Consider the following 57,671-nt stretch of genomic DNA (forward strand, 5'->3'; position numbering starts at 1 on the left):
GACCCACTATCCGTAGGAGCGTCGCTGGCGGCGCGATAACGCACGCCGGAATCGCGCCGCCAGCGACGCCCCTACGGCAGGACAAAGGCATCACCATGGCAAAGATAAAAAAACTCCTGATCGCCAACCGCGGGGAAATTGCTCGCCGCATCATGCGTACCTGCCGCCAACAAGGCATCGCCACGGTGGCGGTCTATTCCGAACCTGACGCTACCCTGCCCCACGTAATGGAAGCGGATCAGGCTGTTTGCCTGGGGCCTGCTGCTGCCCGTGACAGCTATCTGGTCATCGACAAGGTGATCGCTGCGGCCCAGGCCACCGGGGCCGATGCCATCCACCCCGGCTACGGTTTTCTGTCCGAGAACACCGCCTTTGCCGCCGCCTGTGACCAGGCCGGCATCATCTTTGTGGGCCCCAATGCCCGAGCCATCGAAGTCATGGGCGACAAGGCCGCCGCCCGCCAGTTGATGGCGGAAAGCGGCGTACCGGTTCTGCCCGGCTTCGATGAAGAAGGCGCCAGCGACAGCAAACTGACCGCTGCCGCGGCAAAGGTCGGTTTTCCATTACTGATCAAGGCCGTGGCCGGCGGTGGTGGCAAGGGCATGCGCGTGGTGAATACGGCCGCAGACTTCGATGAAGCCCTGGCCGCCGCCCGCCGTGAAGCCAGTAACGCCTTTGGCGATGACCGGGTGTTACTGGAACGTTACCTGGCCACCGCCCGCCACGTGGAAGTTCAGGTGTTTGCTGACAATCATGGCAACGCAGTTCACCTGTTCGAACGCGATTGTTCGGTACAGCGCCGTCACCAGAAAATCATCGAAGAAGCGCCGGCACCGGGGCTCGATGACGCCACCCGCAATGCGTTCGGCAGTGCCGCTGTACAAGCCGCCAAAGCCATCGATTACCGGGGTGCAGGCACCGTCGAATTCCTTTACGGCGAGGATGGCCAGTTCTACTTCATGGAAATGAACACCCGCCTGCAAGTGGAACATCCGGTCACCGAAATGATCACCGGCGAAGATCTGGTCGCCTGGCAACTGGCCGTGGCCGCCGGCGAACCGCTACCGAAGCAACAGGATCAGATTCAACGCCACGGCGCCGCCATGGAAGTGCGCCTGTATGCGGAAAACCCGGAACAAGGCTTTCTGCCCTCCTCCGGTTTGCTGCGCCATTTGCGTTGGCCCCATTCCCTCAGCCGGGTGGATGCGGGCTACGAACAAGGCGACCGGGTAGACGAGCACTACGATCCCATGATCGCCAAGCTGATCTGCCATGGCGAGGACCGCAACGCCGCTCGGCAACAACTGATTCAGGCACTGGACGGGCTGGAACTGGAAGGCATCCACCACAACGCCGCCTTCCTTCGCCGGGTGCTCAACGACGACGCCTTCGCCACAGCCGAGCTGGATACCCGCTTGCTGGAGCACCGCCCACAGTTGATGCAAAGCACCGTTGTCGACCCCGCCTTGCTGGCACTGGCTGCGGCGCGCCTGCAGGCGCACAAGGCCACCGGTGACAGCCCCTGGCAAGCCCTCAATGGCTGGCGGCCGCTCAATCAGCGCCTGTGTCAAACCCGGGTTGAAGCAAACGGAGAACAACTCACCGTGCGCGATGACGGTCAGCAAACCACCATCGGCGAGCGCCGGGGCGCTGTCAGTTTTGCCGTGGACATCGCCGAGAGTAGCCTGCGGTTGCACTGGGGAACCGACAGCCTGGCGGCTCGCTTTGCCTGGCAAAACGCACGGACCGTGGTGTTGTTTGTGGGTGGCCAGGCGTACCCGGTGACCCTGAACCCCAGCCGAGATAGCGCCCAACATGCGGATGCTGGCGGCTTCAGTGCCCCCATGAGCGGCACCATTGTCGCCCTGCATGCTGCCCCCGGCGATAGCGTTGAAGCCGGCGATGCGGTGATTACACTGGAAGCCATGAAAATGGAGCACACCCTGCGCGCCACCGTGCCCGGCACGGTGAACGGCTTTGCCGTCGCCGCTGGCGACAGTGTCAGCGAAGGCACGGTGCTGGTGGAATTCTCCGCCGCTGACAGCCACGCGGATACCGACAGCAAGGGAGAGACAGAATGAGCGAGCCTCTCTGGCAACCCGATGACAGCAGCCAGCACACCCACCTGGCCGCTTTCTGGCAACAGGCACGCACCAACAGTGGCCTGCCCTTAACGGATTATCAGGCCCTGCATCGCTGGTCTGTGGAGCAACCCGACGCCTTCTGGCGACAGGTCTGGGAGCATTGCGATGTAGTCGGCCACCCCGGCGATACCGTGCTGACGCCAGGGGAGCACTTTCAGGACACCCGTTGGTTTGCCCACGGCGAACTCAATTACGCGGAAAATTTGCTGAAACGCAACGACACCCACCCCGCCGTGGTCAGCGTACTGGAAGATGGCAGCCGCAATGTCATCAGCTACGCACAACTGCGCGTTGCCGCCGGCAAAGTGGCCGCCCAGTTGCTCGCCGCTGGCGTCCAGCCCGGAGACCGGGTAGCGGGGTTCATGCCCAACCGCACCGAAACCCTGATCGCTGCCCTCGGCGCCGCCTGGATCGGTGCCGTCTGGTCCTCCTGCTCCCCGGATTTCGGCGTTTCCGGAGTGCTGGACCGTTTCGGCCAGATCGAACCCAAGGTGCTACTGGCCTGCGATGGCTACCACTACAACGGCAAGTGGATTGACCTGGGCGAGCGCATCGATGCGCTCCATGACGCCCTGAAACCAGAGTTGCTGATCGTGGTTCCCGGACGTGGCGATAGCAGCACCGTCACCAGAGCCCTGATCTGGGGCGCCTGGTTGGACGCCGCTGGACCCGCTCCCGCCTTTATTCGCCTGCCCTTCAATCATCCACTGTTTATTCTCTATTCCTCCGGCACCACCGGGCAGCCCAAGTGCATCGTCCATGGGGCCGGCGGCACCCTGCTCCAGCAGACCAAAGAGCTGCACCTGCACGGCGATGTGCACGACACAGACACCCTGTTCTACTTCACCACCTGCGGCTGGATGATGTGGAACTGGCTGATCTGCGGGCTGCACACCGGCGCTACTCTGGTGCTCTACGACGGCAACCCGGCCTACCCGGATACCGGCAGGCTGTTTGACCTGATCGACGCAGAAAAGATTACTCACTTCGGCACCAGCGCCAAGTTTGTTCAGGCGGTGGAAAAATCCGGCCTGCGCCCCAAAGACAGCCACGATCTCGGCACTCTTCGCGTCCTGTTCTCCACCGGCTCCCCCCTGCTGCACGAAAGCTATGACTACCTCTACCAGCAGGTAAAACCGTCGTTACTGGTAAGCTCCATTTCCGGCGGCACCGACATTATTTCCTGTTTCGCACTCGGCAATCCGATGTTGCCGGTGTACCGCGGTGAACTTCAGTGTCTTGGTCTGGGAATGGATGTGGCCGTGTTCGATGATAACGCTCAACCACTCGCCGACAGCAAAGGCGAGCTGGTCTGTCGAACCCCCTTCCCCTCCTGTCCAGTCAGTTTCTGGAATGACCCGGACGGCACGCGTTTTCACGACGCCTACTTTGCTCGCTTCGAGGGCATCTGGGCCCATGGCGACTACGCACAGCTGTCCCCCCATGACGGTCATCAGGGGCTGATTATTCATGGCCGTTCCGATGCGGTGCTCAACCCCGGGGGGGTGCGTATCGGCACAGCGGAAATTTACCGTCAGGTGGAAACCCTGGCGGAAATCCGCGAAGCCATTGTGGTCGGCCAGCAATTCGACGGTGATGTGCGCGTGGTATTGTTTGTGGTTCCCGCAGACGGCGTCGAACTGGATGACGCCCTGCAGGCCCGCATCCGCAAAGCCATTCGCCAGGGCGCCACACCACGGCACGTGCCCGCAGTCATTCTGTCGGTTCCCGAAATTCCCCGTACGGTCAGCGGAAAAATCGTGGAACTGGCGGTGCGTGAGGTGATCCACGGGCGCCCGGTTACCAACCGAAACGCCTTAGCCAATCCCGACGCCCTGGCCCACTTCGCCCAGCGCATTGAGCTTGAAGACTGACCGTCTGGTCGCCGGGTCATTGACGGCCCGGCGCAAAGGCGCATCATGGTCGCTGTACTGACAGCCATGACAGACCATAATGATAAAAAATACCGTCACCCGAGCGCTGGCTACCGTTTTGCTGCTTTGCGCATCCCCGGCCCTTTGGGCACAGATCATTACCCTCACCGGTGCCGACTTCAAACCGCTAATCGGCAAACAAACCGGCCTGTACTCCTTTTTTTCCATGCAGGATGGCCGCCTCACACCGGTGCCTCACCAGTGGGTCCAATGGTCAAAAGAGGGCTACCCCTACTTTGAAGAAGATGACAGCACCCACCTGATTGGCGACCCGCGTCGCATTGATAGCGAAGACCGTTTACTGCTGCGCTTCGAAGACGGTGGCCCGGCACTCAGCGGTAACGTCTCAGAACAGGTCGCCGCCGAACTGCTCGTTTCTCACAACGGGAAAGAACATCACTTCTACCTGGTGAAGAACGCCTATCTGCAAAGCACAGAACGTTATGTGCAGTTCGACCCCAAGAGCATGACGATCAAGAGCACTGATTTTGCCTTGAGCATGGCGGACCAGAATTTATTCAAGTGGAACGACTTTTACTTCCGTGGCTTCGAAGGGGAAAACGGCCAGCGTCAGAGCATTCTTGATACGCTCAAATTACGTCTCAGCGCGGGCGTATTCGGCGAAAACAATCGTGTCACCCTGAACAACAACAATCTGGACCCGAAAGTAAAACAGATCATCAGCGGGCCATTGGCAGCTATGGTCTACGCCACCACTTCCGTTAAGGTGGCTCGGGTACCGGTACTACGCATCCACAACTATTTCCTGGTGATGCCGCAGCAGGTCGATATCCATAGCCGCTTCACCCTGCCCGGTATTGCCGACACCGTGCTGGAACGCCCTGCGCTGGATATTTCTCTGGATGGCAACGATCTGTACGACAGCAAACTGGTCACCAGTTGGACCGGCAACCACGTTGCCATTACCGATGGCGTGCTATCCGAATCGGAAAAAGCCATGCTCACCATGCCATTGAAAGGGAACAACTGGATCTGGTTTGGCACCGGCCGCGGCTTCGACATGCTCGCCCAACTGGCATTCGTGAAGGGTTTCGATACCCCTGCCCGGCTGCTCTATCAGGACGATGCCAGCCAGGTGAACGAGCCTGAACGGTTTGCCGGGCAACTCCCCAATGTGGGCTTTTCGTTGACCGACATTCCGTTTGGTAAGGAATTTTATTTCATCACCCGAATGTATTATAGCCACGATAGCAGTGGCCTCGCGCCGGGTGTTTATGCAAAAAATCTGCTCACCGAGCCCAAAGCTAGACTGTTAATGAAGTAAACTAAAAAAGCCTCTGATCCCAGAGGCTTTTTTCATTCAGTGATGGCTTAGCCGGTGGTAGACCTCGTCCTTCAGCCGTATGCGGTCCTGTTTTAGCCGTTCCATCTCAGGATCCGAAATCGGGCTCTCGCGCATCTCCAACCCCCGTATCTGTTTGTCCAGTTTGTCGTGCTCCAGAATCAGTGCCTTGAACGTGGGATCTGCGTTGGCAAGCTCGTCTATCTTCTGGTGAAAATCGGGAAATTCGTGATGAATGCTGTGATTTTCGCCCAACATGAAGGTCGCTCCTTTAATGGAAATGGCAGGCCAATCAGTAGGACCGGCCCTGTTTATGCGACAAGCAGAAACGGGTCACCGTTCCCCTCATGACTCCAAATCACCACATTTTCTGATTAGATTCAATCGCCCGTGGCCGTAAGATAAAAGTGAGCATGGCAGCACTGCCATGCCGGAGTCTGCACTACGTTGTCCCCCTGCAGCCTTGTCCTGCAGTGTTTGGTGGTAGTCGGTAAACCGTATCCATTTGCAGAGCGGAGGCATGCACATGGCATTACCGAAATTAATCACCCGAGATCATCTGGAACACGGCCTGCTACGCACCAGCGACCGCTGCCACCACCCGGATGCTGGCCTGTTCGGTCCCGGCTCTGTTTGCTGGCAACTGATGCGCGAAAACCTCATGTGCCTGGCACAAGGCCGCGTATTGCTACTGGCGCTGGCAGACAGCCGCACCGCACAACTGGTCACATCCGGGAACGACATGATTCAGCGCTTGCAGCACACACAGGTATTCATGTTGAAACTGGTTTTCGGCAATCTGGACCAGGCATTGCTGACCCTGCAAAGCCCACGCACCCGCCGCAAAACCCTGTTTGATGTGGAAGACAGCGACACCCTGTTATACATCCTTAGTGCGTGGATGGATTCATGCCTGCGGGTCTACCAAAGCGTGATTGAACCGCTTGCCACCGCCCACCAGGAACGGCTGTTCGAAGAAACCATGGTGATGGCCGAGGCACTGGGCATACCACCTCAGCGATTGCCCGCACACTGGCATGCCCATCAGCGTTGGTGGAATAAGCGGCTGGCCCGCAATGGCGCTATTCCCCGCCACCGTCGCCAGCTGGGGCATACCCTGATTCGCGAACAGGGCTACCCCGGTCGGCTCCCTTACGGGAGTTATCTTGGCCTGGCATCTTTCCAGATTCCCGAACACCTGCGCGAACAGTTTCGGCTGCCACAAACCGGGCTCGATGCCCACCGCAACTACCAGAAACATCTTCGCCGATTGATGGACCTGACCTGTCGGCTACCCGAGCGCCTACGCTACCAACCGGCCTACCATGAAGCCCAGCAACGGCTCAGTGGACGCGCCCGCGCCGATCTGCCAACCCGTTTGCTGAACCGTTGGTGGTCCGGGGAATCCGATCTGGTGAGCAGCGGCTGGTCGATTCCGAAAATCGACCGGCTCCCCAGCGCCAGTTATTGAAGCAAGAGACGCAACAGGCCTCACGCTGCACGCAACATGCAAACCACCGACGTCCAGCGTGAGGCGTTTGCTTATTTAAAGCCGCGGTGTTCCTTGATCATTTCGTAGGCCTTGCTGATTTCTGCGGTTTTTTCCGTGGCCACGCGGATCATTTCTTCCGGCACGCCTTTGGCGGCCAGCTTGTCCGGGTGATGTTGGCTCATCAGCTTGCGGTAGGTTTTCTTGATCTCCTGGTTACTGGCGCTATCGGTGATACCCAGCACCTGATATGCCTGTGACAGGGACGGGCGCGACGGCCCGGCGGCCTGCTGCCCGCCCTGATAGGAGTGCCCGCCACGGGCACCGGAAAACTGCGCCTGGGCCAGCAACATACTGAGAATCTGTTGGAACTGAGCGCGCGGCACGCCCAGCCCTTCTGCCACCCGAATCAGAATCGCCTCTTCAGCCGGGTCCAGTTCGCCGTCAGCCAACGCGGTTTGCAGCAGAATTTCCAGCAACACCAAGATCAGTTGCTTGCGATGCTTCACCGTAGTCGCAAACGCGGCCACGGTCTGATCCAGCGGAAAATCGTCCTGCTTGCCCTGATTGAACAAGGCAATCGCCTGCTTGCGCTGCTCTTCGGACAGCTGCATGCGATCCATCACCGCTCTGGCCTGGGCAATTTCGTCCTCGCTGACGCGGCCATCGGCCTTGGCCAGGTGCCCCATGATCGAAAACGCCGTATCGAACAGCGCTGTCTGAATCTGTGACTGCTCACCCGGGCCATAGGGCCGAAACGGGTTAAAGGTCTGTACCCGCTCGGCGCCCTTGTCGAGCATATGCCCAATCAGCACGCCAATACCCAGACCTATGGGCCCGCCCACCAGCATGCCGAGCAGGCCAAGGATGATCTTTCCACCCCAATTGAATTGCATCACTGTTCCTGTTTGGTTGCGTTAAACCAGCCCAGGCTGGTTATCGTGTCGGCCCGGGGCCGGTACTCCGCACTCACCCAGCCCGCATAATCCAGCGAGTCGATGTGAGCAAACACGGTATCAAAATGAATTTCGCCGCTGCCCGGCTCATGGCGCCCGGGATTATCGGCAAACTGAATATGTCCTATATGGGGACAAAGTTGCGAAAGAGAACGGCACAAATCCCCTTCCATGATCTGCATATGATAAAGATCGTATTGCAGGCGGATATTGTCGCGGCCCGCCGCCTCGATAACGGCCATGGCCATGGCCGAGGTATCCACCAGAAAACCCGGCATATCCACCCGGGAGTTGATCGCTTCCAGTGTCAGGGTCAGCCTCTTCGCGGCGAACAGGTCCGCAGCAAAACGCAGGTTCTCCACCAGGGTTTCAAAGGCTACCTCTGCTGGTAGCGTTGCTGGTTTCAGGCCGGCCAGACAGTTTATCTGCCTGCAGCCCAGCGCCTCGGCGTACTCCATGGCGGTAAATACACCTTCGCGGAACGCCTCCACCCGGTCCGGTAAACAGGCTATACCCCGCTCCCCGGCTTCCCAGTCCCCGGGCGGCAAGTTGAATAACACCTGGGTCAAACCATTGCCCGCCAGCTGTGACGCCAATGTCTGTGCGGGCCAGTCATACGGGAACAAGTATTCCACTCCCTTAAAACCGGCCTGCGCCGCAGCGGCAAAACGGTCCAGAAAGGGCAATTCAGTGAATAACATGGACAGGTTGGCGGCAAAGCGTGGCATTAGCCGTTCTCCTGTTCGCCATCCGTAGCGTCCGCAGCAACCGGGCCACAGGACAGTCGAACGCCATTGAGCCTTTCCAGCTCCAGTAATAAGCCACTGTGGTCCACATCACCGTGACCGCTGGCCAGCAAGGCGCGATACTCCTCGAACACCCGCTGGCTGAGGGGCAAAGTCAGCCCTTCGGCGCGGGCCTCGTCCAGAATCATGCGCAGATCCTTGTGCTGGATTCGCGCCGGGGCGCCCGGTTCAAAATCCCGCGCCAGCATACGTTCGCCATGCTGCTCAAGAATCTTGCTGCCCGCAAAACCACCCAGCAGAGCTTCACGGACTTTGTCCGGGCGCGCACCGCCCTTCGCCGCCAACAACAGGGCTTCTGAAACGGCGCCGATGGTAATACCGACAATCGCCTGGTTAGCCAGCTTCGCCAGCTGGCCGCTGCCCACCGGGCCGATATGCGTTGCCTTGCCAAAGGCCGGAAAAATCGGGGCCGCCCGGTCGAAATCCGCATCACTGCCACCCGCCATGATCGACAGCGTCCCGGCCTCAGCTCCCCGGGTGCCACCGGATACCGGCGCATCCAGATACCCTCCGCCCAGCTGCGCCACTCGCGCGCCGTGACGGCGCGCGGTAGCAGGCTCAATGGAACTCATGTCGATCACCAACGCCCCCGGGCGCAGCCCGGTAATGGCACCACTCTGGTACAACACCTGATCCACCACTGCCCCATTTTCCAGCATGGTGATCAGCACATCTGCTTCAGCCGCGGCTTGCGCCGGGGTTGCCGCAATGCGCACCCGACCGGCAAACGGCTGGGTTTTGTCGGGGGTGCGATTCCAGAGAGTGAGGGAAAAACCGGCATCCAGCAGCCGCGCCACCATGGGCGCACCCATCAGGCCGATGCCGAGAAAGCTGATGTGGGGCATGACACTTCCTGAACTAACGGAACGAAAAGTCTACGCGATTCACCCCGGTGACTGTAGAGAAGGTCAGGCCCTGGAATCAAAAAAGCCGCCCGAAGGCGGCTCTTTAAATCCAGTACACGATACCCGGAGCAACTCAGTGCTCAGGCCGGCTGGGCGCGACGCCCACGCAGCCAGAAAACCACGGCCAGGATGATCGCCACTGATTGTGCGACCACACCTTGCACGGTCGGGTAGAGGCCCAGCCACTCAATGGTGGGCACGCCCAGGTAAAACGCACTGATCAGCCCGGCTTCCTGCAGGGCGGCAATGCCGTTGCCAAGCAGAATCACCGACAGGATCAACAGCACAATGCTGGTCACGCGGAAGAACAGACTCAGGGGCAAGCGCATGCCAATGCGGAAGAACAGGAAACACACCACCGCCAGCGCCAGGATGGCCGCTCCCATACCGTAAAACAGATAAGGCTGTGTCGTCGCCGTCACCTGGCTCAACAATGCCTCATAGAACAGGATGGTCTCGAAAATTTCGCGGTACACGGAAATGAAAGACACGAAGGCCAAAACCCAGATGGTGCCGCCACCCAGGGCATTGTCCACCTTGCTCTTGATGTACCCCATCCACTTCTGGCTATTGCTTTTGCTGTGCATCCAGAAGCCCACATAAAACAGAATCAACGCGGCCACGACACCGGCAAAGCCTTCGGTCATTTCCCGCGATGCCCCACTGAAAGTAATCATCGTATTGGCCACATACCAGGTCAGGCCGCCGGCCACTAACGCCGTGATCCAGCCGAAGTGAATATGACGGGTCGCCTTCACCGCGTTGGCCTTGCGGGTAAACGTCAACAGGGCAGCTACCACCAGCAGGGCTTCCAGACCTTCACGGAACAGGATGAAGAAGCTGGCAGACAGAGTTGCTGCCGGGCTCAGGCCATCACCAGACAAGGCATCACTGGCCAAGGCCAAACCCTGTTGGGCCGCAGCCACCTTGTCGCTCACCTCACTGGCCTCACGATCCCGGTCGATGGCTTCGCGTACCGCCATAAAGCGGGATTCAGCACTGCGCATCAGTTCGTTATCCACCGCAGCCAGCTGTTGCTCGATCATTTCGAATCCGTCCAGGTAAGCAGACAGCGCCGCCGCCTTGGCGGCACCTTTGTCCCCCGCCTGATAGGCACTGTCGGCCTCGCTGAGCTTGTCATGACTCAACGCGATGAAACGGTTCTTGTTGAAGAGCGCACCCGGGGTGCGGCGCAAATAGCCCAAGGCGGCATAGGCTTTCGGCCCCTGCTCCTTGAGCACGTCTTCCGGTGCCTGGGCCACCAGGGTGTCCAGCGTCAGTGTGCTTTTCATCCCCGGCACGGTGGTGAAAACCTGTTCGCCTTCTTCTGCCACATCGTCGGTAACCGCTTTGGCCCCCACATAGAAGGCCAGCGCCCAGCGATCCTCTTCGCTCAGGGTGTCACCGTAGGCCGCCATGCCGGTGCCTTCCACCCCTTGCGTGATGGTGGTGTGCAGCCCCAGCAGTGAGCGGCCGTTATAACGCTCTACTTCGGTAAAGTCGGTGGGGGCCGGCTCCAACGCCACTCCGGCAGGGCCATCGCCCTTGCCCTGTTCACCGTGACAAGCCGCACAGTGGCTCTGATACAGCGCAGCCGCATGGGCCTGCTCCGGGGCTTTCTTGGGTGACACCGGGATGCCATAGACACTGACCAGGGTCGCTCGGATCGACTGGGCCAGATCCTTGATCTCGCTTTCAGCAGCCTTGTCGGCCACCGCTTGCTTGAGCCTGTCGGCCTGGTCTTGCAGGGTCTGCTTGCCCTCAGCCTCCGGCAGTTCGGCTACCCCTTCGGCCAGAAGCGCTGAGAATTCAGACATTTCGGCATATTCCGCCGGGCTAACGATCTCGCCATCGACCACGGCATTGATATAGTCCGCCCCTACATACTCAACCAGCTGAACAAGGGCTGTCTGATTGGCGGCATAGGCAGGCAAGGAAAAACAGAAAAACGCGAGCAGGACCCCGAAAAATGGACGGGTCAGGAAAGTGCGCGGCATAAGAGTGAACTCAATTCAGTGCATTAAAGGCGAGTCATTATCATTTATGTTCTTGCCTGCATCAAGAAAATAGCCACTCTTAATAGAGCACGGGGGTTCCAGTGCATATCAGCCCACGGTAAACGCCAATACCTTGCTGATATGAGACTGTGGCCAACGGCTTTCCGCCTGCCAGGCGTTAAAGGCCGCCTGGGCGGCTTTCTGGTCCCGCTGGCTCGCCGGGGGTTTGTCGATAATGTTCTGCGCTTTCAACGCGGCCACCACATCGCCAGTGGGATACCAGGTATCGCGCCCCACCATGCGCAAAAACGCGGCACCGGAATTGCCGCCCAGCTGCTTGCCCCGCTTCTTCAACAACAGCCACATGCCCACAGTATCCTCTGCTGGCCAGTCCGCCAGCCAGTTCCCCACACTGCCGTACTCTTCGGCCAGGTCGAGCACCAGCTGAGCGTTGTGGCGGATCGCTTTCATCTTGCCCCAGTGGCGGATCAAGCGAGTGTCCTGCATGCGATCGTCAAGCATGGAATCCGGCATCAGCACCAGCTTCTCCGGGTCGAAACCGAAAAAGGCTTCCTCGAATGCCGGCCACTTGTTGTCCACCAGAGAATGTTTCAAGCCGGCACGAAAAATACGGCGGGTCAGCGCCGACATATAAAACGCATCATCACGGCCACGCAGAGTTTGTGCATCGGCGACGTCAGGCAGCTGTGACTGCACCGCTTTCAATGAGCCTTTACGGTTCACCGCCAGGGCCAGTAAATCCTTGAATGGGGTCACGCTCTACTCCGGTTTGTGTCTTTTGTATGCGGGCGTCAGATATACAGTGAAAAGGACGCATTGTAGAATCACTTCCCTGCCCTCTACGAGTCGACCTGCGGGAACTTCATGACAAGCGATCAATACCACGTCAGCAAATCCGACAAACTCAAAGGCGTATGTTACGACATTCGCGGCCCTGTGCTGCGTGAAGCGCACCGGCTGGAAGACGAAGGCCACCGGGTCATCAAGCTCAACATCGGCAACCCGGCCCCATTCGGTTTCGAAGCGCCCGAAGAACTGCTCCAGGACGTGATCGCCAATCTGCCGGAATCCACTGGGTATTGCCATTCCAAGGGCCTGTTCCCGGCCCGCAAGGCGGTGATGCAATACACCCAGACCAAGGGCATCGAAGGCGTTACCGTGGACGATGTAATCATCGGCAACGGGGTGTCCGAACTGATTGTCATGGCCATGCAAGCGCTGCTCAACAGCGGCGATGAAGTGCTGCTGCCCGCCCCGGATTATCCCCTGTGGACCGCGTCCGTGCGGTTATCCGGCGGCACACCAACCCATTACCTGTGCGACGAACAACAGGACTGGCAGCCCTCCCTGGAAGATATCCGCGCCAAGGTAAACAAGAACACCAAAGCGTTGGTGATCATCAACCCGAACAACCCCACCGGCGCCAATTACGAGCCGGCCATGTTGCGCGAGCTGTTGCAGATCGCCCGCGAGAACAACCTGATCGTGTTCGCCGATGAAATTTACGACAAGATTCTCTACGACGGTGAAGAACACACCTCCATCGCGTCCATGGCCGATGACCTGCTGTTCATCACGTTTAACGGTCTGTCCAAGAACTATCGCGCCGCCGGTTTCCGTGCCGGCTGGATGGTAATTTCCGGCGCCAAGCACCGGGCGGAAAGCTATATCGAAGGGCTGGATATGCTGGCCAGCATGCGCCTGTGTGCCAATGTGCCCAGCCAACATGCTATCCAGACCGCGCTGGGCGGCTACCAGAGCATTGGTGATCTGGTACTGCCCACCGGCCGGCTGGGACGCCAGCGTGATCTGGCTTGGGAAATGCTCGACTCGATTCCCGGCGTGAGCTGCGTGAAACCCAAATCCGCGTTGTACCTGTTCCCGAAACTGGACCCGAAGGTCTTCCCGTTCGAAGACGACGAAGCCTTTGCATTGGACCTGCTCCGCGAAGAAAAAGTGCTGATCGTTCAGGGCACCGCCTTCAACTGGCCCGACCCGGACCACTTCCGTGTCGTATTCCTGCCCCGCCCGGATGATCTGGAAGATTCCATCGGCCGGATTGCCCGTTATCTGGATCGGGCACGCAAGAAGTAACGTGTGACTGCGTCAGACGCTGAGCGTCTGGCGCCCAAAAAGAACAATACAATGACATCTGTTAGGTAAGCCCATGTCCCACCTGCATATCGATGACTTCACCCACGATGTGGCGCGCATTCTGATGCAGTGCTACATGAGTTTCCCACGTCCGGGGGCCCTGTATGTGGAAGATATCATCGGCCCCACCGAGGTGGATGATGTGGGCTTGCACAGCACCCGACACATGAGCTGCCTGGGCGCCATGCTGTGGCTGGCCGAAGAAGGCTACCTGCGCTACCAGGCCAGTATTTTTCAGGAAGGTCTTGAGCAAGCGGTCTTGAGTAACCGCGCTTTTGTCTTGCTTACTGCTCTTAGCGATCTGCGTTTTGAAGAAACCGATCCGCAACTGCCCGCCACCGTGCAACTGGAAAAAGCCACGGTGGCCGAACAACTGATTCAGGCCATACGTGCCCAGGACTCCGCACGCACTACGGCACTGGTGCGCTACCTGCTGTCACGCGATCCGCAGCCGGTGGACAAGGATGAGTTCGCCCCCATCGGTGCCAAATAAACCGCGTCACCTTTTAATTACCACGCACCAACGCAAAAGGCCCACACCATGTGGGCCTTTTGCTGTCGGGACATTTAACCGGGTTCAGTGACGCGGCGCATTAGCGCTCCTGCCTCAACTCCAGGGTTTCCACCGTATTATCGGCCACCTCGGACTCGGTGAAACGCACAGGGCGCCACTGCAACTGGCTGTACTGCTGCGTCTGATCACTGAAAAAAGCACTCTCAGGATCATGTGACTGGCTGTAGCTCAGGAGCATTTCCGCCTGGGGGCCTTCATCAGTGAAAGACAGCGCCATGATAAAACTGGAACCGTAATTGGGCCGATATGCCAGCTCATCCGTGCCATCACCATCTTCATCCAGGGCAAACAGCAAGCTGTCCGGCTGCGGGCTGCCAATAACATTGTTGGCAAAGTCAGAGGTGCTGCGCGACGCGGTTTTGCTCTCCGCCATATTGAACACGCCCTCATAGGAATAGCCGCCGCTAACGGGAATTCCGGCTTCCCCCTCCGCTTTGATCAAATACTGAATGTCACCCAAGGGAGCATCCAGGCTGATGCCACTATCGGTCAGCGTTTTCGCGGCGCGAGCCAACGCAACCAGCACCGGGTCCTGCTCGGGGTTGGCCGTGTCGATGGGCGCCAGGCCTGACGGCGTTGTCGCCCCATTATCCGCATCGAAAGGGTGCGCAAACAGGTTGTCAGCCAGGCTACGGTGCCCACTCACCCGGAACTGACGCAGGGTTTCACGCATCAGGTGAGCCCCGCGACTGGTGATGTTATAGGTGCCATCCCAGTTCACCAGCGCCTGGCAGGCTGCGGTCAAATCGTAAGCGGCCCCATCCAGCTCAGCGGTGCTGTAGTTGGTGCAACGCTGGGTCAGCTGGTTGGTCCAGTCACCCGCAAACAGCGAGCCATTGTGTGTCAGGACGGTTTTCAACTCACTGACACTGAAGTTGCCATCAGCACCGGACAAGCCACTGCCGGACACGTCACTAATCATCGCCGCGTTGTATCGGGTACGAGGGCTACGTACGGAGTCTTCAGGGCCGTACAGAACACTGTATCCTTCCAGTGGCGCCTCAAGATTGCTCAGCCAGTGGCTGCTGTTGGCGTTGTACAAGTAATCGTCGCGGGTCATTTGTGGCGCCTTGCTGAACGGCACCAGCCCGGGCGTCAGAGTATCGCCACTGTCCACCCACTCATACACAGAACTGTTGCCGGGCAGCAACACACTCCCTGCACCATCCTGCCAGATGGGTGCTAGTTGCGGGCTCTGTGATGCGGCGCGCCAGTAGCCTTCCGCCTGTGCACTCAACTGCGGCACCTGGGTGCCATCGATGTAGCTGGCCGAACCGGATTTGTCGATCATCAACGTATTCACCCAGGGGATCCCCTGATGCTCTTCGAATGCGGCAAAGAACGCCTCACGGCTGGTCGCTTTGTCCATGGCCAGCCATTGATCCAGCATGCGGATATTGCCGGCATTGGCATCGCGGAACGTGACCGCAGAACCATTACTCCAGCCCAGTGAGGGTGACAGGGAAGCGAGGTTAACCATCGGCCCGAAGTGACTGTAGTAAACCGCCTGGGAATACGGCGCCAGGCTGCCATCCGCTTGTTTGACCTGAACGGTTATCTCTTTGCGGGTCATGGCGCGGCTCTCGCCATCAAACAGATAGCGGGTCGGATCGCTGCTATCCAGCTCAAGCTGGTAAAGGGTAAAACGTTTTGACTGGGAAACCGTGTGCGTCCAGCCCAGATGCTCGTTGAAACCGATCACCACCGCCGGCAACCCGATCAGGGTCGCGCCCGTGATATCCAGCTCGCCGGGAATGGTCAGATGATTCTGGAAAAAACGCAGTTCCCCGTCCCATGGAAAGTGCGGATTGGCCAGAAGCAAGCTGTTAGCGGACTCACTGCGCTCCGCCCCCAAGGCCCAGCCATTACTGCCGATACCTTCCGAGGTCAGCACCTGTTTGGCGTCTAATTCCACGTTGAACGCCGCCCGGGCGCCGACAGCGGCCGCCGGCGGTTGTGCCGCAGCGATTGCGCTAATGAAATTCCGGCTACTCGCCAGACCTGCCAGATCAAGCTGATAAGCCAACAGGTCTTTGGCTGAAATCGGCGTTACCCATTCCGCCCCACGGCAAGGGGAAGGATAATCTCCCTGGCTTTCTTCCAGCACCCGATTGAAGCCGGCGCTGTATCCACCCAGCATTTGTTGCGACGTGGCAGACAGCTGTGCAAAGAGCAGCTCCGCCTGCGCCGGATAATCCAGCGCTTTGTAGCCGACATCACTCAACAGGTTTTGACTGCCCTGCCCCGCTCCCAGGTAACGGGATTTTTCTGATTTCAGCTTCATCAGCTGTTCAGACAAGGTACACAGGTTTTCCCGGGCCTGGGCGTAACCCACCCCGTAGCCAAGGCTGGCGTAGTCTTCTGCGGTGATATGGGGGACCCCGTACTCGGTGTAGCGCACCGTTGCCTGGTAAGGAGAGTCCGGTTCTGTTGTTGGTGGACTTGCTTTTTCCGAGTCCTCACTACAGCCTAATAAGAGCGCGCAGCCAAGCATGGCAATGCCAGTGCTGAATCGCATGATAGCCTCCTCGATTTGTTATCATTCTGACGATGGAAGCGTGTTATTAGACAGGACTGTTGGCGGCAGAACGCCCGCTTCGATGGACTCGAAACAAAACAATTTACTCTTTTTAATTCAAAAAGTTACAGGTTCAAATCGATCCATTCGAACGTGAGATCCCGATGAATTACTGGACTGCAGGCGCCGCTATCGTGTGCCTGAGCATCAGCTCTACCTTGCTGCTGGCCGGCTTGAGCTGGATGGTCAATCGCCAACAACATCGACTGCCACTGGCCTACTTGCTTGCACTGATTGCGCTGGCAGTTCTGCAATCGCTGGAATTTGTGTATCACACCACAGATCTGTTCCAGCACTGGCCCTTCTTCCTGAAGCTGGCAGACCCTGTCGTGGTGATGATCCCGTTTTGCATCTATGGCTATATCCGTGCTCTGCAAGGACAGAACGTCCTGGCCAGGTCGCGGCGTCGCCGCTGGACGCACGCGTTACCGGTGCTGCTGGTGGCCGCCCTCGCCGTGCCCTTCTGGAGCCTGCCCCCGGAACAGAAAATCTACTGGATGCTGGCCGGGCGCAAGAACCATGACCTGTGGGAGCCAATCACCCTGTACGGCAATCCTTATCTGGCCCTGATTGGCGTACTGAGCTTTTTTTACTGGTGGCAACAGCACCAACAGGGAATCCAGAGCCGCCGCAGCGCGGTGATTGAATGGGTGGGCAACCTGCAAACATTCCAACTACTGATTGCCTTGTCCATTGCCGCCAGGCTGGCGCTGTTCTATTTGTTCGATATCCGCATTTCGCTGACCTTTGTGCTGGCACCAGCCACGGCCTACCTCACCTATTTGCTGCTGACCCGAATTAATCTTCCCGTGCAGCAAGCACCACCGCTTGCAGCTGCAGCGAAAGCGCATGCAACGAAAGCAACAGCGAAAGAGGTGTCGGCTTCTGCAAAAAACGAAAAAAATGATGACGCGCACGCCGTTTTCCAGTTACTGGAAAACGCCATGAGAGAGGGTTTATTCAGAGAAAATGACCTGACGCTGGGGCGGCTCGCAACACACTGTGGCGTTACCACGCATCAGGCCTCTGCGGCGATCAACCGATGCTCCGGCCACCATTTCTATGACTGGATTAACGGCTTTCGTCTTGAGGCGGCAGCACAGGCACTGACAGACACCCGACTACCCGTGACCCGGATTTGCCATGATGTCGGATTCAATGCCAAATCCACCTTCAACACAGCATTCAAGCGCCGCTTCCACACCACGCCAACTGTGTATAGAAAGCAGCACGATACGGCAAAAAAAGCATGACACAGGGTGACTGTCTGGCCACGACAGTCGCCCAACTTAGCCTTTCAGCTCCGGCAATCAACGCTCGCTAATCATCCCGACGATCAGACAGAATCTTGCCGCTCCTGGGATCTACCTTGAGCTCACGTTTGTTGGTGCCTTTGTACGCCTCGACCTCCAACTGACCCCGATCAAAGGAAATTTCGGTAATCGGGGAATACCCCTGCTCTTCAATCATTTTGGCCAATTCGGAAATGGGTTTGGCACCCTCTGGCGGCCTTTCATCGGCAAGGCTCAATGGAGACAGGCCCAGAGACGCACCTACCATCACCGCAAGAAAAATCTGCTTCATGTCGCTCTCCTTCATCCATAAAGTCACCACCCGGCTCACGCAACTACACAGATAGCATATCCCTACAGACCTTGCTACGTACTCAGCCCCCGTCCGCAGACACATCCAGTATCGCGGGCCGCTGGTAACGGTAATGGAGTGTTTTCAGTGCGGGCTCTCCCGCCTCGTCAAAACCACTGGCGCCAGGCAGGCGGGATTGCAACTGCGCCCCTGGCAAGTTATCAGCCACACATTGCTCCAACCAGGCGTAATCCAGCCAGGGCGCATTAAGGCAGATCAGCAGGTCGGCTTCCGGCGCCAATAACTTATGCAGTTTACGCAGTACTTTCGGGTAGTCCTTCTCTGCCATAAAGCTGCCTTTTTGGGCACTGGGTGGATCCACCACGATAATGTCGTAGCGCCCCAGGTTGTGCAGCTTTTTCCAGCTTCTGAAAATGTTATGGGGCAAGTAATGGACCTGGGCATCCTGATAGCCATTCAAGGCGTGGTTCTGCTTCCCCAGGGTCAAGGCGGCATCGGACAGATCAATGTTCACCACAGAGCGAGCCCCACCCGTCAACGCCGCCACGGAAAAACTGCAAGTGAAGCTAAACAGGTTGAGCACCTTGCAGCCCTCGGCCCGTTCACGCAGCCAGCTACGCCCCTCCGCCATGTCGGCAAAGAAGCCCAGGTTCTGACCGCGCTGGAAATCCAGCTTGTAATCCAGCCCCTGCTCTGTGGCGACCGGCCTGTCCGGTAGCTCACCACATACCACCTGGTTCTCGGCCTTGGCGTCGTAGCGATGCTGGAACACCAATGTCTGACATCCCAAACCTGCCAGCGCCCCGGTAAGGCAGACTTCCAATTCTGCCAGCACCGCTTGCTCCTGGGGGCGAAATAGCGTGGCGACCAACACCGGAGGGAAGCGATCTACGGTGAGCCATTCCAGAGAGGGCACGGTTTTGCCACGACCATGAAAAAGGCGATGTTTTGGCTGGGACGATGGAACCAGATACGGGGCAAGAAGGTCTGATAACGGGGACAAGTGCATAGGGGTCAATACGGGCTACAGGTAGACAGGTGTGCTGCGGCATCATGTTGCCGGCGGTTAAACAGCAATTATAGCTCAAGCCTTGAACCTTCTGCGCCCCGCCCCCAATAAATAATCATCTACCTGATGGAGAAACCTCACGATGATGCGCATCGCGCTTTATCTGCTTACTAACCTGGCGGTTATTGTGGTCGCCAGCATTACCCTTAGCCTGCTTGGCGTCAACAGCTATTTCGCCCAGAGCGGAAGCGGCCTGGACCTGACCAGCCTGCTGATTTTCAGTGCGGTGTTCGGTTTCGCCGGTTCACTGATTTCACTGCTGATATCCAAGCCCATGGCCAAATGGTCCGCCAAGGTGCAGATCATCAAAGAGCCCGGCAACCAGGCGGAACGCTGGTTGCTGGATACGGTGAAAGAGCTGTCAGACAAGGCTGGCATCAAGATGCCTGAAGTGGGCATCTTCCCAGCCCAGCAATCCAATGCCTTCGCCACCGGCTGGAACAAGAATGATGCACTAGTGGCCGTTTCACAGGGTTTGCTGAGCCGTTTTCGCCCGGAAGAAGTCCGCGCGGTGCTGGCCCATGAAATTGGCCACGTGGCCAACGGTGACATGGTCACCCTCAGCCTGATTCAGGGCGTGGTAAACACCTTTGTCATTTTTGCCGCCCGCGTGGTGGGCTATGTGATCGACAGTTTCCTGCGTCGTGACGGTGGCGGCGGCCTGGGCTTCGGTTACTACATCGTGGTGATCGTGGCAGAAATTATCTTCGGCATTGCCGCCAGCACCATCGTCATGAAGTTCTCCCGCTTCCGGGAATACCGGGCCGATGTGGCCGGCGCTCAACTGGCTGACCGACGCGACATGATTTCTGCCCTGCAACGGCTGAAAGCGGAATCCAAGGTCCCCAACCAGATGCCCGACACCCTGGTGGCTTTCGGTATCAACTCTGGCGTAAAGCAAGGCCTGAAAGCCCTGTTTTCTTCGCACCCGCCGCTGGATGACCGCATCGCGGCGCTGCAGGAAAAGCGCCATGGGTGAAGGGTAAAATTGGCAGTTGATAGTGGACAATTGACAGCTGCGCGTGTACCAGCGTGGTTATCCACTAAACGCAAAGAGGCCGCGCCCATGGCCATGGGCGCGGCCTCTTTAATTTTCGGACCAATCAACCTTCAAGCGAGAGCTATCAACCCTCAATTAAAGACGCATTTGTCCCCACGCGGTAAAGGATCTGATCCTCATAGCCGGTCGTCACCGGCCATAACCCGCACAGCTGTTTATCCAGCTTCGCGTCGCCACTGTCGACCAGCAAGGGCCTGCCCTCCAGCGTTTCCAGTTTGGTTCGGGTAGCCAGTATCTGGATATTTTCTTTGCCCAGGCGGCGAATCAGCGCCGGGCTGAATTGCTGGTTGCCACGGCCGAACAGATGCCCCTGTCCGCCAATCACGGTGATCACGGCTTTGGCCGGCGCATCGCCAATGTGCTCCAGTAGCTGCCTGGCCCCCAGATCGGCGGCAACCACTTCGCCATTGCGGACCAGATCCACGCCCAGCAGTGTATTGTCCAGCCCCAGCTGCTCCATCACCACAGCCACTGTGGAGCCAGAGCCCATCAGGTACCAGGTGTCGTCTTCCAGACTGTCTGCCACCCAGGCCGCCACTTCGGTAACCACCAGATCCTCCACTTCCCGGCCGCCGCATTTCACCTGCTGCAGGTAACGGGCTTCTGCTGGTACTTGCAGCTCTCCATAATGACGGGCCTTGACCACGCCCTCGCGGAACGCGGCTTCGTCGATGTCCCTCACCTCGGCACTCTCCAGCGCCACCAGCCCCCCACCGGCCAACTCCGCCAGCAGGCTTCCCGCCGCCTCGGGATTCACCGCATACACGGCAGAATGCATCTTGCAGCCCGCTGGTACGCCCAGCACAGGGGTGCCCAGCCCAATGGCATCCACCAGATCCCGGGCGGTGCCATCGCCACCGGCAAACAGGATCAGTTCAGCCCCGGCCGCTTTCAGTGCGGCAGCGGCGGCACGGGTGTCATTCTGGCTGCTCGGCATAGGCGATTCACCAATCACCGTGCAAGGCACGTTGGCTGCCCGGCAACTGTTCTCGCCCATATCACCGCCCCAGGTCAGAACGGACACATTACTGACGGCGGACAGCGCCTTGAGCGCCCGGCTCATCCGGCCTGGCGCCTGGGGCTCAGCACCACGACGCAGGGCTTCATCACGGGTTTGCACCCCGTCGCTTCCTTTCAGCGCAACGCTGCCACCCAGGCCCGCATAAGGATTGACCAGCACACCGAGACAAAGACCTTGATCGACTTTCATAAAAGGGTCATATCCAGATACAAAAATGGCGTTGCTGTCACTGACAGCGCCTAAGTAAATTTAAAGACCATCTGCATAACGCGGGGATTCAACATGAACCTGAACAATACAGCGTCACCATCACCGTTCCACGGCGCGGCCATCATCGATGAGGACGGCCGGGAAATCCCCATTACCGAAGACATGATCCAGCGCGCCTGTGAGCACCTGGAAGATCAGTGGCAATACCCTACCGCGCAATACCATCGGGCTCAAAAAGTCGGCTGATAATCGCCGCCCAGGCGTCCGCGACAGGCCCGTCATACTGCCAGTGGTGCAGTTCGTGACGGACAGGATACTGTTTACGCAGGCGATCAAAGGCCGCAGCAGGGGCCGCTTCATTCAAGCTGTTACCCAATCGCCGGTAATCATCGTCCAGCCGATATGCTGCTTGCAGTAACGCCAACAGGTCCGCATCACTCGCCACCGACTGCCGCAACACCGGCGCATCCGCCCCAGCAGTCTCTGCCACCGCTTCCCAGCCTGCCCACTCGCACACCGCGTCATAGAGCATGCGAGTCCCTTTGAGCTTGCCTTCCAGGCTGTAACCCGCAATATGCGGCGACCCCATTAGCACCTGCTGATACAACGTCGGCGGCACTGTGGGTTCGGTTTCCCACACATCCAGCACGGTTAAAGGCCCTGTGCCGCCGGCAAGCTGCTTAGACAATGCCGCATTGTCGATAACCGGCCCACGGCAGGTATTGATCAGCATCTGTTCCGGCCCCAACCGGGAAAGTCGGTCGGCATTCAGTAAATGCCAGGTGGCATCATCCCCTGTGCGGGTCAGCGGCACATGCAAGGTGATGATATCGGCATCCAGCACCTGATCCAGCGGGGCCAGGTTCACCGGCCCGGCGTAACCGGCCCTCTCCAGCAGGGGGTCACAGCCCTGCACCGTCATGCCCAGCGCACCCAGCCAGTCCGCTACGCGGCGCCCCACGTTCCCCAGGCCAACCACCGCCACCCGGGTTTCCCGTGGGCATCGCCCCTGGGCCGCGCACAGCAATAGCACGGATTGCAGCACATATTCCGCCACCGCACGGGCATTACAGCCCGGCGCATGGGCAAACGGAATGCCCGCCTGGGCCAGGTACGTCAGATCCACGTGGTCCGTACCAATGGTGGCGGAACCTACAAAGCGTACTCGCGAACCGGCCAGCAAGGTGGCGTCCACTCGGGTGACAGAGCGCACCAACAGAATCTCCGCCTCGCCCAGCTGTTCCCGGGTCAGAGTGCGGCCGTCCACTCGCTCAACGGTGGCAAAAGCCTCGAAAGGTTCCAAACCGGGCATGTTGGCATCGGCGATAATGTGCATCGGTATCCTTGGGTTAAGCATCAGTATTGCCGCCAGCTATTCCAGCTCCCGGCAAAGCAATCGGGCCGTATTGGTAACGGCTGAAGTATAGGGATGATCAAACAGGTTGAAGTGATTCAGCCAGTGATACAGGTCATACACCGGCCACCGCGCCCGCTGCTCCGGTGTCGGCAAATGCCCCTGGTAGCCATGGTAGAACACCTCGGGCGGTCGGCCGAACAGGTTCAGCATGGCCAGATCCACCTGCGGGTCGCCATAATAACAGGCCGGATCGAAGAACACCGGCTCTGCGCCGTCAATCTGGCCCAGATTCCCCATCCACAGATCCCCGTGCAACAACGCACTGGCAGGCCTGCGCGGCAACCAGTTCGACAGATGGTCGATAACCCGATGCACAACCCGGCAGGCCGATGCCGGCAACCCCTTCTGCCTTGCCCATTGCAACTGTGGCTGCAGCCGCTGACGGGCAAAAAAACGGGGCCATTCGGTTTCATCACTGTTGTACTGCGCCATGCCACCAATAAAGTTGTCCGCCACACCGCCATACACCGTGTTTTTGGCCCCGCTGTGAAGCCTGGCCAAGGCTTGCCCTGCAGTCCGCCACCCAGCCTGCCCCAAAGGCTCCAGCGCCAGGGCTTCCAGAAACAGCACCCCGCCCGCCCCATCGGCGTACCGGCCCTCTACCCGCGGCACCCGTAGCCACGGCTCCAAGGCCCGCAACCCGGCTTCTTCCGCTTCCAGCAATGCGGCATTGGAGTGCATTTTCACAAAACAACGCCCCCCCGAATGCGTCAGCAAACCGCTATTGGCGGTGTCCCCACCCGCACCGGACCGATACTGCATCTGCTGGTTCCAGCCCCTTGCGGACAGTGCCCGTCGCAGCACTAGTGGCAAATTCGCATCATTACTATCCATAAACTTGACTATAGAGGCCTCCGCCGGTGGTGCTAAGGGCCAATCATGACCGATGGTTACCCTTGATTTAAGCCGTTCTTCTGATTACAACTAACGCTATAAAGCACGCCGGGATTCCGGCCCATAACAACAAAAGAAGCGATCGCCACCCCATGAAAGCATTTTTGCCCTTCTGCGGCGCCGTGTTAGTGAGCCTGTGTTCCATTGCCGGTGCGGCTGACGACGATGGCCTGTCCGAGCAGATTCGCCAACTCAAGAGCGAAGCCCTCAACCTGAACCGGGACCTCACCCTGCTGGAGCAGGAATTACTCTACGCCAGCCCCCAGACCAGCATCTTTGTCTCTGTAGACGTGGGCACCCCAATCCGCCTGGTGGACATCAACCTGACCATCGACGGTGACCATGTTGGCTACCACTTCTATTCCGACCAGGAATTCGAAGCCCTCACCAAGGGCGGCATTCAGCGTTTGTATACCGGTAACCTGACCAGCGGCCGCCATGTCATGGAAGCCACCATCACCGGCTATGACCCCCTCGGCAAGGATTACCAGAAAACCACCATCTACAACTTCACCAAGGGCCCCGGCCGCAAAATGGTGGAGATGCAGGTGGTCGATGACCTGAATAGCCAGCAGCACAAATTCGAATTCCGTGAATGGAATCAGCAATGACACGACCCCGGATGAAACGGTGGCTGTTATATTCGCTGCTTGCGGTCAATCTATCGCCTGCCCACGCGGCAAAAGTCGAGTTTTTTGATGACCTAGACACCGGCCCGCAGATTCTCGGCGCAGAAGAACACCGCTACCTGGCGTTCGGTGAAGTCATGTATGACTACTATCGCGAAGCCAACTTCGATGCCATCAACCTGCTGCTGGTGAACCAACAGCAACAGCTATTCAACGAAGATACCGACTACGCCGAACTGGTCCTCGGGGACCTCTACGTCACCTACGGCCTGCCCGACAAAGCCGAAACCATCTTCAACCGGCTGCTGGCCAAGGACATTCTCAGCCGCACCCGCGCCCAGACCTGGCTGCACAAGGCCGCCTTGCATTACCGCGAAGGCAACTACACCGACGCGGCCATGATTCTCGATGGCGAAAACATGAAAGGGCTGGAGTCCGTTGACGAAGCTCGCCGCCGCCTGATGCTGGCCAATATCTTCATGGCCGAGGGCGACTTTACCGGTGCCCTGGACTACCTCCATTCCGTACCCCTGAATACCGATGAAGGCCGTTACGCCAGCTACAACATGGGCGTGGCGCTGATTCGGGCCGGCCATCAGGATCAGGGCCTTGAGCTGCTTAAATCCTTGCTGTCCGCAGGGGGCAGCAGCGATCAGGCGCTGGCTCTGCGTGACCGGGCGGCCTTGGCGTCAGGCCTGACAGAACTGAAAGACGGCAACCTGGAAAGTGCCCGCGCTGATCTGCGCCAGGTACGCAGCGACGGTCCTTTCTCCGAAGATGCCCTGCTCGCTCTGGGCCTGGCGAACTACCGTGCCGGCGACGTGAAACGCGCCCTGCCCCTGTGGCTGGAAGCCGTACGCCGCAACAGCAGCCACCCGTCCGTACAGGAAGCGCTGATGCTCGCCCCACGCGCCTACGAAGAACTCGGCGGCTTACCCCAGGCCCTGTCGGGCTATCAATATGCGGCCACGCAATACCGTGAGGGCCTCAAGGACATTCAGCGCGCCATCGACAACATCGCCAAACCCGGCTGGTCCGAAGCGCTGCTCCCTGAAGACGAAAACGCCGCCGGCCTGCTGCCCGCCAACACCGATGACATGGCCAGAGGTGGCGAACTCTCGTATTTGTACAAGCTGTTCTCCAGTAACCACTTTGCCCAACGCTTTGAGCACTACCGGCAGATCCAGCAGATCAAGAGCATGGTGGAGCATTGGCAGGAATCACTGCCCGCCTTGCAGCAAAGCTACCAGCAACAGCGTGAGATGTTGAGCCGAAACCTGCCCCATGTTCGCGGGCAGGTCACCGGCTTGATGAGCCGCCAGGAGGCGCTCAGCCAGGCCAGCGACAAACTGGCCAACCGCATCCCCAACTATGTGGACCTGGAGAAGCCTGCCGATGTGGCCAATGCTGAACAGGCCATCATGTGGAAGAAAGTCGACGCCCTCGCCCATCAATTCGGCCGTATCCCCGGTTCCGACCACAACAACGCCATTCGCTTGCGCCGGGTTCGCGGCCTGTTACTTTGGGATATTGCCCACCAGTCGGTGGAACAACGCGAACAACAAGTGCAAGCTGCTACCCAATTACGCGAAGAAAGCCAGATACTGGCACAACGTATTGCGGCGATAAGCCAACAGATCCGGGACGCCACCCTGCGTACCCGTGACGACGTAGGCCAACGCCTCGCCGCACAAGACCAGAAAATAAAACAAATAAAGCATCTGACAGAAGACACCTTGCTGGCCCTGGAGCAAAACATGCAGGCCGACGCCCTCGCCCTGCTCCACGCCAACCAGCAAAAGCTGGCTGACCAGTTGGCCGAGGCACATCTGGCCATTGCCCGCCTGCAGGATTCGTCTGTCTCCGGTGAGAAAAATCAGAGGAAAGGATCGTGAAACGATTTCGCCTGCACAGTCTGGCTGCAGCGATGGTGGCCTTGGGGGGCTGCGCATCCGCACCGCCAAGTGGCACCCTGGAGCAACAGGCCCGTTTCGGGGGAACCACCCTAGCGGACCTGGAAAGCACAGACATTGTCATTGAAGAGCAGCAACTGGAAAGCGCGTCCACTCAGGATGCCCTGAACAGCTACCGTCAGGCGGCTGAACTGTTCGACGATCCGCAACGCCGGGCCAAAACCCTGCGACGCATGGCCGACCTGGCACTGGCCTCTGCCACCGAGCAGGACATGCAGATTGCCCAGCAGGAAGACGAAAAGCTGGAGCAAAAAGTCGACCAGCTCGTTTACGACAACACCATGTCCCAGGTGCAGACCACCGACGACACCGAGCGGAAGCTGGCCCTGCTGGACCTGGCAGGCACCATGTCCCCCACGCTCGCCGACGAGGATGTGGACTACAGCACGGCGATCCAGCTCTATCAGGAGCTGCTAAACAGCACCAGCGATGCCAACGAACGTGCCGAAGCCTATTATCTGCTCTCCAAGGCCTACGCCATGGATGGGGATCTGGACAAGGCCCGCAGCAGCCTGGATTCCCTGGTAGAGCAATACCCCAACAGCGAATGGGCACTGGAATCCCAGTTCCGTCGCGGCGAAATGCTGTTCTCCGAAGGCGACTACGAATACGCAGAAAAAGCCTACGCTGACGTCATCGAACGGGGCGAGCGCAACGAATTCTATAACCAGGCGCTGTACAAGCACGGCTGGAGTTACTACAAACTGGGCGAATACGAACGCGCCCAGGACAGCTTCTTTACCCTGCTGGACAACCTGAACGGCCAGGCCGTGCTGGCCGATAACACCAGCATGGAAAGTAAACTGTTCAGCGATACCCAGCGGGTCGTCAGCCTCAGCTTCAGTAACCTGAACGGTGCCAAGTCCGTAAAAGCCTGGTTTGCCCGCAACGGCAACCGGGATTACGAACCGGACATTTACCGCAACCTCGGTGACGTCTACCTGAACCAGGAACGCTTCCGCGATGCGGCTGAAACCTACGATATGTTCGTGCAGGTGTACCCGGATTCTCGCTTGGCGCCGGAGTTTTCCACCCTGCAGATCGAGTCTTACCAGAAAGGCGGCTTCCCGACCCTGGTACTGCCGGCCAAAGAAAAATTCATCGACCACTATGGGGTGAACAGCGAGTACTGGAATCGCCACCCGGATATCCGCCAGCAGTACGTGGATCTGCTAAAGGGGCACATTCTTGATCTGGCCGAATACCACCATGTACTCGCCCAGAAATCCGGCAAGCCAGCGGACTACCAGGCGCCAGCACGCTGGTACAAGGAATACCTGGACACGCCCCCCGTCAGCGCCAATCAGGGTGACGTGAACCACCGCTACGCCGATGTGCTGTTCGCCGCCAACGATTACCCGGCTGCGATTGCGCAGTTCGAACGCACCGCCTATGGCTACCCCGAACACACCACCGGTGGCGACGCAGCCTTCTCAGGTCTGGTTGCCTACCAGAAAATTCTCGATGGCGAGCTGGAGCCAGAACAGGCAACCCAGTGGCGTCAACAGAAAATCGCCAGCGCCCAGAAGTTTGGACAAAACTTCCCGCAACACCCCCAGGCTACCAACGTGCTACACGATACCGCCGAAGATCAGCTGGCACTGGGCGACGTGGAAGGGGCAGTAAAAACCGCCGGCATCCTGGTCACCCGCGAACCAGCCCCCGAACCGGCAATGCTCCGCTACGGCTGGGCCACCATTGCTAACGGTGAATTCGATCTGGGCCGCTTCAAGGTCGCCGAGATGGCCTACAACAAACTTTTGCTGCTGGAAGTGCAGCCTGAGCAACGTGCCGAGTACCGAGAAAAACTGGCACTCAGCATCTACCGTCAGGGCGAACAGCAGCGTGATCAGGGCAGCCTGGATGTGGCAGCCGCCACCTTCCTGCGCGTTGGCCAGGCGGTGCCGGAAGCGGCCGTGCGCAAGAATGCGGAGTTTGACGCGGCCACCCTGTTCATCCAGCAGCAGCGCAGTGCCGATGCCATTCCGGTCCTGGAAGCCTTCCGTCAGCGTTACCCGAACGATCCGTTGACCGATACCATCCCGGACAAACTGGCGGTGGCCTACGAGCAGCAAGGCAATTATACCGCCGCGGCGGGTGAGCTGACCCTGATCGCCGCCAACCATAAAGGCGAGAACGATGAGCTGGCCCGTCAGGCCATGTGGCGCGCTGCAGAAATGCAGGACCGCGCCGAGAAGCCGCAGGCGTCCATTGCGCTCTACGAACAGTATCTGCAGGAATGGCCGCAGCCTTATGACTTCCGCTCTGAAGCCCAGTTCAGGCTGGTAGAACTGAACCGCAAAACCGCCAACAGCGAGCGGGAAACCTACTGGTTGAAGCAGCTTGTCACCAGCTATCGTGACGCCGGCAACAATGCCGACGACCGCGTCGCCTGGCTGGCCGCCTACGCCAGCTTCACCCTGGCCGAACCGAACTTCCAGGAGTTCAATCGCATCAAGCTTGAGCAGCCGCTGAAAACCTCGCTGGCCGCCAAGACCACGGTGATGAAAACAGCACTGGCCGATTACCAGGCTGTTGCCCAGATTGGCGTCGCTGAATACGCCACCGCAGCCAACTACAAAATTGGTGAGATGTATCGCGTGCTGGCCAAGGACCTGATCAAGTCGGAACGCCCCAACGGCATGGATGAACTGGAGCTTGAAGAGTACACCATGCTGCTTGAAGACAAGGCCCTCCCCTATGAGGACCAGGCCATCGATATTCTTATCGCCAATGCCAACCTGGTCACCGATGACATCTATGACCAGTGGGTAAAAAAGAGCTTTACCGCGTTAGCAGAGCTGATTCCCGGCCGTTATGCGAAGTTTGAACAGGTTGAGAGCTATGTCGACATTATTTATTAACGCCACACGCTGCACGCAGCACGTAACACGCGGCGCGGCCCTCTTGCTGGCACTGCTCTTCGCGGGCTGTGCCATTAACCAGGGGGGCGGACTGGACGGCACTGCCGAAGGCAACACCAGCAAATATGAACAGCAAAAAAGTGGCGCCGCTGCCGCCGACAGTGATGCCGTGCATATTCCACCCGTGCCCCACGACCCGAAAGTCGAAAAAATCGCGCAACAGGCCATGGGCGAGTACGCCCGTGCTCTGCAAACTCGCATGGCAGGCAACAACGAACAGGCACTGGTCATGTTCCAGTCCCTGGCCGAACGTTATCCGCAACTGTCCGGCCCGCAGCTCAACATCGGCTTGATACAGATGGAACTGGAGGATTACGACAAGGCCCGTGCGGCCTTCGAGCAGTCCCTGGCCATCAATGATGCCAACCCCTATGCCCACAATGGGCTGGGCCTGGCCCTGCGCGAGCAAGGCGAATTCGATAACGCCCGTATTCATTATGAACGCGCCCTGGTGCTTGATCCCAAGTATGCTCGCGCCCATTTCAACCTGGCCGTACTCGGCGAGCTGTACCTGCAAGACATGAACCTGGCGCTCAATCATTTCCGTGCCTACCAGAATCTTCAGAAACTGCCGGACGAAAACGTGGCCAACTGGATTGTCGATCTGGAGCGTCGTGCACCGGAACAGCCCAGCCAACCAGTGGCCGAAAACGGCTCGACCCTTAACCCCGGGGAGATAAACTGATGCGAAGCCTGTTGACCCTTGCTGCACTGCTGTTGGCCGCTGCTAGCCATGCCGCCGATGACTCGAGCGAACCATCGACCAACGTGATCGGGACCCAGGAAGCCCCCACGGTGCTGAACGTGGTGCCCTGGAAAGACCGTGAAGTAAAGCTGGAAAAGAAGGATCCCACCTCGTCATTGCTCAATCGGGTGCTGGAGCCACTGGACCAGGAAGTGCTGATGCGTGAAATCGAGTATCACCAGCTACTGACCCAGGAACCGGACAATGACGGCCTGTTTCTGGAATAAACCAACACCGTAAATAGCATTAGCGTGCGTGCACGCTTTTTTTCTGATAAAAACGAACACTTTGGGGAAAGGCGCCAGCACGTTCACACCAGCCGAAACGTCGCGGCGCCCAACAATAACGCTAAACAGAAACATCGCAGGAGAAGTTCATGCCCACCACCGCCGCTGCCGCCCAAAACCTGGGTGTCATTGAGACCTCTATCAAATTTATTCAGGATGGCGGGTTCTTCATGTACCCCATTTTGATTGTGTTGGCACTGGGCCTGGCCCTGTCTCTGGAACGCATCATCTACCTCCAGGCCACCAAAGCAAAAAACCAGAAAACCTGGAAAGACGTTTACCCACTGATTGCCAAGGGCCAGTTCCGTCAGGCTCTGGACGTGGTCAGCAACAGCAACACCGGTATGGCCAAGGTAATCGGTTACGGCCTGGAGCGTGCCAAGTCTGCCAAGCGTCACGATGATATCGAACTGGCCATGGAAGAAGGCCTGATGGAAATCATTCCGCGCCTGGAAACCCGCACGCCTTACATCGCCACCTTTGCGAACATCGCAACCCTGCTCGGTCTGCTCGGTACTATTCTCGGCCTGATCAGCGCCTTTACCGCCGTAGCCAGTGCAGACCCGGCCCAGAAAGCTGACCTGCTATCTGCCTCGATCTCTGTGGCCATGAACACCACTGCATTCGGTCTGATCGCTGCGATCCCGATGCTGTTGGCTTTTGCCTTTATCAATTCCATGACCGGCAAACTGGTCGACAGCATGGAAATGGCCTCGGTGAAATTCGTTAACGTATTCCGCCAGGTTTCTGCCCAGCAAGAGCGCAAGAACGACGGTCAATAAGCCGCTTTCTTGTTTTCGCTAACCTGGTGTAAGGATCTGGTATGCGTTTTCGCAGACGACGTTCGCACGACACCGAGGTGGAACTGAACATCACTGCCTTTTTGAATTTGATGGTAGTGCTGATTCCCTTTCTGCTGATCAACGCGGTCTTCGCGCAGGTATCCATCCTGCAACTCGACCTGCCCGCGGTGAATGACAGCAGCACCCCCTCGGAAGACGACGAAAAAGACAAGCTGGTGCTTGAAGTGCTGATTTATGGCAACCGCTATGAAGTGGTCGACCGTAATACCAGTGCGGTACTCAAGATTGTGAAAAACGATGGCGAGAAGCCCAATAGCACCGGCCTGCACGATTACCTTGTGAAGGTAAAAGAAAAGTTTCCTCAGGAAACCGCTATTACCCTGCTGTGCGAGGATGACACCCCCTACGAGGTGATGATCCAGACTATGGACGCCGTGCGTCTGTACAACAGCGAGGTCAACGGCCAAACCATCAAGAAAGAGTTGTTCCCGAGCATCAGCATCGGTTCAGCCCCCAAGGATCAAAGCGCCGGCCAGGGAGGTGATGCATGAAGAAGTCATCCCGTGCTCGCCGCATGGCCCGACATCACGGCAAGCACAAGGCTGTTGCCACACTGAACCTGACATCCCTGATGGACATTTTCACCATCCTGCTGATCTTTCTGCTGGTGAATAACAACAATGCGGCCAAGCTGCCGGACAATCAGGATATCCAGTTACCGGAATCCATTGCCCAGGAGCTACCCACCGAGGTACTGACCATTCAGGTAAGCCCCGTGGACATCATTGTTGAAGGGCAAAAAATCGCCGATACCGAAACAGTCAGAAATCAGGAAGAGCGCACCGTGGCGGCGCTGGTGGAAGAATTGAATTTCCGTGCCTCGCAGGGTCTGGCGATCAGCCCGGACGAAGACCGGGAAATAATGATTCTTGCCGACCGCTCGGTGCCCTACTCGGTGATCAAGAAGTTGATGCGTAGCTGTATGGAAACCCCGTACACACAAGTCGCCTTCGCTGTGCTGAAAGTCGCAGAGGAGGAGGAAGAATGACGCAGAAAAACAATAACAAGCTGCGCATACTGATCGACGGCTCGCTGCCCTGGGACAAACAAGAGGGGGAAGACCGGCGCCTATACGGCATCGTGATCGTTCTACTGATTCTCTCTTTGCTGATCATGATCATGGTGAACGCGGTGACTATCGAGAAACCGGATCGTCGTGAGCAGCAGAAAATTCCGGAGCGCCTTGCGCAACTGGTCATGGAGAAGAAAAAAGAACCACCACCGCCGGAGCCCGAACCGGAACCCGAGCCGGAGGAGAAAAAGGAAGAACCCAAGAAAGAGGAACCCAAACCGGAGCCCAAGCCTGAGCCGAAACCCGAGCCCAAGCCCAAACCGGTACCGGAACCTCAGGAACGCCAGCAGGCCCGTGAAAAAGCACAGGCCAAACTGGAAGAAGACCTGGGCGATTCCCTGGCCGGGCTGGATGATATCGGTCCGCTGGTGAACTCCGGTAGCGACCTGAGAACCGGTGGCAGCACCACCGCCAAGGCCGAACGTGACCTGATCGGCACCCGTGCCGGCAGCGGTTCGGGGGGCGTGGCAGTGGCACGGGCCTCAAGCGGCGGCGGTGGCGGCGGGACCTTGTCTGCCGGCACCGTGGGCAGTGGCGGCAAACAGGTCGACAGCAAGATTGCCCAGGCCGGTGAAGCCGCCAGCACCTCGCGCAAAGGCAGCGATGGCAAGAGCCGTCGTACCCAGGAGCAGTTACGTCGCGTATTCGACCGCTATGCTGGCAAGTTCAACAGCCAGTACCAGCGCGCACTGCGCAGCAACCCTGCCCTGCAAGGGACCGTGGTGCTTGCTTTGACCATCGCCCCCAGTGGCGACGTGCTGGACGTGAAGATCAAGTCCAGTCAGCTGGGTGACGACAAGCTTGAACGACGGATCCTGCTGGTGGCCCGGAAGATGAACTTCGGCGCCATGAACGTGGAAACCTGGAAAGGCGATTACAAGCTGAACTTCTTCCCTAACTAAAACCAAGACGCGGCACGCAACACGCCGCAGGCAACATGAAAAAGGCGGAAATGGGCTAGCCCCCATTTCCGCCTTTTTTCTACCATTAGCCGTGTAGCTTGTTGTCGGCTTACGGCTTCGCCTAAGTCGACCTACATGATGAGCAAGCTGTTACTGAGTATCACCCTTTTCTGACAACGATAACTCTCTACTGCGCCAGTCGTGCTAACGCTTCACGCAGGGCATCAGGAATGGCTACAGGTCGCCCTGTTGTTCGATTCACGAACACGTGTACCACAAAGCCGGTGGCCTTGGCCGGGCCTTCACTGCCGAATAGAGCCAAGCCATAGCGCACAGAGCTGTTCCCCAGCTTGTCCACCTTCATCCCCACCACCAAAGATTCCGGATAGGCTGCCGCTTCCAAATAATCACAACCGGAGCTAACCACATAGGCGATGTGCTCCCCTTCGTGGATATCCAACCCGCCTTCGTCGACCAGGTAACGGTTGATGGTGGAGTCAAAATAGCTGTAATACACCACATTGTTGATGTGGCCGTAGATATCATTATCGCTCCAGCGACTATCCACCGGGCAAAGGTAACCGTACTCCTCACGCTGAGGACGGCCTGGTTTATCGCTCATTCGTGTATTCCCTGAAAGTAGCAACGCATGTCGCGTGTTGCGTCTCTTTAATTAATAAACTGCCTTGTAAATATTCAGGGCATCCGCCTCCGTCACTTCCCGGGGGTTATTCACCAGCAGCCGTTGCTGCAGCATGGCATCCGCGGCCAGCGTTTCCAGGCTGTCTTCGGTGACCCCGGCATCACGCAAGCGTACCGGCAGGCCCACCTCACGGATCAACGACTCCAGCGCAGCGATCAGCACGCCGGCGCCATCTTCATGGTCAGCAAAGGGACGGTCACTGAGAATCGGCGCCAGTTCAGCATAGAGCGGCGCTGCCTTGGGCAAATTGAAACGCAACACTTCCGGCAAAACCAAAGAATTGCTCAAGCCATGGGGGATGTGAAAATGCCCTCCCAGAGGGTAAGCCAGCGCGTGTACCGCCGCTACCGGGGCATTGGCAAAGGCTTGCCCCGCCATCATTGCACCCAGCAGGCAAGCTTCCCGGGCAAGCAGATTGCTGCCCTCCTTCACCGCCATGGCCAGGTTGCCCCCCAACAAGCGCAGCGCTTCACGGGCCAACATGTCGGAGTACGGGTTTTTCTTGTGGGCACTGGTGTAGGCCTCGATGGCATGCACCATGGCATCTACGCCAGTGGCGGCCGTGACATGAGGCGGCAACCCCAAGGTCAGCTCGGCGTCCAGCACAGCCAGGTCCGGCAACAACGACGGCGCGACCACACCCGCCTTGGTGGTCGCACCGGTGGTCACGATTGCCACCGGCGTCACCTCAGAGCCTGTACCCGCCGTAGTCGGCACCTGCACCAATGGCAGTCGCGGCCCCGTTGCCAGGCCAACGCCGTAAATATCGGACAACTGCTGACTGGCCTTGGGGTGCGACAACAAGGCAACCAGCTTGGCCACATCCATGGATGAGCCACCGCCAAAACCAATCACCAGATCCGCGCCAGCATCCTTGGCCTGCCCGGCGGCGTCCAGCACCACCGAATCGGCAGGGTCCGCACTGACCTGATCGAAAATCACCAGGGGCATATTGGCGCTGCGGAAACTCTCTTCCACTGGCCCCAGCAAGGGCGTGCTGCGAATACCGGGATCGGTGACCAGCATGACCCGGCTGGCGCCCAGCTGCTGGCACAGTTCAGGCAAACGGGTTGCGGCCCCCGCTTCCACCAACACTCGGTGCGTGGTGGCAAATTCAAACCCCACCATGGTGTCTCTCCATCGAAATTTGGAATGTGATTTTATGCTAGCACAGCTGACCATGGGCGGAGGTGCCAATCCCCACGGATTTCACGCCAAAAGTGTATCTGTTTATCAATAAAAAACGCGCCCGAAGGCGCGTTCTGAGTCGTCATGATGGGACCCGATCAACCAATGAAGTAGCTGCTCGCCTTGGCATTGATCTGGTCACTGACATACTTGGCCAGCGCCTGCACCGTCCACTGGGGTGCTGCGCTCATGGGCTCGGGAATCAGGCTGGCATCCGCCACGAACAGCCCCGCAGTCCCGTGGACCTCACCATTGGGCGCCACCACGGATGTATAGCTGTCAGCGCCCATGCGGCATGTACCGTGGGGACTGAAACTGTTGGAGCGAAAGGTGTACATACCCTTGATGCCATAATCCACTTGCGCCAGTTTTTCATCCAGGCTGAATACAGAGTCCACTTCCAGACTCTGGAAGGTCGGCATGAACACTTTCTCGGCGCCACCGGAAAAGAAGATCCGTGCGGCTAACGCCGCCGATGCTTTCATGTTCTCAAATTCTTCCCGGTTGGGGTTCCAATGAATGGTCTTACCGCCGGTATAGGCGTCGCCATCCCACTGCACATACCCCCGGCCCAGATCGGTGCTGAAAGCGTTCACCCCGGCGTAGTACTTGTAGTCCTTCATGAAATCGATATGCGCCTTACCGGCCTTCATATCGCCTTGCGCCATGAGTGATTCCGGCTCCGCCAGCCCCGAGAAAATGGTGTAGCCGTCCGTGCGGGTAAACTCATCCACCTGCACCCCGACCAGGGCTCCACGGAAGCCGTAGAGCGGTTCCTTGAATTTCCCCATCACCTGGGTGAACGGCTGGATGGACAAGTTACGACCCAGTTGCCCGCTGCGATCTGCAATGTCACTGCGCTGCATGATCAGCGGGCTGTGAATGGCCCCCGCCGCCAACACCACCAAATCCGCATCCACCTGCATATCTGCCACATGGGCGCCGCTATCCGGGTCAGTCACCCGGGCTTCCACCCCGCTAGCCCGGCCGTTGCGGGTACGCACTTTTACCACTTCCGTATCCGAGAAAATCCGTGCGCCATGCGCGGCCGCCCAGGGCAGATGGGTGACCAGGGAACTCATCTTCCGGTCCGACGGGCACCCTGCCAGGCAATGCCCGGTGAGCGCGCACTGCTTCACATTGCGCTGGGCAGGCTTCCAAGAGAACTGCATTTTCTCGCAGCCCTGAATCACTTTGTGGGCACAGGCATTGATTTCGTGGGCTTCGTTGATGTGAATCTGTAGCTGGTCGGCCACGGTATCCAGATAAGGGCGAAACTTTTCCGCAGACAAATTATCCAGCCCGTACTTGGCAGCCCAACCATCAAGCACATCATCGCCCGGCTCTTCCATCACGCAGGCACCAATCACCGTGGAGCCCCCCACGCAGGCGCCCTGCACAAAAATGATATCTGCAGTGGTATTCACCTGGCCTACCTGATCCTGATAAATCTTGGTCATGGTATCGCCAAGGTGCTCGGTAAAGGCCGAGCTGGGATAGTACCGCCCCGATTCCAGCACCAGCACATCCCGACCGGCCTTGGCCATTTCATAGGCCACCATGGCACCGGCGGCTCCGGAGCCCACCACCACCACATCGGTTTTCAGTGTGAATCGCTTACCCAGGCTGGCATCCAGTGCCACGTCTTTTGCCTGGGTAACAGGAACCCCGTCCCGGGCTACTCGTACAAACGCCATTATTATTCTCCGCCCTTACGCCCGTGGTAACGGGGCATTCCCCAATCGTCGTACACCCCACAACTCCGTCACCGGCCCGTGGTATTCCAGCCCCGGCCAGGTGCGCTCGTCACGCCAGTAGTTCAATGCCACCAAGGCTTTCAGCGTGGTCATCAGCCCGCGCTCAAAGAACGAGCCTTCCTGCATGGCATCCACATAAGCCAACGCCTTGTCATCGGGCAAACCGGTAAAGCGGCTGAATTTGAAACTGACCATGGGCCGGTTGTTGAACACCCAGATTCCCAGCCCCAGCAATTCGCGGGTCTGCGGCGGCATTCGCTGGGCCATGGCATCCACGTTTTTTATGGTGGGTACGACATCCGTACTGGAGGGCAACCCATAACGATCAGCGGGGATCATCACCTCGGTCAGGCGGGTGATCACCTCGACTTCGTCGTCATTGAGGCTGTGATATTCGAGGGTTTCCGGTGCCTCACGGCGGCCGAACAGACTGGAACAGCCCGTGGTAAAGGCGGCACCCGCCAGCACGCTGGTGCGCAGGAATCCGCGGCGGCTCAGTGGCTCCAGGCCACCCAGAAAGCCGGGCAGCGGCGCACGGTTATTATTCTTCATTGAGACCCTCTCCTGGGCAGGCCTGTTTTCTTTCAGGCCCTTGTTGTTATTGGTGGAGCGGTAGTTGCCATCGTTATTATTGGTTGAGTCTATAACAAACCGTTACAAACGCCAAAGCCCCCGGCGCAACCGGGGGTGGGCATTATGATCAAGGGGAAATACGCGATCGCGAAAGGCGGCACTGCGGGCATCCCTGCCTGCTGTTTTATGCCATTTGCCGGGCAATCCGGGTGGCCAGTGCATACACCGTAATCTGCGGATTGACGATAATGGAGGTGGGTAGCAAGCTGGCGTCTGCCACGTACAACCCGGGGACATCATGGCTCTGGCCATCGCTGCCGACCACACTGTTATCCGGGTCTGCCCCCATCCGGCAGGTGCCCTGGGGGTGATAACTGACCATACGCAGGTGCTGTGGCAGATTTTCCAGCGTATCGACCATCTCATCGATATCCGCCTCACTACGAATCACCCGGTTATCGCTGGCCGGCACATAGACTTCTTCAGCACCCGACGCCAGATGCAAACGAGCGGCGGCTTTCAGGGCACGCTGCATGGAGGGAAAATCCACGTCGCTGAGCTGATAGTTGATCTTCTTGCGCTCACCGTCCCATTCAATCGTACCCACATTGTGATCGTGGATCAGCGTAACCAGGCCACCCAGATACTTGGCATTGGCCATGTAATCCATGAACGGTTCACCGGTTCCCGGCTCCGCCGCCATGGTCAGCTCCACCAACCCGGCCCCGCCGTCCTCCAGCACAAAGCCTCCCTTATCCGGGTGCATGAACTCGTCCACGTACACACCGAGCATGGCGCCACGCCAGGGATAAACCGGCTCTGGGTAACGGGCAGGAACATATAACGACGGGTGACAGGCGAAGTTCTTTCCCACCTGCCCGGACCGGTTCCCCAGCCCGCTTTTCAACAGCAGCAGCGGGGTCTGCACCGCCCCTGCAGCGATAATCACCCGGGGTGCCGTTACCGTCATGCGCGCTGCAACAGAACCATCACGGTGGGTGACCGTCGCCTCCACACCACTGGCCTTACCGTTTTCGGTGAGGATTTTCTCCACGCGAGTATCCGCATAAATCTGCGCCCCGTGAGCCGCAGCCCAAGGTAAATAGGTCACCAGCATGGACTGCTTGCGCTCGGTCTTGCAGCCAGACAGGCAGTGCCCGGTCAGGCCACACTGGCGGATATTGCGCTGCAGCGGTTTCACCGACCAGCCCAGGCGGTTGGCGCCCGCGCGGATCAAACGACCGTGGCGGGGAATTTCATGCTCGCCGTTTTCATGAACAGCCAGATTTTTTTCCACTTCATCAAAGTATGGCGTCAGCTCTGCGGTGGTCAGCTCATCAAGACCAAAATCCCGCTGCCAGTCCTGCAGGATGAAATCCGGCGTCCGGAAACACACGCAGCCATTAACCACCGTTGAGCCGCCCACACAGGCGCCCTGCAACACCAGCAAATCGCCGCTGCTGTTAGTCTGGCCACCATGGTCCTGATACAGGGTATCCAGGCTTTCAGTGAAGCGTTCGGTGAAATCCTTTGACGGAACATAAGCACCGGCTTCCAGCACAACGACCTTGAAGCCGCGCCGTGCCAGCTCATAGGCGCTGACCGCGCCCCCTGCCCCGGAGCCCACGATCACCACATCAGCCTGAATTTCTATACGTTCGCCAACCACATCACTGGCCTGATGCACCGCGAGCCCTGTCGCTTGCCACCCGCCCGGATTCGCCGTTTTTGTCACTATTGTTTCACTCATGCCTGCTCCTCCGGCTGGTTGGCACGCAACGCATCATCCGCCGGCAACGGCGCATTACCGAGATAGGCAAGCCTCCACTTGTCGCTCACCGGGCCATCGAAATCCGTCGGCTCCCAGGTCGCTGGCTCCTGCCAATAGGCACTGTAGGTCAGTTGCTTGATCACCGTGGCCAGGGTGCGCTGAATCACGCTGGCGCGTCCCCAGCTATCAAAGTAGGCGCGTGCATCCACATCGGATAAATCCACAAAACGGCGCCCGTGACTGAGCACCGCCGCGTTGTCGAACAAGCCCAGCCCCGTGCCCATTTCCTTGCGCGTGGCCGGGTCCAGGTTATTCAGCAGCGCCTGAACATTACGCACCACCGGCACCTGGTCACTGGGAGTTAGCGCAGTCCCCTCCACCGGTAACAGTACCTGGCGGGCACGATCAAAAAGATGGTATTCCCCGGCAGACAGTCCCGTGGCCCACTCCGGTGCGGGCTGGTTATCCAACGGAGAGCGACGCAGGAAGGCAAAACCGCCGGCAGCCACGGCAGCGATGCCGGCGGAACCCAGCAGGCCCCATTTCAGAAAGCGCCGACGGGCCATGCCCTGCTGCCAGATTGCCGCCACATTGGGGGCGGAACGAGGGCTTTTCATGGTCTGTCCTCAACACAAACAAGTCAGTGATGAAGCTACTGAAAAGCCCCTATGAAAACAATGTGTTTACCTGCACAGCCCGGTTTGACCGCACAGTACAGCCCAGCATTGGCGCGGGCTTGGGAGGAAGCGTCAGGCTGGAGGTCGATCGTCGAGGGTCACTTTTGGCCCAACGGCCACCGGGTCCTGGTGGATAATTACGTCGGCCATCGGAAACGCCTGCTGGATACGCGTTTCAATCCGGCTGGCCAGATCATGGGCCTGCAACAATGTCAGGTTCTGGTCCATGTCCACGTGTAGCTGAATAAACTGGGTGCGCCCGGATTGACGCGTGCGCAAATCATGAAAGCCCAGTGCTTGTGGATGATCTGCCACAATTGCGGTGATGACTTCCCGCACCTCTCCAGGAATTTCCCGGTCCAGCAAGAGCTGCGCAGATTCATAAGCGATGTGCCAGGCACTGAACAGAATAAAGACCGCAATTACCAGGCCCACCACACCGTCCAGCCATAGATAGCCAAACTGGCTGAGCACCAACACGACGATAATGCCCACATTCACCGCCAGGTCCGACAGGTAGTGCAGCGAATCTGCCTCAATGGCAGTGGAACCGGTTTCCCGGACCACATATTTCTGGATCAACAACAAGCCGAATGTCAGCACGATGGAAAACACCATCACCGCCACACCGGCACCGTTTTCACTGATCGGCTGCGGGTCCATCAGCTTCATCACCGACTGGTGAATCAGGAATACCGACGAACCGGCAATGAACACTGCCTGCCCCAGACCGGCTAACGCCTCGGCCTTGCCATGCCCAAAGCGATGCTCTTCATCCGGGGGCACCAGGGAATAACGGATGGCGAAGAAGTTGATCAACGAGGCAATGGAATCCATCACCGAATCCACCAGTGACGCCAGCAGGCTAACAGACCCCGTCATCAACCAGGCTATGGCTTTTGCCGCAATCAGAATCAGTGCCGTCAGGACGGATGCCAACCCTGCCATCAGCAGCAGACGATGTTCACGGCGATCATCACGACGCATAAAGGTATTCCGTTCCAATCGGTTGAAGAAACGCGGAGCCGGGGAATCAGCGCTTGGGCAAATAGCCCATGGGGTCGACGGGTTTACCGTCTTTGCGGATTTCAAAATGCAGCTGCGTGCGGAAAGTCCCACTGGCGCCCATGGTGGCAACCTGCTGCCCCCCTTTCACTGCATCCCCTTCCTTGACCATCATCTTATCATTATGGGCATAGGCGCTTAACCAGCGTTCGCTGTGCTTGATAATCAGCAGATTACCGTAGCCTGTCAGGCCACTACCCCGGTAAACCACACGGCCCGGAGCCGCGGCCACTACCGGGCTGTTACGGCGCCCGGAAATGGCAATGCCCTTGCGCCCCTGGCTGGCGTTGGAAAACGATTCCACCACCTGGCCGCTGGCAGGCCAGCGCCATTCCACCGGGCCTACCGGCACTGCCGGCTTCGTGGCGGGTTTGGCAGCGGGTTTTGGCTTGGAAGCAGGTTTTGATACTGCCGGCTTGCTGGCCGGTTTGGAAGAAGAGGCCGCCGGTTTGCTCGCAACTACCGGGCTGGAGGTTTTGATGCCCAGTGAAATGCGTTGGCCGGGATAAATGGTGTACGGTGCCGGAATATTGTTGGCCCGGGCCAACGCCCGAAAATCCCAACCATAGCGCCAGGCAATGGAGTACAGGGTCTCCCCTTCCCGCACATGGTGAGTACCGGACGTGACCTTGCGTGGTTTGGGTTCCTGGCCATAAATATCCACCACCGGCGCAAAATTGCCGGCACTGCAGCCACTGACCAAAATCCAGACCATGAACGCTGCCAGTGCGCGCATCAGTGACTGTCGGTGCCTGTGTGAAGATTAACTGCCATCAACCACCCCGTTGCCAGGAAACCTGAATTCAAATTGCACAAACCTAATCTGTCCGGTTGGCCTCACGGAGCCAGCGTTCAGCCTTGCGGTGTCTGCGCAACATTATGCATGGGCGCGACCCGGTAAAGTAACCACACCAGCCCGGCAGCAATGACCACCATGGCCAAAGCCAATGGCAGCTGTGCGGACTGATCCGTGACCGCAGCATACTGTGACGGCCATAACCAGGTGTCACCAATTCCTTGCTCACCGCTCAACCGCCACGGCCATAGTTTCAGTAACGAACCGGCCATGAAGCCGGCAAGCAACGCCATGACGGTGTCATGGAAACGGTGCAACGTCCACTTGAGCACATGCACAAAGCTCAGCAGCCCCACTGCACATCCAGACAGAAACGCCAGCAGCAAACCAAACTCAGCCTGCTTCACAGCTTCCAGCACAGGCTGATACATGCCCAGTAAAAGAAGGATAAAACTGCCAGAAATGCCCGGCAGGATCATGGCGCAGATAGCCAGCATGCCACTGAAGAAAAACACCAGGGCACCGCTGCCCGCTGCCGACAGTGCTGGGGCCAGGCCAATGGCCACTGCTACACCAGTGCCAACCAGAAAGGCCCCTATCTGCACCGGACCACGCTGTTGCAAGGGTTTCAACACCAGAAGAATGCTGGCAAGAATCAGGCCACTAAAAAACGCCCATACCGGTACTGGATGAGTATCCAGTAACCAGGTAATTAATCGGGCCAGCACCGCAATGCTGGTGAAGATACCGGCCAGCAACGTGAACAAAAAGGTGAGGTTAGCTTGCTGCCAGGCGGCCACGAATCCCTGCTGGCGCCACACGATCAGCAAGCGCGGGGTGATGCCGCCCAGGGTATTGATCAGTTCTTCATAGATGCCCGTGATCAGGGCAAGGGTGCCACCAGAAACGCCGGGCACTACATCGGCAGCGCCCATGGCCATGCCGCGAAAAAAAATACCGGGTCGAATCATGTTTGCGCCTCACGCATCACGCTGCACGCAACAACGTGGATTGGGGTTATTTGTCTCGAACACCAGGAGTCGCGCTGCAGGCGACTGCGCGCGGCAAGCAGGGATTTATTCGTTAGTCCCCGCCTCTGATCGCGCCTTGAAACTCTCAACTTTTACCGCATCACCCCACGCTGGAATGGCACGAAGCGTACCGGGTCCAGCGTCTGGGTATGAAATTGATCACCCTCGCGATCAACCACGGTGAGAATCTGCTGGCGATCTCCGCCAACGGGCATCACCAGGCGACCGCCGTCAGCCAGTTGAGACAACAGATCGTCAGGAATATCCGCACGGGCACACGCGGCGAGAATGCCATCGAACGGCGCCTCAACTTTCCAGCCAAAGCCGCCATCCGCATGCTTGAGCTGCACCTTGGCCAGCCCCAGTTGCAACAGACGTTTACGGGCCTGGTCCTGCAGGGGGCGGATCCGCTCCACCGAATACAGCTCATCACAAAACGGTGCCAGCACCGAGGTTTGATAACCGCAACCGGTGCCGATTTCCAGCACCTTGCGGGGCTTCCCGTTGGCGATCAGCAGCTCAGTCATGCGAGCGACTACCCAGGGCTGGGAAATGGTTTGCCCATGACCAATCGGCAAGGCGGTATCGTCATAGGCCTGATGCGCCAGAGCTTCTTCAATAAACAGGTGTCGTGGTGTATTGCGGATGGCGTCCAGTACGCGCTCATCCTGAATGCCGGCATCACGCAGCCGCTGAACCAACCGATCCCGGGTCCGCGCAGACGTCATACCGATGCCGTTGAGTTGGATATCCATCTGTGTTCGTTTGCCTCAATGCGAGTCAATCAGCCGGTGAACTGATCAGCTCTGCCATTACTGTCGTGGCAAAAGCGCCTGTGGGCAGCGTAAACGCCAGCTCCAGGCAGTCTTCCCCTTCCCGTTCCGGATCTCTATGCCAGACCCATTGCAAGTCCCGTACCGGCAGCCGTGTGGCGCGGCGGGCTTCTTCTACCTTGATCTGGCGCAGCCCCTCAATTACTGGAGCATGGGGCGCCAGTATCTGCTGCTCCAGCGTATTACAGGGGCCAGATGATGCCATGCCGGCCAGGCCCGGCAAAGGGGCGGTGGGGTGCACCTCTCCGCTCGCGACCCGCTCCACTGCGTCGGGTTCATCATCGGCCAGGAATAATCCGCGACTGCCTTCAGGCTGCAAAATATCGCCGGCCAGCACCGTGTTCCAGCAACCTCGACGCACTCGCTCTGCCAATACCTGATTGAACAAATTGCTACGCACGGCGGACAACCACATGCCCCGCAGGGCTTTCTTGCGCGGCGCTTCGCCGCCCAATAACCATTCGGTCCCCCGCACCAGATTGCCAGCCCCTCGGCCAAAACGCTGCTCACCAAAATAATTCGGCACCCCGTGCATCATGATGGTGTGCAACTGGCTTTCCAGCGCGTCACGGTCCCCCTGGAAACCGGTAACACGCAACCGAAAGTCATTGGCGCGGTGGGTGCCACGGTTGAGTTTGCGGCGGTGCCGACCGGCTTGCAGCACCGTCAGCCCTTCGGGCCAGTCGAATTCGGGATCATCCTTGCCCGGCAAATGCAGGCTGAACCATTGCCGGGTCACCGCGTGTTTGTCTTTCAGGCCGCTGTAGCCCACTGACAAGCGGTGAACACGGGCCTGTTTGGCCAGCAGCATGGCCACGTCTTCAGTATTCCAACCGATTTTCTCAATTTCCAGCCAGAGGTGCTCGCCCTGCCCTTCCGGCGTCACGTGCATTTGTTCTGCAACGTGAAAATCGTCGGGTCGGGCCTTCAATAGCCCCTGACACACCGGACCACCGTGGGCGCATGGCAAGCCTTTCTCGGTCATTTCGGCCGGGAAACTCACTGGCTCTCCAGCAGCACCACGGCTTGCACCGCTATGCCTTCCTTGCGACCGGTAAAGCCCAGTTTTTCCGTGGTCGTCGCCTTGACCGACACCTGCCCCGGATCACACTGCAGCAATTCGGCGATGCGCTCACGCATAGCGGCAATGTGCGGCGCCAGCTTGGGCGCCTGGCAGATCACCGTGAGGTCTGCATTACCCAGCCGCCATCCAGCGTCCAGAATGGATGAATAGATGGCGGTCAGCAGCTGACCGGAATCCGCCCCTTGCCATTGCGGGTCGGTATCCGGGAAATAGTGCCCGATATCCCCCAGCGCCAGAGCACCGAGCAAGGCATCGGATAATGCATGCAACGCCACATCGCCATCGGAATGTGCCTTGAGCCCGTGGCTGTGAGGAATGACAACGCCCCCCAGCATGACATGGTCGCCTTCATCGAAAGCATGGACATCAAACCCCTGACCAATACGCACGCTCACCACTGCTCTCCTTCACTGCTGTCATCCCCTTGCTGCCGGCTCAGATAAAACCGGGCCAGCGGCAGGTCGTCGGGTACCGTTATCTTGATATTGTCACTGTGCCCTGCCACCAGACCTGGCTGCCAACCATCACGCTCCATGGCAGAGGCTTCATCGGTAATGTTGGCAAGATCGCCGTTGAGAGCGGCCAACAAAGCTTTCGCCGGAAAAAGCTGAGGGGTCAGGGCCCGCCAGATGCGCGTGCGATCCAGGGTGGCCGCAATATGCTGTTCGCCAGCGGCCTGCTTGATGGTATCCACCACCGGCAAGGCAAGAATGGCACCCTGGGGGCCGGTCTGATCCAGCAGGGTTTGAATATCCGAGAGCCGGATCAGTGGACGCGCCATATCGTGCACCAGCGCCCAGGCGTCGGCACCGCCCTCATCCAGCACCGCCGCAACCCCGTTGCGTACGGAGTCAGCCCGGGTGTCCCCACCGGCTACTGTCTGGACACGAGGGTGGCGGGATACCGCCAGCGTGGGCCACCAGGGATCGTCAGCGGACGCCGCCACCACCACTTTGTGGATCGGGGCGAACGATAACAATCGATTCAGGGTATGTTCGGCCAGGGTTTGACCGGCAAGGGAGAGATATTGTTTGGGAAAACCCGCGCCCATTCTGCTCCCCACTCCAGCAGCAGGAACCACGGCATACAGCGGGCCGGAAATCACAGGGTTCACTCGGTGCCCCGGGGCTGTTCAAGGATCAGGAAAAAGGTTTCTCCGTTACGAACCATGCCCAGGTCCTTGCGCGCGATTTCTTCCACGGCTTCCGTGCCCTGCTTCAGGTCCTTCACATCCGCGGCCATCAGTCGATTACGTTCTGCCAATTTGGCATTGCTTTCCTTCAACACGGCCACGTCCTTTTTCAGCGCGGCCACATGCCGGAGGCTGCCTTCACCAAACCACAAACGGACCTGCAGGCCCAGAAACAGCAACGCCAGCAACGCCAGAGCGATCTGTCGGGCGGGTGACAGCGTCATCCGCTCGGCATTGCCCTTGCTGTTGCCGGCGCTGGGTTTTGCCTTGGGGGCTGGCATCGCTTAGCCGAGCAGCTTGAACTCTTTACGACCGTGGTAAGCCGCACGGCCCAGTTCCTGCTCAATGCGAATCAGACGGTTGTACTTGGCAACACGGTCGGAGCGACACAGGGAGCCGGTTTTGATCTGACCCGCCGCCGTCGCCACCGCCAGATCAGCGATGGTTGTGTCTGCCGTTTCACCACTACGGTGAGAAATAACCGCGGTATAACCGGCATCCTTGGCCATCTTGATAGCGTCCAGGGTCTCGGTGAGAGAACCGATCTGGTTGAACTTGATCAGGATGGAGTTAGCCACCTTCTCGTCAATACCACGCTGGAGAATTTTGGTGTTGGTCACGAACAGGTCATCGCCCACCAGCTGAACTTTCTTGCCCAGTTTTTCGGTGAGGATTTCCCAGCCCTCCCAATCGGATTCATCCATGCCATCTTCGATAGAGATGATTGGGTAACGGTCACACAGCTCAGCCAGGTAATCGGCAAATTCTTCAGAGCTCATGCTGCGGTCTTCGCCAGCCAGCACGTACTTGCCGTCCTTGTAGAATTCGCTGGCGGCGCAATCCAGCGCCAGGGTCACGTCATCGCCCGCCTTGTAACCGGCAATCTCAATGGCTTCCATAATGGCTTCCAGTGCCGCCTCATTGCTGTGCAGGTTCGGCGCAAAGCCGCCCTCATCACCAACGGCGGTGTTCAGGCCACGCTTCTTCAGCACGCCTTTCAGCGCATGGAAAATTTCTGCTCCATAGCGAATCGCTTCCGCCACTGTGGGAGCGCCCACAGGCTGAATCATGAATTCCTGGATATCCACGTTGTTATCAGCGTGCTCACCACCGTTGATGATGTTCATCATCGGCACCGGCAAGGAATACTCGTTGTCATCATCCTGCAGGTCGGAAATATACTCGTACAAAGGCTTGCCCTGATCCGCCGCCGCCGCCTTGGCCGCTGCCAGAGACACAGCCAGGATCGCATTGGCACCCAGGTTCGCCTTGTTTTCGGTGCCATCGGCATCCAGCATGGCTTGGTCCAGCGCTTTCTGGTCACTGGCATCTTTGCCCACCAGCAGCTCACGGATGGCAGAGTTCACATTGCCCACCGCCTTGGTAACACCTTTGCCCAGGTAACGGGACTTGTCTCCGTCACGCAGCTCCAGCGCTTCGCGGGAACCGGTGGAGGCACCACTGGGGGCACAGGCACTGCCACTGGCACCGGATTCGAGAATCACATCGGCTTCGATGGTCGGGTTGCCACGGGAATCCAGAATTTCGCGGGCCTTGATATCAACGATCTTGGACATGTCGATCAATCTCCAAACTCTAATCAGTTATTTTCAAAGGCAGGCAGTGCCTTGACGGTATTATCCAGGGTTTGCATCTGTGCCAGGAATGGCTCCAGACGATCCAGTCTCAGGGCGCAAGGGCCATCGCATTTGGCATTATCCGGGTCCGGGTGGGCTTCCAGGAACAGCCCGGCGATGCCCTGACTGATTCCCGCGCGACCCAATTCTGCCACCTGGGCACGACGGCCGTCGGCGCTGTCAGCCCGGCCACCGGGTTTTTGCAAGGCGTGGGTGACGTCGAAAAACACCGGGTAGTTGAACTGCTTCATGATGCCGAAGCCGAGCATATCCACCACCAGGTTGTTGTAACCAAAGCTGGAACCGCGTTCGCAAAGAATCAGCTGATCGTTACCAGCATCCTCACATTTGTGCAGGATGTGCGACATTTCGTGGGGCGCCAGAAACTGGGGTTTCTTGATATTGATGACGGCCCCGGTTTTTGCCATGGCCACCACCAGATCCGTCTGCCGGGCCAAAAAGGCGGGCAGCTGGATGATATCCGCCACTTCCGCCACTGGAGCCGCCTGGAAGGGCTCGTGCACGTCGGTGATCACCGGGCAGTTGAAGGTCTTCTTCACTTCTTCAAAGATCTTCAGGCCTTCGTCCAGCCCGGGGCCCCGGTAGGAGCTCAATGAAGACCGGTTTGCCTTGTCGAAACTGGCCTTGAATACCCAGGGCATGTTCAGCTTGCTAGTCACTTCCGCATAGGCTTCGGCCACTTGCATGGCCATGTCCCGGGATTCCAGCACATTCATGCCGCCGAACAGCGCCATGGGCTTGTCGTTGGCGAATTCCAGCCCGTTCAGGGTAATGGTCTTCTGGTTACTCACGGATCACGCCTCCTTGTGGGCCTGCTGTTCCGCCAAAGCGGCTTCCACATAGCCTTTGAACAAACCGTGGCCATCACGGGGGGTGGAGGTGAATTCCGGGTGGAACTGGCAGGCCACAAACCACGGATGGTCGCCCACTTCGATCACTTCCACCAACTCACCGTCCACGGAACGGCCAACGATTTTCAAACCTGCTGCTTCCAGCTGCGGCAGGTAGTTGTTATTTACCTCATAGCGATGACGATGGCGTTCCACAATACGTGTGCTGCCATAGCATTGCGCGGAACGGCTGCCTTCTTCAAGCACGCATTCCTGGCCTCCCAGGCGCATGGTCCCCCCCAAATCGGAGTCCGCTGAGCGTTGCTCTTTCTGACCATCTTCGGTGGTCCATTCGGTGATCAGCCCCACCACCGGGTCCGGCGTGTTCGGGTTCAGCTCTGAGGAATGGGCTTGCTCGATGCCTGCCACGTGGCGGGCATATTCGATGACCGCCAGTTGCATACCCAGGCAAATACCCAGATACGGCACCTTGTTCTCGCGGGCATAGCGAATCGCCGCAATCTTGCCTTCCGTGCCCCGGTCACCGAAACCACCGGGCACCAGAATGGCATCCAGACTTTCCAACACACCGGTGCCGTCACGCTCGATATCTTCCGCATCCAGATAGAGGATATTGACCTTGGCGCGGTTGCTGATACCCGCATGGATCAGCGCTTCATTAAGCGATTTGTAGGCATCGACCAGTTCGATGTACTTGCCCACCATACCGATGGTCACTTCGTTTTCCGGGTTCAGCTGCGCCTCTACCACGCGATCCCATTCAGAGAGATCCGGCTCAGGTAGATCCAGACCAAACTTTTCCACCACGATGGCGTCCAGGCCCTGCTCATGCATGCCACGGGGCACCTGGTAAATGGTCTTGCAGTCCGGCGAGGAAATCACCGCCCGGGCTTCCACATTGGTAAACAGGGCAATTTTTTCCCGGGCGCTCTGCGGAATCGGATCATCCGCACGGCACACCAGAATATCCGGCTGCAGGCCGATGGAGCGCAGCTCTTTCACGGAGTGCTGGGTCGGCTTGGTTTTGATTTCCCCGGCGGTGGCGATGTACGGCACCAGCGTCAGGTGCACTAGCAGGGACTGGCTGGAACCCAGCTCCACGCGCATCTGTCGGGCCGCTTCCAGGAAAGGCAGGGATTCGATGTCGCCTGCGGTACCACCAATTTCCACGATGGCCACATCCGCATCGCCCGCCCCTTCGCGGATCTTCAGCTTGATCTCATCGGTAATATGGGGAATCACCTGAACGGTGGCGCCCAGGTATTCGCCGCGGCGCTCTTTATCCAGCACATGCTGATAGACACGGCCGGTGGTAAAGCTGTTGCGGCGGTTCAGGCGGGTGCGAATAAAACGTTCGTAATGACCCAGATCCAGGTCGGTTTCGGCGCCATCGTCGGTCACAAACACCTCACCGTGCTGGTAAGGGCTCATGGTGCCAGGATCCACATTAATGTAGGGATCCATTTTAATCAGGGTGACGTTGAGGCCGCGGGCTTCCAACAGAGTGGCCAGGGACGCGGAGGTAATCCCCTTCCCCAGAGACGACACCACACCGCCGGTGACAAAGATGAAACGAGACATGCACTCACCAGATCGCTAGTGGGTTGATAGCACCATCGTCAGTGTGTACTGGCCCCCATAAAAAAAACACCCTGCACGTTACAGACGGGCAAGGAGCTTTCGTGAATCGGGTTGGCCAGCTTCGCAAGAGACGATTGAACACCTGAAAATTCAGGAGCTTGCGCTACATCAGGACGGGAGAAAATGTTAACAGAAGCCGCCCCGCGCCTCAATCGGAATCGCTCCCGAGAGCGTAAAAAGGTGGTGATACCCCATCGTCTACGCCGAATTGCGCACTGCCTGTTTAAATGGCTGGCCAAGTGACTGTGAGAGCAGCAAGGTTGAGGGACTGATTCATTCTTGCGCCCCACCGGGCGCAGGAGGCAGGAAGCCCGAGGCCAACCTCAGGGCTTCTCACATGCCGCCAGCACATCGGCAAAGGGCGCGTCGATCAGCGATGCAAACGCGGGATGCCGGCCAAGACGGGCACGGCTGGCTCGTGGGCTGCTGATACCACAAAGAAAGCGCGCCAGTTGCCGAGGCGTGGCCAGCGCCCCATGCCCTTCCTGTCTCACTGCCTGAATCACCGCCGTATCAGGTACACGGCGATGGCGTGCCATCATGGGCCAATGCTCGCCCTTACAATGACTGCACTGCCCACAGGGTTCGGGCAAGCGTTCGCCAAAATAGCTCACCAGGGCCTGCTGGTAACAGCCCTTGCCCTCGGCCCAGTCACACACTTGCTGCAACCGCTGGATATCCCGCTGTTCACGCACGCGAAACTGCTCTTCCATTCTGGCGGTCAACGCTTGTGGCTCCTGCGGGCGCTGCAACATCCGGTATCCCTGGCGCACCCCGGCCACACGCAGTTCGATCATTCCCTGTTGCTCCAGATAACCCAGCGCCTTGAGGATGCGAAGCCTGTCAACCTGCAGCTCTGCGGCTGCATCAATGGGTTTCAGGGTCAGCCAGATGCGCCCTTGCTTCCCGGTCGCGAAGACCCGCTGCAGGAAATCCGCCCGGTCGTCATTGAATTGACTGATCACGTCATCCCGGGACGTCCGGAAAGCCAGCTTGTACTCTGTATAAAATGGTGCCGTAGCGCGAACCACCCCTTCCAGCTCCAGATAGGTCAGCAGTGTGTTGATCACCAGAGGACGAACATCGAATTGCCCGGACAATTCATGCACCGACAGGTCGAACTGCTCGGGCTGGCCCACCAGCCAGTCGATCAACCCGGCCAGCGACGCACTGTCCGGGGTATCCCCGTAACTGAAATTCTCCAGTACGGTCAAATCGTCCGAACCGGCCAACAATACACACTCGGAGGGCTCACCATCCCGCCCTGCCCGGCCGATTTCCTGCATGTAGTTTTCCAGGGACTTGGGCAGGTTATAGTGATAAATAGCGCGAATATCGGCCTTATCGATGCCCATGCCAAACGCAATGGTGGCAACGACAATATCCCCCTGCCCGGCCATGAAATTTTCCTGCACCCGGTGGCGCTCCTCATCCTTGAGCCCCGCATGGTATGCCTGTGCCGGCAGCCCCTGCGCCTGCAGGAACCCGGCTACCTGTTCGGCGGTTTTCTGCAAAGTGACATAAACGATGGACGACTCCAGCGGCCGGGACTGCAACGCCGCCAACAATGCCTGATCCCGTTCGGAAACATCGTGGGGCCGGATACTCAGCGCCAGATTGGGGCGGAAAAAGCCGGTCTGAACATGATCCTCCCTGGCAATGGAAAAACTGTCGCAGATCTGCTCTGCCACCTGGGGAGTGGCCGTCGCGGTCAGTGCCAACACCCTACCCACATTGAGATCGCTGGCAAGCTGCGCCAGCTTCAGATAATCCGGGCGGAAATTATGCCCCCATTCAGAAACACAGTGCGCCTCATCCACCGCCATCATGCTGATCGACAGCCGCTTCAAACGCGCCAGAAATCGCTCATTGGCCAGGCGCTCCGGCGCCACGTACAGCAACTTGATGGTGCCGTCATCCAGCCCCCGGTAAATCTCCTGTAATTGCTCCGCGTCCACACTGGAGTCCAGCCGGGCCGCCGCAACACCCAACCGCTGCAGCTGATCTACCTGGTCTTTCATCAATGCGATCAGAGGTGAAACCACCAGGGTCACACCACTGAACATCAGCGCCGGCAATTGGTAACACAGGCTTTTACCGCCGCCAGTGGGAAACACCGCCAGCGCCGAACGCCCGGCCAACAAGGCGTCGATGACCGCCTGCTGCCCGGGGCGAAAGGTCTGAAGCTGAAAGGTCTGCTGCAAGTGTTGCTGAAGGGCCTGCATGGCACTCTCTTTTTCGGCAGTAGGATTGGATACGCAAGGGATTCGGGATCAGTCAGCGCAAGTCTGTCAGAGGCGGAATACTGAAACGAGCAAGCGTTTCGTATTTTACTGTGCGCCAGAACGGACAGCCCCCCGGCGTCTGTAGCGCATGCGGGAGTGCTTGCTAGCGCGGCACTGCGTTTGAAGGCAGCAAATACCAGCGCTCACTGTTGCCACTCTCTTCACCATCGGCCAGACCCACCAGCGGCACACTCACCACCTCACCATCACGGAGCAACAGTGGCCACTGACGCCGCTGCCAGGGCGGCACGCCCGCCGCACGCCAGAGTTCCTTGATCTGTTGATGCAATCCATTGCGGCGCACGACCAGGGAGCCGGACAAGGCCCTGAGCTGCAGATCGCCCGGTGGGCGAAGCACCCAAATATCCCCCTCACCACCTTGCTTTGACCAATGCCAGTGGGGCAAGACCGGCGGCGGCGCCCCTTCAGGCCAGAACTCACCGCCCTGCCAGGGCTGAAAGGCCTCACGTGAAGCCAGATACAATGCCCCACGATACAAGCGTGCCGCGTATCCACCCCACTCAACCCGCGCCTGGCTATCCCCCGCAGCCAGATGCAGCACCCGCAACTGCTCCAGCACCGCAGCACTGGGGGCGGTAGCCCGGTTTTGCTGTAGCCACCAGCGCAATACATTGCGCTGCCGCGCCAGGGACAAATCGGCCAAATCCGTAAGCGGAAAGGACGCTCCGGCCACACCAAGTCTGTCTGCATCCTGTACCGCGATTTCATGGAGCAGCTCACCGGCTTCCGACATATGATCTGCTGCCCGGGCAAGCGTGGCGTCGGCGCCGGGCCAGCGATCACGCAGTGCCGGCAGAATGGTGTGACGCAGGTAATTACGGCGCAAGGACTGATCCTGATTGCTGGGATCTTCGCGCCAGTTAAGCGATAACGACGCCCCCCAATGCTCCAGCGTCTGACGGTCAACGCCCAGCAACGGCCGCCAAAGCGACACATCTTTTTGCTGACTGTGCTCACGCATGGCCGATAGCCCCTGCACACCCGCTCCGCGCAGGAGCCGGAACAGCAAGGTTTCTGCCTGGTCATTGCGATGATGCGCCATCACCAGCGTCGCCCCCTGGGCACGGGCCAATGGCAATAGCACACGATAACGGGCATCACGGGCACCGGCTTCAAGTCCTTCGGCCATGTCGACAGCCACCTTTTCGATGGCGAGCGAGATACCTTGCTGATCCGCCAGCGACTGGCAAAAGCGTGCCCAGTCCTGGCTGTCAGCCTGTAATTGATGGTCAATATGAACAGCGGAGAGGCGCGGGCCCAGGCCCGCTTTTATCAGGAGGTGAAGCAACAGAGCGGAGTCCAGCCCGCCACTGAGGGCCAGCAGAAGAGATCCTTCAGGGGCCTGTTCAGCCAGCGACCGGCTGAACGCGGCGGCATCGGACATGGTTATTCGTCAGCGGGATCGCTGGCCACGTTACCGTAGCTCATCAGGCGCTCGTAACGGCGGTCGATCAGCGTATCCATTTCCATGGCGCGTAGCGATTCCAGCTGGGTTTCCAGCGCCTTGCGAACGGCATCAGCGGCCTGGTCGTGATCGCGGTGAGCCCCGCCCAGCGGCTCCTTGATAACCTGATCCACAATGCCCAGCTCGTGCAACCGGCCGGCGGTGAGGCCCATTGCCTCTGCCGCTTCCGGCGCCTTGTCGGCACTACGCCAGAGAATCGACGCGCAGCCTTCCGGAGAAATCACTGAATAAGTAGAGAATTCCAGCATCTGCAAATGGTCACAGACACCAATGGCCAAGGCGCCACCGGACCCACCCTCACCAATCACCGTGGCGATAATCGGCGTTTTCAGCTGGGACATAACGCGCAAATTACGGGCAATAGCTTCCGACTGACCACGCTCTTCCGCATCAATACCCGGGAAAGCGCCGGGCGTATCAATAAAGGTGAGTACCGGCAGCTTGAAACGTTCAGCCATTTCCATCAGACGCAGCGCTTTGCGGTAGCCTTCCGGTTTCGGCATGCCGAAATTGCGGCGCACCTTCTCTTTCACTTCGCGGCCTTTCTGATGGCCAATCACCATCACCGGCTGACCTGACAGGCGCGTCATGCCCCCAATGATGGCCGGATCATCGGCAAAAGCACGGTCGCCGTGCAGCTCGTCAAAATCGGTAAAAATCCGTTTGATGTAATCCAGCATGTAAGGGCGCTTGGGATGCCGGGACAGCTGGGAAATTTGCCAGGAGCTAAGGCCGCGAAAGATGCTTTCGGTGAGCGTAATACTTTTTTCCTGCAGCTTGGCCACTTCCTCGGAAATGTTCACCTCGCTGCCACTGCCCACCAAACGCAATTCCTCGATTTTCGCTTCCAGGTCGGCAATCGGTTGTTCAAATTCGAGGAAATTGGGATTCATATTCTGAGCCTGTTCAAGGTGTTATCAGCATGCGCCCGGACCAGAATGGCCGTTCCCTGGCGCCAATAAGGCAGAAACGCTACGCCGGCGAACCCCGAACGCAACCTGCCCATAAAAGAATGCAACAAGTGTAGCCGCAACCCAATGACAACGTCGAGACATGGCCAACATGGCTAGGTTGCAAACTGTTTCAGCAAGAGACGCGGCACGCCCCACGCTTCACGCAACAACGCGGGAGAGCATCGAACATAAAGAACGGCCCTGCGTCGCGCCCAAGCGCCTGAATCGCGGACTCCGACACCTCGGCTACAGCGCAGCTTTCTCGTGTTGAAGCGTGGTGCGTGGTGCGTGGTGCGTCTAATGTTAATACTCCATCCGCACTGCGTCTTCACCAAAGCGCACGCGCAGCTCTTCCACCAGTGACTCATGGGGGCTGATTTTCCATTCGTCGCCCAGCCAGAAACTGGCAGCGGCAATGTTGTGGTCCAGATCCAGCAGCACCGGGGTATTCCCGCCCTGGTACGGCGACAGCATCTGCTGGAGCTGTCGGGGCAAATCGTCCGCCACCGGCACCGCCACACGCAAACGGCGGGCAAAGGTTTCCCGGGCCTGGCGCATATCCATGATTTCGTCGGCGACCAGATTAAAACCGCCTGTGTATTCGTCGTTGCGGACCCCGCCCTTGAAGATCAGCAGGGTATCTTTCTGCACCAGCTCGCCGTATTCGGCAAAGGTCTTGCCGAAGACAGACACTTCTACCCGCCCGGTTTTATCATCCAGGGTGATAAACGCCATCCGATCGCCACTGCGTTTGCTGCGGGTAATACGCAGCGCCACCACCAGCCCGGCGATGGTGGCGGCCTCCCCTTTGCCGGTGGGCTGCAGGGAATTGATTCGGGCGGTCACGAATTGCCGCACTTCTTTTTCATACTGGTCGATGGGGTGGCCGGTCAAAAACAGGCCCAGGGTGTCACGCTCGCCATTAAGACGGGTTTCATCGTTCCAGGCGCGGGCCGGTTTCCATTCCACCGCCGTGGCCGGACTGTCATCCACGGCCCCGAACATATCCATGATGCCAGCCGCTTCGTTGCGGGCGTCCTGATCTGCAGCAGCGATGGCGTCCGGCAAGGTGGCCAGCAACTGCGCGCGGTCGTGGAAACTGCTTTTCGGTCCCAGCTTGTCCAGTACCCCGGCGCGCACCATGGCTTCCAGGGAACGACGGTTGATCTTTTTCAGGTCGATGCGGCGACAGAAATCAAACAGGTCCTTGAACTCACCGCCATCCGCCCGCGCCGATACGATGGCATCAATGGGGCCTTCGCCCAGCCCCTTGATCGCGCCCAGGCCATAGACGATGTCGCCCTCCGGGTTCACGGTGAAGCGGTAGCCACAGGAGTTCACATCCGGCGGCAGCACCTGCAACCCCATGGTTTTGCATTCATCAATGAAGGTCACCACCTTGTCGGTGTTCTGCATATCTGCAGAGATGGTGGCGGCCATGAACTCTGCCGGGTAGTGAACCTTGAGCCAAGCGGTCTGGTAGGCAACCAGCGCATAGGCGGCGGAGTGGGATTTGTTGAACCCGTAGCCCGCGAATTTTTCCACCAGGTCAAAAATTTTCATGGCCAGGTCCGGGTCCACACCCTTCCCTTTTGCGCCTTCTTCGAAGATCGCCCGCTGCTTGGCCATTTCTTCAGGCTTTTTCTTGCCCATGGCCCGGCGCAGCATGTCAGCGCCGCCCAGCGTGTAACCGGCCAGCTCCTGGGCAATCTGCATCACCTGCTCCTGATACAGGATAACCCCGTACGAAGGCTTCAGGATCGGCTCCAACCACTCATGCTGATATTGCGGATCCGGGTAGGCCAGCGGTTCGCGACCGTGCTTACGGTTCACGAAGTTGTCCACCATGCCGGACTCCAGCGGGCCCGGACGGTACAGCGCCACCAAAGCGATGATGTCTTCGAATACGTCAGGCTGCAGCTTTTTGATCAGCTCCTTCATGCCCTGACTTTCCAGCTGGAACACCGCCGTGGTATCGCCCCGCTTGAGCAGGTCGAAACTGGGGCCGTCATCCAGGGGGATGTGATCAATCACCAGATCATCCAGCCCTTCGCGGCCGCGCTTCACGTTGGCGGCTTTGACGGCCCAGTCGATGATGGTCAAGGTTTTCAGACCGAGGAAGTCAAACTTCACCAGGCCAGCGGACTCCACATCGTCCTTGTCGTACTGGGTGACCAGGTTGGTGCCGTCTTCTTCACAGTAAAGCGGCGCGAAGTCCGTCAGCTTGCCCGGGGCGATCACCACGCCCCCGGCGTGCTTGCCCACGTTGCGGGTCAGACCTTCCAGCTTGAAGGCCATCTCCATGATTTCGTTGGCGGCATCCTTGTCGGAATTTTCGTCGCTTTCCAGAAATTCCCGCAGGGTTTCTTCCTGCTCCAGCGCCTTGGTCAGCGTCATACCCGGAATGCCGGGGATCATCTTGGACAGGCGATCGGCCAGCCCGTAGGGCTTGCCCTGCACCCGTGCCACGTCACGCACCACCGCCTTGGCGGCCATGGTACCGAAGGTGATGATCTGGCTCACCGCGTCACGGCCGTACTTGTCCGCCACGTAGTTGATCACGCGGTCGCGCTTTTCCATGCAGAAGTCGACGTC

Annotated in this window: 51 protein-coding genes (1 of these 51 running past the window's edge); 18 read left to right on the forward strand and 33 right to left on the reverse strand. The window is 58.7% G+C overall.

What is annotated here, in order from left to right; all coding sequences use genetic code 11:
* Positions 1 to 95: 95 nt before the first annotated feature.
* The 3 genes from CL546_RS05640 to CL546_RS05650 all read left to right on the forward strand — a co-directional run bounded on the left by CL546_RS05640 (position 96) and on the right by CL546_RS05650 (position 5,363).
* A complete protein-coding gene (locus CL546_RS05640; protein ID WP_290493561.1) occupies positions 96 to 2,081 on the forward strand; it encodes an acetyl/propionyl/methylcrotonyl-CoA carboxylase subunit alpha in 1,986 nt (661 codons plus the stop codon).
* Complete coding sequence (locus CL546_RS05645) at positions 2,078 to 4,018, forward strand: acetoacetate--CoA ligase (RefSeq protein WP_290493562.1); 1,941 nt, start codon at positions 2,078 to 2,080, stop codon at positions 4,016 to 4,018. The genes CL546_RS05640 and CL546_RS05645 overlap by 4 nt, the downstream gene beginning before the upstream one ends.
* 79 nt (positions 4,019 to 4,097) lie before the next feature.
* Entirely contained in the window at positions 4,098 to 5,363 is a 1,266-nt protein-coding gene (locus tag CL546_RS05650; protein WP_290493564.1) for a hypothetical protein, read from the forward strand.
* A gap of 36 nt (positions 5,364 to 5,399) precedes the next feature.
* On the opposite strand, the gene CL546_RS05655 is transcribed toward CL546_RS05650, so the two are convergent.
* Positions 5,400 to 5,639: a YdcH family protein gene (locus CL546_RS05655; RefSeq protein WP_007149535.1), complete on the reverse strand. Its 240-nt coding sequence runs from the start codon at positions 5,637 to 5,639 to the stop codon at positions 5,400 to 5,402.
* Positions 5,640 to 5,907: 268 nt separating this feature from the next.
* On the opposite strand from CL546_RS05655, the gene CL546_RS05660 reads away from it, so the two are divergent.
* Entirely contained in the window at positions 5,908 to 6,852 is a 945-nt protein-coding gene (locus CL546_RS05660; RefSeq protein WP_290493566.1) for an oxygenase MpaB family protein, read from the forward strand.
* A gap of 71 nt (positions 6,853 to 6,923) precedes the next feature.
* Here the strand turns inward: CL546_RS05660 and djlA are convergent, their stop codons facing one another.
* The 5 genes from djlA to CL546_RS05685 all read right to left on the reverse strand — a co-directional run bounded on the left by djlA (position 6,924) and on the right by CL546_RS05685 (position 12,311).
* Positions 6,924 to 7,766 carry a co-chaperone DjlA gene (gene djlA, locus CL546_RS05665; RefSeq protein WP_290493568.1) on the reverse strand — a complete coding sequence of 281 codons (843 nt, stop codon included), beginning with the start codon at positions 7,764 to 7,766 and terminating at the stop codon, positions 6,924 to 6,926.
* On the reverse strand, positions 7,766 to 8,554 hold the full coding sequence (hyi, locus tag CL546_RS05670; protein WP_290493569.1) for a hydroxypyruvate isomerase: 789 nt from the start codon (positions 8,552 to 8,554) through the stop codon (positions 7,766 to 7,768). Before hyi ends, djlA begins: the two co-directional genes overlap by 1 nt.
* Positions 8,554 to 9,477, reverse strand: a complete 924-nt coding sequence (locus CL546_RS05675; RefSeq protein ID WP_290493570.1) for an NAD(P)-dependent oxidoreductase — start codon at positions 9,475 to 9,477, stop codon at positions 8,554 to 8,556. Before CL546_RS05675 ends, hyi begins: the two co-directional genes overlap by 1 nt.
* Positions 9,478 to 9,617: 140 nt before the next feature.
* Positions 9,618 to 11,534: an FTR1 family protein gene (locus CL546_RS05680; RefSeq protein WP_290493572.1), complete on the reverse strand. Its 1,917-nt coding sequence runs from the start codon at positions 11,532 to 11,534 to the stop codon at positions 9,618 to 9,620.
* Between the two features lie 108 nt (positions 11,535 to 11,642).
* Positions 11,643 to 12,311, reverse strand: coding sequence for a DNA-3-methyladenine glycosylase I (locus tag CL546_RS05685; RefSeq protein ID WP_290493574.1), 669 nt, complete (start codon positions 12,309 to 12,311; stop codon positions 11,643 to 11,645).
* Between the two features lie 108 nt (positions 12,312 to 12,419).
* Here CL546_RS05685 and CL546_RS05690 point away from each other — a divergent pair, with 108 nt between their 5' ends.
* Together CL546_RS05690 and CL546_RS05695 are read left to right on the forward strand one after the other, a co-directional pair.
* Entirely contained in the window at positions 12,420 to 13,649 is a 1,230-nt protein-coding gene (locus tag CL546_RS05690; RefSeq protein WP_290493575.1) for a pyridoxal phosphate-dependent aminotransferase, read from the forward strand.
* Between the two features lie 73 nt (positions 13,650 to 13,722).
* Entirely contained in the window at positions 13,723 to 14,202 is a 480-nt protein-coding gene (locus tag CL546_RS05695) for a hypothetical protein (RefSeq protein WP_290493577.1), read from the forward strand.
* Positions 14,203 to 14,302: 100 nt separating this feature from the next.
* On the opposite strand, the gene CL546_RS05700 is transcribed toward CL546_RS05695, so the two are convergent.
* Entirely contained in the window at positions 14,303 to 16,801 is a 2,499-nt protein-coding gene (locus CL546_RS05700) for a penicillin acylase family protein (RefSeq protein WP_290493578.1), read from the reverse strand.
* A gap of 164 nt (positions 16,802 to 16,965) precedes the next feature.
* On the opposite strand from CL546_RS05700, the gene CL546_RS05705 reads away from it, so the two are divergent.
* Positions 16,966 to 18,114 carry a helix-turn-helix domain-containing protein gene (locus CL546_RS05705; protein ID WP_290493579.1) on the forward strand — a complete coding sequence of 383 codons (1,149 nt, stop codon included), beginning with the start codon at positions 16,966 to 16,968 and terminating at the stop codon, positions 18,112 to 18,114.
* A gap of 67 nt (positions 18,115 to 18,181) precedes the next feature.
* Here CL546_RS05705 and CL546_RS05710 read toward each other — a convergent pair whose 3' ends face one another.
* Entirely contained in the window at positions 18,182 to 18,445 is a 264-nt protein-coding gene (locus tag CL546_RS05710) for a PepSY domain-containing protein (RefSeq protein WP_290493580.1), read from the reverse strand.
* An 82-nt stretch (positions 18,446 to 18,527) separates the two neighbouring features.
* The gene (locus tag CL546_RS05715; protein WP_290493699.1) at positions 18,528 to 19,475 is read right to left on the reverse strand and encodes a class I SAM-dependent methyltransferase; all 948 of its coding nucleotides are present in this window, start codon (positions 19,473 to 19,475) and stop codon (positions 18,528 to 18,530) included.
* A 142-nt stretch (positions 19,476 to 19,617) separates the two neighbouring features.
* Between CL546_RS05715 and htpX the strand changes: the two genes are divergently transcribed.
* Positions 19,618 to 20,514, forward strand: a complete 897-nt coding sequence (htpX, locus tag CL546_RS05720) for a protease HtpX (RefSeq protein WP_063520908.1) — start codon at positions 19,618 to 19,620, stop codon at positions 20,512 to 20,514.
* Positions 20,515 to 20,659: 145 nt separating this feature from the next.
* On the opposite strand, the gene CL546_RS05725 is transcribed toward htpX, so the two are convergent.
* Positions 20,660 to 21,805 (reverse strand): ATP-NAD kinase family protein, encoded by a 1,146-nt coding sequence (locus tag CL546_RS05725; protein WP_290493581.1) that lies wholly within the window; start codon positions 21,803 to 21,805, stop codon positions 20,660 to 20,662.
* A 93-nt stretch (positions 21,806 to 21,898) separates the two neighbouring features.
* Here CL546_RS05725 and CL546_RS05730 point away from each other — a divergent pair, with 93 nt between their 5' ends.
* Positions 21,899 to 22,072 (forward strand): PA1571 family protein, encoded by a 174-nt coding sequence (locus tag CL546_RS05730; protein WP_290493582.1) that lies wholly within the window; start codon positions 21,899 to 21,901, stop codon positions 22,070 to 22,072.
* Here CL546_RS05730 and CL546_RS05735 read toward each other — a convergent pair.
* The gene (locus CL546_RS05735; protein WP_290493583.1) at positions 22,035 to 23,162 is read right to left on the reverse strand and encodes a 4-phosphoerythronate dehydrogenase; all 1,128 of its coding nucleotides are present in this window, start codon (positions 23,160 to 23,162) and stop codon (positions 22,035 to 22,037) included. The genes CL546_RS05730 and CL546_RS05735 overlap by 38 nt on opposite strands.
* 36 nt (positions 23,163 to 23,198) lie before the next feature.
* Complete coding sequence (locus CL546_RS05740; RefSeq protein WP_290493584.1) at positions 23,199 to 24,005, reverse strand: fructosamine kinase family protein; 807 nt, start codon at positions 24,003 to 24,005, stop codon at positions 23,199 to 23,201.
* 224 nt (positions 24,006 to 24,229) lie between these two features.
* Here CL546_RS05740 and CL546_RS05745 point away from each other — a divergent pair, with 224 nt between their 5' ends.
* The 9 genes from CL546_RS05745 to CL546_RS05785 all read left to right on the forward strand — a co-directional run bounded on the left by CL546_RS05745 (position 24,230) and on the right by CL546_RS05785 (position 33,532).
* On the forward strand, positions 24,230 to 24,748 hold the full coding sequence (locus tag CL546_RS05745; RefSeq protein ID WP_290493585.1) for a hypothetical protein: 519 nt from the start codon (positions 24,230 to 24,232) through the stop codon (positions 24,746 to 24,748).
* Complete coding sequence (locus CL546_RS05750) at positions 24,745 to 26,661, forward strand: tetratricopeptide repeat protein (protein ID WP_290493586.1); 1,917 nt, start codon at positions 24,745 to 24,747, stop codon at positions 26,659 to 26,661. Before CL546_RS05745 ends, CL546_RS05750 begins: the two co-directional genes overlap by 4 nt.
* Positions 26,658 to 29,603: a tetratricopeptide repeat protein gene (locus CL546_RS05755; RefSeq protein WP_290493587.1), complete on the forward strand. Its 2,946-nt coding sequence runs from the start codon at positions 26,658 to 26,660 to the stop codon at positions 29,601 to 29,603. The genes CL546_RS05750 and CL546_RS05755 overlap by 4 nt, the downstream gene beginning before the upstream one ends.
* Entirely contained in the window at positions 29,584 to 30,348 is a 765-nt protein-coding gene (locus tag CL546_RS05760; protein ID WP_290493588.1) for a tetratricopeptide repeat protein, read from the forward strand. The genes CL546_RS05755 and CL546_RS05760 overlap by 20 nt, the downstream gene beginning before the upstream one ends.
* Positions 30,348 to 30,635, forward strand: a complete 288-nt coding sequence (locus CL546_RS05765; RefSeq protein WP_290493589.1) for a hypothetical protein — start codon at positions 30,348 to 30,350, stop codon at positions 30,633 to 30,635. Before CL546_RS05760 ends, CL546_RS05765 begins: the two co-directional genes overlap by 1 nt.
* Positions 30,636 to 30,784: 149 nt before the next feature.
* Positions 30,785 to 31,477, forward strand: a complete 693-nt coding sequence (locus CL546_RS05770) for a MotA/TolQ/ExbB proton channel family protein (protein ID WP_007151030.1) — start codon at positions 30,785 to 30,787, stop codon at positions 31,475 to 31,477.
* Positions 31,478 to 31,518: 41 nt separating this feature from the next.
* Positions 31,519 to 32,049 (forward strand): ExbD/TolR family protein, encoded by a 531-nt coding sequence (locus CL546_RS05775; protein ID WP_290493590.1) that lies wholly within the window; start codon positions 31,519 to 31,521, stop codon positions 32,047 to 32,049.
* On the forward strand, positions 32,046 to 32,546 hold the full coding sequence (locus CL546_RS05780) for an ExbD/TolR family protein (RefSeq protein WP_007149995.1): 501 nt from the start codon (positions 32,046 to 32,048) through the stop codon (positions 32,544 to 32,546). The genes CL546_RS05775 and CL546_RS05780 overlap by 4 nt, the downstream gene beginning before the upstream one ends.
* Entirely contained in the window at positions 32,543 to 33,532 is a 990-nt protein-coding gene (locus CL546_RS05785) for a TonB family protein (RefSeq protein ID WP_290493591.1), read from the forward strand. Before CL546_RS05780 ends, CL546_RS05785 begins: the two co-directional genes overlap by 4 nt.
* A gap of 187 nt (positions 33,533 to 33,719) precedes the next feature.
* On the opposite strand, the gene CL546_RS05790 is transcribed toward CL546_RS05785, so the two are convergent.
* The 21 genes from CL546_RS05790 to dnaE all read right to left on the reverse strand — a co-directional run.
* Positions 33,720 to 34,154: an acyl-CoA thioesterase gene (locus tag CL546_RS05790; RefSeq protein ID WP_290493592.1), complete on the reverse strand. Its 435-nt coding sequence runs from the start codon at positions 34,152 to 34,154 to the stop codon at positions 33,720 to 33,722.
* Positions 34,155 to 34,205: 51 nt separating this feature from the next.
* The gene (locus CL546_RS05795; RefSeq protein ID WP_290493593.1) at positions 34,206 to 35,363 is read right to left on the reverse strand and encodes an iron-containing alcohol dehydrogenase; all 1,158 of its coding nucleotides are present in this window, start codon (positions 35,361 to 35,363) and stop codon (positions 34,206 to 34,208) included.
* Between the two features lie 158 nt (positions 35,364 to 35,521).
* Positions 35,522 to 37,120, reverse strand: a complete 1,599-nt coding sequence (locus CL546_RS05800; RefSeq protein ID WP_290493594.1) for an FAD-dependent oxidoreductase — start codon at positions 37,118 to 37,120, stop codon at positions 35,522 to 35,524.
* A gap of 15 nt (positions 37,121 to 37,135) precedes the next feature.
* Positions 37,136 to 37,732: a transcriptional initiation protein Tat gene (locus tag CL546_RS05805; protein ID WP_290493595.1), complete on the reverse strand. Its 597-nt coding sequence runs from the start codon at positions 37,730 to 37,732 to the stop codon at positions 37,136 to 37,138.
* A 205-nt stretch (positions 37,733 to 37,937) separates the two neighbouring features.
* Positions 37,938 to 39,503: an FAD-dependent oxidoreductase gene (locus CL546_RS05810; RefSeq protein WP_290493596.1), complete on the reverse strand. Its 1,566-nt coding sequence runs from the start codon at positions 39,501 to 39,503 to the stop codon at positions 37,938 to 37,940.
* On the reverse strand, positions 39,500 to 40,141 hold the full coding sequence (locus CL546_RS05815; RefSeq protein WP_290493597.1) for a hypothetical protein: 642 nt from the start codon (positions 40,139 to 40,141) through the stop codon (positions 39,500 to 39,502). Before CL546_RS05815 ends, CL546_RS05810 begins: the two co-directional genes overlap by 4 nt.
* Positions 40,142 to 40,273: 132 nt before the next feature.
* Positions 40,274 to 41,188, reverse strand: coding sequence for a cation diffusion facilitator family transporter (locus CL546_RS05820; protein WP_290493598.1), 915 nt, complete (start codon positions 41,186 to 41,188; stop codon positions 40,274 to 40,276).
* A 46-nt stretch (positions 41,189 to 41,234) separates the two neighbouring features.
* Positions 41,235 to 42,002, reverse strand: coding sequence for a peptidoglycan DD-metalloendopeptidase family protein (locus CL546_RS05825; RefSeq protein WP_290493599.1), 768 nt, complete (start codon positions 42,000 to 42,002; stop codon positions 41,235 to 41,237).
* 116 nt (positions 42,003 to 42,118) lie between these two features.
* On the reverse strand, positions 42,119 to 43,033 hold the full coding sequence (locus tag CL546_RS05830; RefSeq protein ID WP_290493600.1) for a DUF368 domain-containing protein: 915 nt from the start codon (positions 43,031 to 43,033) through the stop codon (positions 42,119 to 42,121).
* A gap of 152 nt (positions 43,034 to 43,185) precedes the next feature.
* The gene (locus tag CL546_RS05835; protein WP_290493601.1) at positions 43,186 to 43,848 is read right to left on the reverse strand and encodes a protein-L-isoaspartate(D-aspartate) O-methyltransferase; all 663 of its coding nucleotides are present in this window, start codon (positions 43,846 to 43,848) and stop codon (positions 43,186 to 43,188) included.
* Positions 43,849 to 43,873: 25 nt separating this feature from the next.
* The gene (truD, locus tag CL546_RS05840) at positions 43,874 to 44,929 is read right to left on the reverse strand and encodes a tRNA pseudouridine(13) synthase TruD (protein ID WP_290493602.1); all 1,056 of its coding nucleotides are present in this window, start codon (positions 44,927 to 44,929) and stop codon (positions 43,874 to 43,876) included.
* On the reverse strand, positions 44,926 to 45,408 hold the full coding sequence (gene ispF / locus CL546_RS05845; RefSeq protein ID WP_290493603.1) for a 2-C-methyl-D-erythritol 2,4-cyclodiphosphate synthase: 483 nt from the start codon (positions 45,406 to 45,408) through the stop codon (positions 44,926 to 44,928). The genes truD and ispF overlap by 4 nt, the downstream gene beginning before the upstream one ends.
* On the reverse strand, positions 45,402 to 46,124 hold the full coding sequence (gene ispD, locus CL546_RS05850; protein ID WP_290493604.1) for a 2-C-methyl-D-erythritol 4-phosphate cytidylyltransferase: 723 nt from the start codon (positions 46,122 to 46,124) through the stop codon (positions 45,402 to 45,404). Before ispD ends, ispF begins: the two co-directional genes overlap by 7 nt.
* Positions 46,121 to 46,483, reverse strand: a complete 363-nt coding sequence (locus CL546_RS05855) for an FtsB family cell division protein (RefSeq protein WP_463671034.1) — start codon at positions 46,481 to 46,483, stop codon at positions 46,121 to 46,123. Before CL546_RS05855 ends, ispD begins: the two co-directional genes overlap by 4 nt.
* Before the next feature lie 3 nt (positions 46,484 to 46,486).
* Positions 46,487 to 47,779: a phosphopyruvate hydratase gene (gene eno / locus CL546_RS05860; RefSeq protein WP_290493605.1), complete on the reverse strand. Its 1,293-nt coding sequence runs from the start codon at positions 47,777 to 47,779 to the stop codon at positions 46,487 to 46,489.
* Between the two features lie 23 nt (positions 47,780 to 47,802).
* Positions 47,803 to 48,651: a 3-deoxy-8-phosphooctulonate synthase gene (kdsA, locus tag CL546_RS05865; protein ID WP_290493606.1), complete on the reverse strand. Its 849-nt coding sequence runs from the start codon at positions 48,649 to 48,651 to the stop codon at positions 47,803 to 47,805.
* Positions 48,652 to 48,654: 3 nt separating this feature from the next.
* Positions 48,655 to 50,292 carry a CTP synthase gene (locus CL546_RS05870; RefSeq protein WP_290493608.1) on the reverse strand — a complete coding sequence of 546 codons (1,638 nt, stop codon included), beginning with the start codon at positions 50,290 to 50,292 and terminating at the stop codon, positions 48,655 to 48,657.
* A 383-nt stretch (positions 50,293 to 50,675) separates the two neighbouring features.
* Complete coding sequence (locus CL546_RS05875; protein ID WP_290493610.1) at positions 50,676 to 52,577, reverse strand: RecQ family ATP-dependent DNA helicase; 1,902 nt, start codon at positions 52,575 to 52,577, stop codon at positions 50,676 to 50,678.
* A gap of 163 nt (positions 52,578 to 52,740) precedes the next feature.
* Positions 52,741 to 54,042, reverse strand: coding sequence for a tRNA lysidine(34) synthetase TilS (gene tilS, locus CL546_RS05880; RefSeq protein ID WP_290493611.1), 1,302 nt, complete (start codon positions 54,040 to 54,042; stop codon positions 52,741 to 52,743).
* A gap of 2 nt (positions 54,043 to 54,044) precedes the next feature.
* Entirely contained in the window at positions 54,045 to 55,016 is a 972-nt protein-coding gene (locus CL546_RS05885; RefSeq protein WP_290493613.1) for an acetyl-CoA carboxylase carboxyltransferase subunit alpha, read from the reverse strand.
* Between the two features lie 363 nt (positions 55,017 to 55,379).
* Positions 55,380 to 57,671 carry the 3' portion of a DNA polymerase III subunit alpha gene (gene dnaE, locus CL546_RS05890; RefSeq protein WP_290493615.1) on the reverse strand. The gene runs 1,209 nt beyond the window's last position, so 2,292 of the gene's 3,501 nt are visible here — the last part of the coding sequence; its start codon lies beyond the right edge, outside the window; the stop codon is at positions 55,380 to 55,382.

It is taken from the genome of Alcanivorax sp. (assembly GCF_002726155.1).
GTDB lineage: Bacteria > Pseudomonadota > Gammaproteobacteria > Pseudomonadales > Alcanivoracaceae > Alcanivorax.

Bases quoted from the DNA above. Each gene is read 5' to 3' on its own strand.
- CL546_RS05760 (WP_290493588.1), top strand. From the start codon at position 29,584: ATGTCGACATTATTTATTAACGCCACACGCTGCACGCAGCACGTAACA.
- CL546_RS05650 (WP_290493564.1), top strand. From the start codon at position 4,098: ATGATAAAAAATACCGTCACCCGAGCGCTGGCTACCGTTTTGCTGCTT.
- htpX (WP_063520908.1), top strand. From the start codon at position 19,618: ATGATGCGCATCGCGCTTTATCTGCTTACTAACCTGGCGGTTATTGTG.
- CL546_RS05730 (WP_290493582.1), top strand. From the start codon at position 21,899: ATGAACCTGAACAATACAGCGTCACCATCACCGTTCCACGGCGCGGCC.
- CL546_RS05835 (WP_290493601.1), bottom strand. From the start codon at position 43,848: ATGGATATCCAACTCAACGGCATCGGTATGACGTCTGCGCGGACCCGG.
- CL546_RS05740 (WP_290493584.1), bottom strand. From the start codon at position 24,005: ATGCAGTATCGGTCCGGTGCGGGTGGGGACACCGCCAATAGCGGTTTG.
- CL546_RS05775 (WP_290493590.1), top strand. From the start codon at position 31,519: ATGCGTTTTCGCAGACGACGTTCGCACGACACCGAGGTGGAACTGAAC.
- CL546_RS05820 (WP_290493598.1), bottom strand. From the start codon at position 41,188: ATGCGTCGTGATGATCGCCGTGAACATCGTCTGCTGCTGATGGCAGGG.
- CL546_RS05705 (WP_290493579.1), top strand. From the start codon at position 16,966: ATGAATTACTGGACTGCAGGCGCCGCTATCGTGTGCCTGAGCATCAGC.
- CL546_RS05800 (WP_290493594.1), bottom strand. From the start codon at position 37,120: ATGGCGTTTGTACGAGTAGCCCGGGACGGGGTTCCTGTTACCCAGGCA.
- CL546_RS05785 (WP_290493591.1), top strand. From the start codon at position 32,543: ATGACGCAGAAAAACAATAACAAGCTGCGCATACTGATCGACGGCTCG.
- hyi (WP_290493569.1), bottom strand. From the start codon at position 8,554: ATGCCACGCTTTGCCGCCAACCTGTCCATGTTATTCACTGAATTGCCC.
- CL546_RS05795 (WP_290493593.1), bottom strand. From the start codon at position 35,363: ATGGTGGGGTTTGAATTTGCCACCACGCACCGAGTGTTGGTGGAAGCG.
- CL546_RS05750 (WP_290493586.1), top strand. From the start codon at position 24,745: ATGACACGACCCCGGATGAAACGGTGGCTGTTATATTCGCTGCTTGCG.
- CL546_RS05675 (WP_290493570.1), bottom strand. From the start codon at position 9,477: ATGCCCCACATCAGCTTTCTCGGCATCGGCCTGATGGGTGCGCCCATG.
- CL546_RS05780 (WP_007149995.1), top strand. From the start codon at position 32,046: ATGAAGAAGTCATCCCGTGCTCGCCGCATGGCCCGACATCACGGCAAG.
- eno (WP_290493605.1), bottom strand. From the start codon at position 47,779: ATGTCCAAGATCGTTGATATCAAGGCCCGCGAAATTCTGGATTCCCGT.
- CL546_RS05805 (WP_290493595.1), bottom strand. From the start codon at position 37,732: ATGAAGAATAATAACCGTGCGCCGCTGCCCGGCTTTCTGGGTGGCCTG.
- CL546_RS05690 (WP_290493575.1), top strand. From the start codon at position 12,420: ATGACAAGCGATCAATACCACGTCAGCAAATCCGACAAACTCAAAGGC.
- CL546_RS05745 (WP_290493585.1), top strand. From the start codon at position 24,230: ATGAAAGCATTTTTGCCCTTCTGCGGCGCCGTGTTAGTGAGCCTGTGT.
- CL546_RS05735 (WP_290493583.1), bottom strand. From the start codon at position 23,162: ATGCACATTATCGCCGATGCCAACATGCCCGGTTTGGAACCTTTCGAG.
- CL546_RS05695 (WP_290493577.1), top strand. From the start codon at position 13,723: ATGTCCCACCTGCATATCGATGACTTCACCCACGATGTGGCGCGCATT.
- CL546_RS05825 (WP_290493599.1), bottom strand. From the start codon at position 42,002: ATGCGCGCACTGGCAGCGTTCATGGTCTGGATTTTGGTCAGTGGCTGC.
- CL546_RS05715 (WP_290493699.1), bottom strand. From the start codon at position 19,475: ATGCACTTGTCCCCGTTATCAGACCTTCTTGCCCCGTATCTGGTTCCA.
- CL546_RS05640 (WP_290493561.1), top strand. From the start codon at position 96: ATGGCAAAGATAAAAAAACTCCTGATCGCCAACCGCGGGGAAATTGCT.
- CL546_RS05885 (WP_290493613.1), bottom strand. From the start codon at position 55,016: ATGAATCCCAATTTCCTCGAATTTGAACAACCGATTGCCGACCTGGAA.
- CL546_RS05700 (WP_290493578.1), bottom strand. From the start codon at position 16,801: ATGCGATTCAGCACTGGCATTGCCATGCTTGGCTGCGCGCTCTTATTA.
- CL546_RS05875 (WP_290493610.1), bottom strand. From the start codon at position 52,577: ATGCAGGCCCTTCAGCAACACTTGCAGCAGACCTTTCAGCTTCAGACC.
- CL546_RS05830 (WP_290493600.1), bottom strand. From the start codon at position 43,033: ATGATTCGACCCGGTATTTTTTTTCGCGGCATGGCCATGGGCGCTGCC.
- CL546_RS05660 (WP_290493566.1), top strand. From the start codon at position 5,908: ATGGCATTACCGAAATTAATCACCCGAGATCATCTGGAACACGGCCTG.
- CL546_RS05855 (WP_463671034.1), bottom strand. From the start codon at position 46,483: ATGCCAGCCCCCAAGGCAAAACCCAGCGCCGGCAACAGCAAGGGCAAT.
- CL546_RS05765 (WP_290493589.1), top strand. From the start codon at position 30,348: ATGCGAAGCCTGTTGACCCTTGCTGCACTGCTGTTGGCCGCTGCTAGC.
- CL546_RS05680 (WP_290493572.1), bottom strand. From the start codon at position 11,534: ATGCCGCGCACTTTCCTGACCCGTCCATTTTTCGGGGTCCTGCTCGCG.
- djlA (WP_290493568.1), bottom strand. From the start codon at position 7,766: ATGCAATTCAATTGGGGTGGAAAGATCATCCTTGGCCTGCTCGGCATG.
- CL546_RS05790 (WP_290493592.1), bottom strand. From the start codon at position 34,154: ATGAGCGATAAACCAGGCCGTCCTCAGCGTGAGGAGTACGGTTACCTT.
- tilS (WP_290493611.1), bottom strand. From the start codon at position 54,042: ATGTCCGATGCCGCCGCGTTCAGCCGGTCGCTGGCTGAACAGGCCCCT.
- CL546_RS05710 (WP_290493580.1), bottom strand. From the start codon at position 18,445: ATGAAGCAGATTTTTCTTGCGGTGATGGTAGGTGCGTCTCTGGGCCTG.
- CL546_RS05655 (WP_007149535.1), bottom strand. From the start codon at position 5,639: ATGTTGGGCGAAAATCACAGCATTCATCACGAATTTCCCGATTTTCAC.
- CL546_RS05815 (WP_290493597.1), bottom strand. From the start codon at position 40,141: ATGAAAAGCCCTCGTTCCGCCCCCAATGTGGCGGCAATCTGGCAGCAG.
- CL546_RS05810 (WP_290493596.1), bottom strand. From the start codon at position 39,503: ATGAGTGAAACAATAGTGACAAAAACGGCGAATCCGGGCGGGTGGCAA.
- CL546_RS05645 (WP_290493562.1), top strand. From the start codon at position 2,078: ATGAGCGAGCCTCTCTGGCAACCCGATGACAGCAGCCAGCACACCCAC.
- CL546_RS05725 (WP_290493581.1), bottom strand. From the start codon at position 21,805: ATGAAAGTCGATCAAGGTCTTTGTCTCGGTGTGCTGGTCAATCCTTAT.
- CL546_RS05770 (WP_007151030.1), top strand. From the start codon at position 30,785: ATGCCCACCACCGCCGCTGCCGCCCAAAACCTGGGTGTCATTGAGACC.
- CL546_RS05870 (WP_290493608.1), bottom strand. From the start codon at position 50,292: ATGTCTCGTTTCATCTTTGTCACCGGCGGTGTGGTGTCGTCTCTGGGG.